The organism is Nostoc spongiaeforme FACHB-130 (genome assembly GCF_014698475.1).
GTDB classification, from domain to species: Bacteria; Cyanobacteriota; Cyanobacteriia; order Cyanobacteriales; family Nostocaceae; genus Nostoc_B; species Nostoc_B spongiaeforme.
This window is the reverse complement of sequence record NZ_JACJTB010000013.1, coordinates 57,672-115,342: the sequence shown is the minus strand read 5'-3', so window position 1 is coordinate 115,342 and position 57,671 is coordinate 57,672. Positions and strand designations below refer to the sequence as shown.

Here is a 57,671-nt window from a genome sequence, read left to right as displayed (position 1 = left end):
AATACTATTAAGCTTACACCTTTAGCAAAACAGGATGTAAATCAGTTAATAGCTGATACTTTACGTTGTAATACAGAGCGAACCCAAACCCTTACAGAATTAATTGAGCGCAAAACCAGAGGTAATCCCTTTTTCATCACCCAGTTTCTCAAAAAATTATATGAAGATGGGGAAATTACATTTAATCATCAGCAAGGTTATTGGGAATGTGATATTACCCAAATTCAGTCGCTATCGCTAACTGATAATGTTGTGGATTTTGTCGCACAACAATTACAGAAATTACCCCAAACAACACAAAATGTTTTGCAGTTAGCTGCTTGTATTGGTAACTCTTTTGATTTAAAAACATTAGCAATTGTTTCTCAGCAATCTGTCACAGATACAGCGACAGCATTATGGAAAGCTTTACAAGAGGGTTTGATTTTACCCAATAGCCAAACTTACAAATTCTTTCAGACAGAGAGTGAAGCACAAACTGATTCTCAGAACAATATTGATGATGATTCTGTAAATTTGACTTATCGCTTTCTGCACGATCGCATTCAACAAGCCGCTTATAAACTAATTGCAGCCGATCAAAGACAAGCCACCCATTTAGCGATCGGTAAATTACTCTACGCAAATACACCAGAAATCCAACTAGATAGACATATATTTGAAATTGTCAATCACTTGAATAAAGGGATTGATTTAATTACTCAGCCTGATGAACAACTAAAGTTAGCCCAACTGAATTTCATGGCGGGATGCAAAGCTAAAGGTGCGATCGCTTATAATGCAGCCGTCAATTACTTCACTCAAGGCATTGATTTACTCCCGACTGATACTTGGACAACAAACTACAAATTAACCCTAAATCTGCATCATCAGCGTCTCGAAGCTGCTTGTCTAAGTACAGACTTTGACAAGCTGGCAGCCTGGGGTGACGCTATATTGCAATCTGCGACTTCTTTGCTTGACACCATTAAAGTCCATGAAACCAGAATGATGGCTTTCCGTTCTCAAGGTAAATTTGCCGAAGTGGTAAAAACTGGGTTAGAGGTGTTGAAATTACTTGGTGTGGAATTTCCCGAACAGCCAACTATGGCAGATATTGGCGCAGCCGCCCAACAGACACAAAAACTTTGGCAGGGTTGCACACCCTTAAGTTTGCAAAATTTGCCTGCGATGAACGACCCCCATCAACTCGCAGCAATGCAGATATTGACAAAACTAGTACCTTCAGCCCACATTGCTGTACCTCCACTTCTACCACTACTCATCTTCAAGCAAGTTGAGATGTCTATTCAGTCTGGTAATTCCTCTATTGCTATTTTTTCCTATGCCGACTACGGATTAATTCTCTGTGGGGTTATGGGAGATATTGATGCTGGATATGAATTTGGACAATTATCATTAAAATTATTGGAAAAATTCCAGATTAATGCTTTTAAAAGCCGAGCTTACTTTATTGTCAACAGCTTTATTCGTCATTGGAAAGAACCCTTGAGTCAATCTATCCAATTTCTGCTAGAGGGCTACCAAAGTGGACTGGAAACCGGAGATTGGGAATGTGTAGCACTGAACATCATGACATACAGTCAGTACAGCTATTGGAATGGTCGAGAATTAAATGCTTTGGCTGAGGAAATGGAGGCTTATCGACAAATCATCCGCCAGGTTAAGCAAGAAGCAACTTTAAAATATCATGAGTGTTACCAACAAACAATTCTGAATTTATTGGGAAGGGCTGAAATCCCCTATTTATTGGCAGGTGAAGTCTTCAATGCAACTCAGGTTTTGCCTCATTTAGAAGCTACCCATGATCGAGTCGCGTTATTTCATGTTTCTTTATCTCAAGCTATTCTTTGTTATCTGTTTGGAAAATATGAACAAGCTGCGGAACAAGCAACCATAGCAGAACAGTATCATGATGCTGGCATTGGTTATTTCATGGTAGTTATGCGGGTTTTCTATGATGCTTTAATTCATTTGACGCAGTATGAAATGGCGGATGCTGAACAACAATCGATGATTATTGAGCAAGTCAATAGTCATCAAGAAAAACTCCAAACCTGGGCAAATTTAGCCCCCTTTAATCATCAACATCGCTCTTCACTTATAGCAGCAGAAAAATTACGAGTTTTGGGTCAAAATTATGATGCAATGGCACATTATGATTTAGCAATTGCAGCCGCAAAAACCCACGGTTATTTACAAGAAGAAGCACTCAGCAATGAACTGGCTGCCAAATTTTACCTGCATTGGGGTAAAGAGAAAGTAGCCGCAGGTTATATGCAGGAGGCATACTACTGTTACGCTCGTTGGGGTAGCCAAGCCAAAACCCAAGATTTAGAAAACCGCTACCCTCATTTACTGCAACCTATTCTCCAGCAGAAAGTACAATCCCTGAATGTGCTGGAAACACTCTCAGCACAAGTTAATCCTCAAGTTTCAATTCATAGTTCCAAAGAACAAACTCGTTCTTCTAGTAGCAACATCAATATAGCCTTGGATTTTGCGGCGATTCTCAAAGCTTCTCAAGCTATTTCCGGCACAATTCAACTGAATGAACTGCTGCAACAACTGACTCAGATTATTTTGCAACATTCTGGGGGCGATCGCTGCGCTTTAATTTTGCCTGACAGTCAAGGCGAATGGCAAGTAAGAGCAATTGCTACACCAGATAACATTGAACTTTTTTGTGAACCTTTAGAAGACAATCCTAATTTACCTGTCAAATTTATTCAATATGTGAAAAATACCCAAGAAATTGTGGTAATTGATGAACTGCAAACAGATTTACCTGTAATTGATGAATATTTACTTCAAAGACAACCAAAAAGTTTATTGTGCTTACCGATTCTCAATCAAGGGCAGATAATTGGGATTTTGTATTTAAAGAATCGCTCTACTCGTGGAGTTTTTACTAGCGATCGCATTCTAATTCTCAACTTTCTTTGTACCCAAGCGGCGATTTCTCTAGAAAATGCCCGACTTTATGAAGATTCTCAAATTTATGCCCATCAGTTAGAAGAATCGCTAGAAAAATTACGCCTGAGTGAAAACCGTTTTCAGAAACTTGCAGATAATATTCCCGGATTGATTTATCAAATTCGGATTCAAGCGGATGGTGCGTCTTCAATATCTTATGTGAGTTCTGGATGTCAAACTCTTTACGAAGTAGCGGCTGAGGATTTGATGTCAGGAAAATATAGTCTGCGTGATTTTGAACATCCTGATGATCAAGCTGAGTTGTTTCGCGCCACTATGGAATCAGCGCAAAATCTCACTACCTTTCGACATGAATGGCGGATTATTACACCTAATGGAAATGTCAAATGGGTAAAAGCCGTTTCCCGACCAGAAATTAGCGAAGATGGTGAAATGATTTGGGATGGAATTGTAATTGATATTAGCGATCGCAAACGTGCAGAACAAGAGCAACAACAACTACTAGCAATTGTCGATGCTACCCCAGATATTGTGGGTATTACTGATGCCAATGGCAATAATATTTACATTAATCCTGCTGGGCAGAGAGTTTGGCAGTTGAAAAATAGTAAGGTAGAATTGCATATTTCTAGCCTGACACCACCCCAAGCAATGCAATATATGCAGAGCGTCGCCGTACCAACTGCTATCCGTCAGGGAACTTGGAGTGGTGAGTCAGCCATCTTAGACTTACAGGGTAAGGAAATTCCAGTTTCTCAGGTTGTGATTGCTCATAAAAATGCTGCCGATGAAGTTGAATATCTGTCTACTATTATTCGAGATATTAGCGAACAGCAAGCTGCACTTCGTGAACGCAAACAAGCGGAAGCTGCAATTGGGCAAAAATCACAGGAGCTTGAACAAGCTCTCAACGAACTAAAACAAACTCAACTACAAATGGTGCAACAAGAAAAAATGTCTGCACTTGGTAACTTAGTTGCAGGTGTGGCTCATGAAATGAACAATCCTCTTGGCTTTATTTCGGCTAGTCTGCAACAGGCTCAACCCATCTTGACTGATATCACTACACACCTCAAATTCTATCAGCAAGCTCTCCCTAATCCTGAAGATGAAATTCTTAATCATGCCAAAGAAATTGACTTAGAATATAGCTTAGAAGACCTACCAAAAATGCTCGATGCAATGGTGTTAGCTTGTGAGAGATTAAAAAGTATTAGCACCAGTTTAAGAACTTTCTCCCGTGCCGATCAAACTTATAAAGTGCCATTTAATATTAATGAAGGCATTGATAGTACAATTTTAATTCTCAAACATCGTCTGAAAGCTAACGAACAACGTCCAGAAATTATTGTAGTGACGGATTACGATAATCTACAACCAATCCCGTGTTTTCCTGGGCAACTCAATCAGGTATTTATGAATATCATCGCCAATGCGATTGATGCTTTAGATGAATTAAGTGAGGGGCGCAGTTTTGAAGAAATTAAACTAAATCCTTACAAAATTATTGTCACAACAGCAATCGAAAATAATCATGTTAACATCTCGATTGCTGATAATGGTCAAGGCATTGCTGAAGATATAAAATCCCAAATATTTGATTATTTATTTACGACAAAAGGAGTTGGTAAAGGCACAGGATTAGGACTAGCGATCGCTCGGCAAATTGTGGAAGAGAAACATGGCGGCAAAATCACAGTTAATTCTGTTTTAGGAGAAGGCACAGAGTTTGTAATTTCTCTACCAATTACAGATAAGAATCATTAAGTGAGGGACAAGGGAGATAAAGCAGTTTGATGAAACTTATTTCGTCGCCAAGTATGAAAGAGCGATAGTATGTTTACTCAGCACTCAGCACTTTCAACTCAGCACTTCCAAAAAGGAGAGATGTTTGTTCATGATTGAGTTCAAAAATCAAAGGTTGTACGAACAACTCCGACATATTGAGTATCGTTATTGCGGTTGTTTTCTGGATTGAGAATTACCCAAAAACCAGGAGTCACTGAGATATTGTTGTTCAGTCGCCAGCGATAAAATGCTTCGATGTGGTAAGAGTTATCTCCTTCTTGACGAACATCACTGTGAGCAACTCGCGGTGGTAAACCAAAAATAATTCCTGGGAGATTACCCTTACCCCCCACATCAGGAAATGACATTCCAACTGCCCCAAACCAGGCATTAGCATTGTCGCCACTATTCACAAACAAAGAATCTGTGCCACCCCGCCCATTAGAAATATCGCTGAAACCAGAGTTTTTGGCAGTCGCCCAAATATAACCACCCCAAGCATGTACCTGGAAATTGGGGGAAAAGCGATAGTATCCTTGCATCCCCACAATACTGTTAGCAGTGGCAATACTATTACCAAACGGAGAAGTTGCTAAAACACTACCTGTCCCACCTGTAAGATCAACCACTCCACCAGGGCTATAACCATGAGAGTAAGCCACACCTACAGCACCTTTTTGACCATGATAGACCAAATGTGCCAAGGCATTATAACCACCATCAAATAGGCCGTTTTTCTCGGTTGGGTTATTCGGACTGCTGGCTAAATAGCCCAAAGTCAGCACCAAGTCTTGAGTAATATTCCAGTTAGCGCCCACACCACCGCCACCTCTGCGGAATATGGGGCTATACGAACCAAACAGTGAAAGTACTCCATTACCATCATCAGCAATACTAGCTGGGGTGACTGTGCTGGAAATATCTGTATAACCAATGCCGGTAGGGCCTACTACAAAGGAGAGGGAATCACTCACCGGGAAGTAGTAACGAACATGGGGTACAAACAGCGTATTGTTGCTATCAAAATCGAAGTTCAAGCGCGTCATCCCCGTGCCTGTAGCCGCCGCCACTTGACTAGAACCATTGGTATTTGCAAAGTTACCAAACTCTAGCCGGACTCGCAGTAAATCTTTGCCTGTAAAACTACTTTCTAAATTCAAACGACCGCGAGTTGCCAAGAATGGGTTAGTTTCATCTTTTATACCGCCTACTTTATTGCCAAAGGTATCACTCACAGCCGTAATAATTTGAGCATTTAACCTGGTAGTCGTAGAAAATTGCTGTTGTTCTAGAGTGTTTGTCCGCGCTTCTAAATTATCTATCCGACCTCGTAGGGTGTTTAATTCGGTGGCAAAGTCTGTCTGTAACTTTTGCAATACGGCGAAGTCTTCTTTGTTGACTAGTTCACTAGTAGATGTGGCAATTAACTCGTTGATATGGTCTAAGCAAGCATTTAATCCGGCAGCAAATTCGTACCGCGTTAAGGCACGATTACCGCGATAAGTAGAATCTGGATAGCCTACAATACAACCGTAGCGTTCTACTAACGATTGCAAAGCTGTAAATGCCCAATCTGTAAGCTGTACATCAGAGAATTGCGACACTGATGTGACTTGTCCTTGCAGTGTGTGAGTATTATCTATAGCTTCTGCCAAGACTGTTGGAGAGGCTAAGAGTAGAAGCGAAAAACTGTACAAAAGATGTTTCAACATGGCGTATGGTGTAGTAAAAATCTGCATGGTAAATTAGAAACCTCTGGTTGTATTTGAGCTTGAGAGATTTCGATTGAGATATGCGGAATTTAGGAAAAAGTATGAAGGAACGAACCGCATAGACGCGGTAGCAGCTTCTCGCAGAGTAGGGCGCTAAGGAAGAAGAGTTTGAGAGGGTTATTGCGTAAGTCTTACAAGTCTTAATTTGGCGAACCACAGAGGCGCAGAGGACGCTGAGTCAGGAGAGTTTCGCAGAGTTTTTGTGTAAGTTTATAAAACTCAACTTTATATTTCGTATCGCTGATTTGTATGTATGCAAAAACAGCACAGGGTGATTTACATGAAAGCTTTTTATCTGCGTTTATCTGCGTCCATCTGCGGTTAATTATTCTGACTGAAGTGAGAACCGCTATGGAGGGAATAGAGAATCTGAAAACTGTTCCCTATTCCCTGGCGTAATTACATATCTTCTAATTCCATTCCTTTTGTTTCCTTGATAAAAAAGAGGACGAAAAATAATGAGATAGCCGCCGCAGTGGTATAAAGTCCGTAGGCTGCACCCAAGCCGAAATATTGCAGAATGGGAGGAAATGATGTGGAAACAGCAAAATTAGCTACCCACTGCATCGCGGCTGCAACGGAAAGTGCTGCGGCGCGAATTTTATTATTGAACATTTCGCCTAAAAGTACCCAGGTGACTGGCCCCCAGGAGAAACCGAAACAAAATACATAGAGGTTGGCAGCTAAAAGTGCGACAAGACCGGAACTACCACTGAGATTTGGGTTGCCAGCAGCATCTAGTGGCGCAGTGCCGAAAATTGATGCCATTGTTCCCAAGGTAATGGTCATCCCGATTGACCCTAGAATTAACAAGGGCTTGCGACCAAATTTATCAACGAAGGCGATCGCTACTAATGTAGTAATAATATTTACTGCACCTGTAATCACGGTAATGCTAAGGGAATCTTTTTCAGAAAAGCCAACAGCCCGCCATAAAACACTGCTGTAGTAAAAAATGACGTTAATACCGACGAATTGTTGAAGTAAAGATATACCGATACCCACCCAAACTATGGGGAGAAGTCCACCACTCCGGCGTAAAAGGTCAGAAAATTGCGGTTCCCGTTCCCGCATCACTGTTTGGCGAATTTCTTCGATTTTGGCGAGGACGTTACCCCCGATAATTTTATTCAGCACATTGGCAGCTTCTGGTTCTCGTCCTTGGGCTACTAAATAGCGGGGTGATTCAGGAATCATTAAAGCAGCCATCCCATACAAAACCGCCGGCGGAATTTCTGTCCAAAACATCCACCGCCAAGCATCTATACCAAACAAAAACGGTGACTCGGCTGAACCTGCTGATACTGCTATAAAGTAGTCACATAGCAGGGCGATGAAAATTCCCACGACGATCGCTAGTTGTTGCAGAGATCCCAATCTACCCCGCAAATTACTAGGGGAACATTCAGCGATGTAGGCTGGAGCAATGACGCTGGCTGCACCAACAGCCAACCCACCCAATAACCGCCAAAAGATAAAATCCCAAATTCCAAAGGCAATCCCGGAACCAACAGCACTAATGGTAAATAAAACTGAAGCCACCACCATTGCTTTGACTCGGCCATATCGGTCGGCAATTTTCCCAGCATAAAAGGCTCCGATCGCCGAGCCTAACAATGCCAGCGATACGGCAAGGCCAGTTAGTACACTATTGGCGTTAAAAGCTGTAGATAAAGCTGCCACTGCACCGTTAATCACGGCGGTATCAAACCCGAACAAAAAGCCACCGAGGGCAGCAGCACCGGCAATTAAAATGACATAGAAGGTGTTGGATTTACGACGAGTTGTGGTAGTTGTCATGGTTGTATTTGGTGTTGGGGAATAAGATGATGAGTTATTCACGCCCAGACGCGGAGGCGCAGAGAGGAGAGAAAGAGAGTTAAAACGTTTGTCCTTTCTGCACTCTGCTTTCTTTTACCGTCGGGAACGTCTGCGGAGTCTATCAATCATGACGGCGGCAATAATTACTAAGCCTTTCACAACGAGTTGCCAGAAGTAAGACATATTTAATAGAGTCAAACCGTTGTTGAGGACTGCAATGATTAATGCACCCAAGAGTGTACCGCCAATTGTACCGATACCGCCTGTGAAGCTGGTTCCACCAAGGATGACGGCTGCGATCGCATCTAGTTCATAACCTTGTCCTAACATCCCTGTGGCACTGTACAGGCGACTAGCACTCATCACTCCGGCTAAACCTGCCAGCAATCCACTTACGCCATAAACAAACAACAACACCCGATTGACTTTTATACCTGTTAATCTGGCGGCTCGTTCGTTACCACCAACAGCGTATATTTGGACACCTAAAACTGTCTGTCTCAAGACAAACCAACTCACAGCCACAATTAATAAGGCGAGGATAACTAACCAAGGCAAGGGGCCGACGTAGCTATTACCTATCCAAGCAAAGTTGATGTTGCGGTTAATAACTGTTGTGCCATTGGCTACCAAGTAAGCTGCACCCCGTAAGGCTGTTAATGAACCCAAAGTGACAATAAATGGCGGAACATCCAAATAGGTGATTAATGCACCGTTGAGTAAACCCAAACATAATCCTGTCAGTAAAGCAGCCGGAACAGCTAACCAACCCAAGACAGGGATGAGAGAGACTAACACTGCAACTACGGCAGACACAGCCAAGATAGAACCAACGGAAAGGTCAATCCCGCCAGTAAGAATCACAAATGTCATTCCTGTTGCCAGCACTATATTAATAGATGCCTGACGTAAGATATTGACGGCGTTACCTGCGGTAAAAAAATTGGGACTTAGCAGGGAAAATAAGATGCAGATGATGACGAGAATCGGTAAAATACCTGCAACTTGCAAGAAATTATTGATGGATTTACGCCGACTGGCTGCGGAATTTTGGCTAGGTCTATTGTTGACAGGTCTTAAGGTTTGACTCATGATGCTGTTACCTCCGATGCTCCTGTTGCATAGTGCATAATGTTTTCTTGGGTGATTTCTTTGCCTGGGCTGTCGTCGAGTTCGCCGACTAACTTTCCTTCGCGCATGACTAAAACGCGATCGCTCATCCCGACAATTTCTGGCAATTCGCTAGAAACCATCAGAATTGCGACTCCTTGGGCGGCTAAGTCACTAATAATTCGGTAAATTTCGCTTTTCGCTCCAATATCTACGCCGCGTGTTGGTTCATCTAGCATCAATACTCTGGGGTTAATGGCTAACCACCGCGCCAGCAAGAGTTTTTGCTGATTCCCTCCAGATAAATCCACGGCGCGAATTTCTAAGTTAGCTAGTCGGATATGGAAGTTTTCAACGGCTTCTGTGGCAATCTTATTAACTGAACCCCAGTTGACAATGCCAAGGTTGGCATCTTGCTTGAGTCTATTCAGTCCAATATTCTTTCGGGAACTCATTTCCAGAAATAAACCTTGGTCTTTGCGGTCTTCGGGAACGTAACCAATACCTGCGGCGATCGCATCACTGGGCGAATGAATCTCTAATTTTTTGCCATTCAGGAATATTTCTCCACTAGCTTTACGGTCAGCACCAAAAATCAACCGCGATACTTCAGTCCGTCCCGCACCCACCAACCCAGAAAGTCCCAAAATTTCCCCAGCCCGCAGTTGAAAACTAGCCGGCTGAATCTTGCGTCCATCAGTAATATTTCTGACTTCTAGCACCACTCCACCAGGATTCTTTTGTCGTTGATGTTCGTAAAAGTCCTGCATGGAACGACCGACCATCATCTGTACCAATCGCTGGGGAGAAATTTCATCACGAGTCAGACTGCCAATATATTGACCATCACGCAACACACTAATGCGGTCAGCCAACGCATAGATTTCTTCCATCCGATGACTGATGTAGATAATGGCAATGCCATCGTTGCGGAGTTTGCGAATTACTTCAAATAAGCGTTCCGTCTCACGGTCAGATAAGGCGGCTGTCGGTTCATCCATCACCAAAATCCGGCTGTTATCTTTCAGCGCCCTGGCAATTTCGACTTGCTGTTGTTCGGCGATCGCTAATGTGCCAACAATAGTTTGTGGTGTAAAAGTCGCTCCCAAGCTATTTAGCACCTGCTGGGCTTCGAGTTCCATCGTTTTGCGGTCTAAAAATTGACCCTTTTGCAACTCGCTCCCCATAAATATGTTTTCGGTAACGCTTAAGTTGGGTGCGACGTTCAGTTCTTGATAAATCAGATTAATACCAGCTTGTCTGGCTGTTCCTGGGTCAGTAATTTTTACTGGTTGACCATTAATGCGAATCTCCCCGTCATCGGCAATGTAAGCCCCAGCAAGAATTTTCATTAATGTGCTTTTACCCGCCCCATTTTCACCCATCAGGGCGTGAACTTCGCCGGGATAAATGGTCAGGTTTACACCTTGTAAAGCCGGAACACCATGAAATCGTTTCGCAATCCCCTGCATCTCTAGTACAGGGTTGGCAGTCGCCGCCGGCAGAAAATCAGTTTCAATATTTGTTGTCATGATTATTAAGTGCTGAGTTGAAAGTGCTGAGTGTTGTACACTGAGCGAAGTCGAAGTATACGTACTGAGTTAATATTTCTCCCCCTTGTCTCCCTTGTCCCCTTTGCCCCCCTTGTCCCCTGCCTCTTCTACCAACCAGTAGAAGTACTAACGTTCTCTTTCGTAATCAACTTTGCAGGAATCAAAATATTAGGAGATTCGGGTTTTTTGCCGTTTAAAATATCGTTGCCAACTTGCACTGCGGTTGCTGTCATCCCTCTAGGATTTTGAGTGGCGGTAGCAGCATATAAGCTATCGTTAGCAGCGATCGCTTCAATTGCTTCTGGCGCACCATCCACTCCGACTATGAAAAATTCTTTGCGTTTGGCTTGGTTGGCGGCTAAATCTACTCCCACGCCACTGGGGTCGTTGATGGCAAAAACAGCATCAATTTTGGGGAAAGTTACTAGCAAGTCACTCATAACTCTCAGTCCTCCATCCCGGCTACCTTCGGCGTTCTGGTCTTTAGAAAGGATTTTGATATCGGGATATTTGGCTAAAACTTTTAAGCAGCCATCAACTCGCTGAATTACAGAAGCTACTGGCGGCCCGTTGACTATAACGACATTACCTTTACCTTTTAGGCGATCGGCAATATATTGACAGCTGATTTCTCCAGCTTGCAAGTTATTGGTGGTGACGGTAGCATCTACCTCTGCATCTACGCCTGTATCTACTGCAATTACAATCTTGCCTGCTTTTCTGGCTTGCTCAACTGCTGGTCTAATACCTTTACTATCAGCCGCGTTGAGAATAATCATATCAGTATTCGCCGCCACGAAATTTTCAATTTGATTAAATTGCTGATTCAAGTCATAGCCACTAGAAACCACAGTAACTCTGACATCGTTACCACCAATTTTCTTGGCTTCTTTCTCTGCACCTTGGGCCATGACTACAAAGAAAGGATTACTTAAATCGCCCAGGGTAACACCAACAGATCGTAATTTAATCTGGCGATCGCCCACGCTGGACTGAGTATTTATATCACTAATATTCTTGGCATCAGTGTTAATGGCTGTGTCGCCATTGGGAGAAATATTATTACAGCTGACCAAAGTACCACTGACAATACTTAATAAAGTCGCTGCGTAGACGTGCAGCGGCTTGTCCTTGGACATCGCCTGTTTTTTCACATTCATTCACATCCTCTTAAAAAAGCTGGTAAACCCGGAAATATGTGTAGAAATATTAACTAAACTGAAATCATCTTTTAATTTTGCCTTCTGCCTTTTGTTTTCTGCTTTCTCCTAACGATAGATATTTACTCCGACTGAACTTGAAAAAGTTGTCATTGTTTTCAATGTTGCTAAAAGTTAAGTTTGTGTGTGAAAAAAAGTTTACTCAAGTTGGTAAAAATTTTCAGATGAATTTTAGATTGATCCCTCATATTGTTCTGAAGGTTTACAGCATTAAGAAACTGTTGGTGAAAATCCTGTAATCTCAAGACTTCAGCCTTTTATACAAATTCCAGCAACAGTTTTTTTTCTGAGAATAATGTTGTTAAATCTGATTGTCTTCATGTTGGGATTTATTTTATGCACACCTGTGCATTTCTGATGTTTTTTATTTTTGCACACCTGTGCATAAAATTTGTGTTAATTTTATTTAAGTTGCTGAGTGTAGTGCTGAACATGAGTAAACGAAAGATTTCCATTGAAGATATTGCTCGCAAAGCAGGCGTTTCTCATTCCACAGTTTCACGCGCTTTACGAGACAGTCCGTTAATTAGTGCCAAGGTGCGGGAAGAAATCAAAAAACTAGCGCAGGAAATGAACTATGTACCGAATGCGATCGCTCAAAGTTTACAAAATCAGCGCACTTATACCGTTGGGGTAATTGTTACATCTATCGCCGACCCCTTTTTTGGTGAATTAGTCGAAGGAATTGAACAAGTAGCCAGAAAAGCAGGCTTAAATGTGTTGTTAAATGCGTCACATGGAGATTTCGAGCAAGAAATAGCCGCTATTGAGAATTTCCACTATCGCCGAGTAGATGGGATTTTAGTTGCTGACTCCCGCATTGGCAAAAACCATAACAAGCAGTTAACCCAACTTACCGTTCCAACAGTTTTAATTAACATCGATACGGAAGATCAACACGAAACCTTTAACTCCGTCGCCATTGATGATCGCTTAGGTGGCTGTGTAGCCGTAGAACATCTCCTAGATTTAGGACACACTCGAATTGGCTATTTAGGAGTAGGTGATGGTAGCAAAGCAGATCAACAACGCCTAGAAGGATATCAATTGGCGCTATCTCAAGCAGAGTTACCGTCAAATCAAGATTGGGTAGCAATTCCCTTGCGAGACAGTCAAACAATCAGCGATTTTGATATCGGTAAACAACTCCTACCCCAATTAGTAGCGGCTGGCGTAACTGGCATTTTTTGTTACAACGATATGGTTGCTGTCGGCGCTCTTTTGGCTTGTAAAGAACTAGGTATTTCCGTCCCACAAGATTTGAGCCTTGTGGGATTTGATAATATTGCACTTGCCAGTTACATCACCCCACCACTCACAACAGTTAGTCAACGTATGGTAGAAATGGGCGAATTGGCTATGACTATGTTGCTTGACTTATTTGAAGAAAAAGCTGTGAATAATATTCTTCTATCGCCGTTTTTAGTCAAACGGGGTAGTACCACCAAAGTTAGTAAAGCTAAAAAAACCAGTAATTATATTGAGGTTAAAATCTAACTTGGTGGTAAAGTTTATAAGTATGTAACAAAAACTTTACGGTTATTTGTAAGCTGTTTTGATGATCTTTGTGCGTAATATCTTGTTCTGGCGATTTTTTATATATCGACACATCTATGTAAAAACCGTAGAATATTCTCTCCTACTTCCTACTAGTGACAGGTGATAGGTGACAGGTGACAGGTTACAGAGTAATTCTCAATGATTTACAAACATCTCTCTCCCTTGTCTCCCATCCCCTCCTTGTCTTCCTTGTCTCTGAGCTAAACTCCGTCTCTCAAAAAAATTACCGGAGCAGTTAGATATAAAACACCGCTCCGGTAAGTTAATTTAAATAAAATATTCACAGTCTTGCAAGTGGATTTACGCAACAACTTTTCTTGATAAATTCACTGTAGGCTATGATTTCGTCAATGCTGCTGAGAAAAGTTGTTTAAATCAAACTTTAATGGTTCTGCAATGTTTATTTGCCAAGAAAAATAATAGAAGACTCTGGATCAGGGAATATTTGTAGTAAAAAACTAGAGACTATAGCTATAGCTTCAGTGAGGTGGGCGGTAGATTTTTCTGTGTCTGAGTTAAACATCCAAAAAATATACTCCCAATCCAAAATCCGAAATCATAGACTGATTAATCATTGTCCCATTGTTCACGACCAATGAGGTCGCCAATGCGATCGCGCAATAGAAAATCGCATTTTTCCAACTCACATTCAACGCACACCCACTCTCTCGCTGGGATGTATTGGCAGAGTGTATATATTGGCTGTTGTCGGCTAACCATCCCCTTCTGCACCAGTCGGCGTGCTTCGTCTTGGATTACATCTAGAGAGTAGTAATTGATAGAGGGCACCGTATTCACACTCATGATTTGTTCTCACACATTTATACGTAGATAGTATTCCCACTTATCATGGGAAACAAACATGACAGACATTAGACTTGTAGCTAGGGTTTTGTATTTTGCTATACGGAACTAATTTCATTTTGACGCTACATACCCTCAAATTATCTAAAGAAATGTTGCAAAAGTCAACGTTTTCTGACATTTGTCTTCCATATAGTTAATACAAAAAATCCCATCGTAGTGAAATTAACTTCTTGTAAAGGTTGTTTTATCTGCCTTAAAGAAGTTCTAAAGCTTCACTGCAATGGCCTTCAAGCATAATTCAGCAGACGCTCATAGTTCATACTGTAAATTTAGTTATGTAATTAATCACCAGCAAGTCTAGTTTAAAAATGCTGATATAAGTCCATAGCTAAATACCCGAAAAGTGCTTCGGTAAGAATTGAAGTATAAACTGTTGCAAAATATATGCGCTAACGTACACCACGAAAACTTGCACAGTCGTATATATTAATCATTTCTTAAAAAATAACCGCAGTTCTGCTTGTTAATTACAGCACTGCGGCAAGACTTATAGAAGAAGGCAGAAGGAAAAGTATTACTATTGCTGGTATTCAAGCTTTCAATTTGTCCTAACGTCTCTGACTACTGCTATCTAGCTAGAATCCAGGACTTATGCACCAAGATTGGGTGTCAGGGTTTTGAATAAGTAGACTGTTATGGGGAAGTCAAAAGTTAAAAGTCAAAAATTCTTTGACTTTTGACTTGATTTTACCCTTACGCCCTTACCAAAACCCTTGATTTTTCGTCTTACTGCGTCAGTTCTAAGATAGAGACTTGAACTCAAAAAGATGAATTTTTATTGAGTTATTAATTTTCGCTGACAGAAAATTTCTGGCAGTCAGAATATATTGAGATTTGTAACAAGATTGAAATTTCAGTGTTTCCCAACCTGACTAATGGTGAAAGACAGATTAAGGCATAAATCGATCTAAAGCCGCTTTTAATTGCTCAATTTCAACATCTATGTTGCCATCTTTTGCTGCTCTGGCAACACACTCAGTTAAGTGTTCATCTAAGACAATGCGGGCAACTCGATCTAATGCGCCCCGCACTGCGGCAATCTGCAATAATACATCAGGACAAGGACTGCTTTGTTGCACCATTGTTTTAATACCGCGAATATGTCCTTCTATGCGTGACAACCGATTGACAATTTTGCGTAAAGACTCTTCACTATGAACATGAGAATGACTGGACTCTCCATGCTCATGATGATCCATATCGTGGGAGTGAAAGTTTTCGGTTGACTGAGAGATAGGTAAGGATTCTGACTTTAATCGGTTTGATCCATTCATGGTATTGAAGCACTGGCAGTACTAAGATCCTAGCCTAGAGGGGTGAGTAGGTGTTATCTCTATTTACTGTGGAAGCTAATTCGTCAAGAAAATCTAAGCCGCGTAAAAACTTAGGGTAATTAACGATAAGGATAGATATGGCGCATTTCAAAGCGACATTGTTCCCATATTGGTAACAACGCTTGTTTGGCTACATTTAATTGACCTTGCGAGTGATTAATTTTGCCATTTTCGATAATCCAAATCAAAACCCGTGTAATTAAATCTGCTTCCCAACTAGGGATATATTTGCAATTATTTATCTTGGCAACTTGGGTATCTAAACAGTAAATAACATCTTTAAAATTCCAAATTTCTTGTCTGGATATCTCGGCTGAGGGATGTTTCCAGATTATTTTTTGTAAATTCATTGTAATATAATCCAAGCCTGCGATCGCAGCATCGGTATTTCTTACCAAATCGGTGAATACTTGATAATATTGCTGTAAACAACCAGTGGCAATATTTACAATATATACCTGTAACCATGCTTGGATATCGCGCAGATAAGGCAGAAAATCTTTCACATCATTTATTTCTTTAAATGCTGTATGCTGTCTGTGATAATTTAAGATATTTTTCTCTAAATCAAATTCTAAAACTTGAAACTTTTGCGAGTGATAACTCATCACTTGCGGAATATATTTCTCGATTAGCCAAGTTTTAGTATATTTAGCTGTCCATGTGCCTTTTATCCCGATATCTTCTTGCCAAGAATTAAGGTTACTGCTTTCTAATGTGGCGATGTGGCTATCGTTGATTTCGTACAATATATCAACTTGATTATTAGATAATGCTGAGTAAGCATTACTGAAACGCGGCACAATAAAAGCATGATCCCTAATTCCACGACTGACGCGAATAGAGGTATTATTTTGGTCAAATAAATGCCATTCTGACTTACCTTGAGCGTAATTAAACTTTTTAATAAAATTGTGCATAATTTTCCAGAGTTTTACATCTACAGAAAATAGATGAAAGCCTCTAATATCAGGGAATTCGATAAATTTAAAATCCCAGGTTTCTAAATAATTTTCAAATTCAATAATTTTAGTTTGATATTTCTGACAAACAACATCCACACATAAACATAAGTCTGCTGCTTCTAACTCAGATAAAATTAATGTTGTTTGTCCTAAATAAGCCTCAAAAGTATCTGCATTTACTTGTTTTAAAAAACGACGACAACCCCATTCAGGCTTAGTGCAGATTCCCGTCATTAATTGACCTAAAATTTGCTGATGGTTTAGGGAAATCTTCAAACCTCTCAGCATCACGCTACTAAATTGAATTACACAATCACCTTTGCCAAAAGCTTGTGGTAAATTACACTCTATCAGCACTTTTGGTTTAACAACAGTTAAGTGATTACCTTTTTTTAGTAAACAAGGTTCAAACTCAGCCTTTTCTAAAATATGGCTAAATTCTTGATGTCGCCTTAAATATTTTTCTATGCTGCTAAATTCAGGAGATTTAAAATTATTGACTGTAGTTTTAGGAATTTTTCTAACTAAATCGAAATTAAGCTGATAATAAAGATTTTCAGCCACTTGACTATTTCTCAATGTATCAATTATCCCATCAAATATCAGTTCTTCTCGATGGTAAGGAAAATATTTGAATATTTTGAGACTATATCCATTAGTAATGATGAAAAATATCGGTTTGAGATAAGTGCTGTAAAATTTAGCTTGGGTAATAGCTTCAGAAAAATATTGTGTATTTGGTGCTAAATAAATAAGAATTATTAATGCAGTGTCAGAATTTTGCTGAACTACATCATCTGTAGCAAAATAAATTTGAGCATTTTTGAGTTGTTTGGCTGGGTTATCTGAATTATGACTGGTTAAACTATACTTACTTTGCCGATATGAATCTGGATATCCTAAATGCTGAAACATCGGCAAAATAAACTTTTTTTCGACATCTTCTTCAGTTTGTAAAACACGAATATCAAATGCTTGTATCCATCTAATAAATAATTGCAGCAAGTCAGGAATATACATTAGAGAATCCTGCGAATACTCTGTCAGTTGCCACAGAGATTTTAGATTTTGCCAAAAATATTAGATAAATTCTATGTGCGTTGATACAAAAAGGGAGTGGGGAGTAGGAAAGAACTTAGCCCCGAAGAATAGAATTTGTGGCTATAAAACAAATTCCACCTATGTGGACTTTCTAAAAACCCGCGCAGGCGGGTTTAGTTTGTATAGCCCCAGACTTCAGTCTGAGGGCTATTTGCTGACAGCAATTCTATGAATGAGAAGTAAAGACGTTGTATACAACGTCTTTACAACAACGACAAATTGCATGTTCATTGAGAAACGGTATTAGTTGCTACAATTCCCAAAAAAGTCAACCCTACACTACAGCAGCGACTTTTTCTAACAATCCTTGAAATAAACTTAACCCATCACTATCACCTAGCATCTTATCCGATGCCCTTTCTGGGTGTGGCATCATCCCCAAGACATTACCTTGGCGATTACAAATTCCGGCAATTTGCTTGAGTGAACCGTTGGGGTTATCTCCTGCATAGCGGAATACCACCTGGCCGTTGTCTTCTATTGCTGATAGTGTGGCTTTATCAGCATAAAAGCGCCCTTCTCCGTGGGCAATGGGTAGAGTGATGATTTCTTGACTGGTGTAAGCTTGTGTCCAAGGAATACTTGTATTTTCGACTTTTAACGGGACGCGATCGCAAATAAAATGCAAATCTCGATTTCTCGTTAATGCCCCAGGTAACAGCTTGGCTTCAGTTAATACCTGAAAGCCGTTACAAATACCGAGGACAAACTTACCCTTTTGCGCGTGTTCAATCACCTGCTGCATCACAGGCGAAAATCGAGCGATCGCACCACAACGCAGGTAATCACCATAACTAAAGCCGCCTGGGATGATAATTACATCCAAATCAGCTATGTCGGTGTCTTGATGCCAAACCATGCGCGTTGGTTGACCTAACAAGTCTCTGGTGACATAAGCCACATCGCGATCGCAATTAGACCCTGGAAAAACAATAACGCCGAATTTTGTCATTTGTTATGTGTCATTGGTCATTTGGATATGGACAAGTAAAAATTAAAAAGGCAAAAGTAAAAAGGCAGAAGATTTAGTCCTTTTTACTTTTACCTTTTACCTTTTACCTTTTAAAACACTCCCGTCTGCGTTTCGACCTCAATTAAGTCAAATCGATAGTTCTCAATTACAGGATTGGCTAACATTTGGTCACAAATGTTATCTAAGTCTCTCCGTGCTTTAGTCTCATCCTGAGAGATGATGGTAAGTTCTATATACTTACCAATCCGCACGTTTTCCACTGTTTCGTATCCCATCTGCTTGAGACCAGATTGTACAGCCACACCAGCAGGGTCTAGGACTGAAGGACGAAGCGTTACATGAATTTTGGCTAAATACTTCCGTTGCACAGTTTTTTTGCTGAATGCTGCGATCGCTATACTATAACTTTCTGTTCCAACTGGGTGAAAATAAGATTGTGAAACAGTTAAAGTTAATTTATTAGATAGCCAGTATAACAGCTTCCACTACAGTGGCGAATATCCACAACTACTTATGAGAGCCATACGTACCCGCAGTCAAGAGCGGATTTTAAACCTACTGAAAAGCGTCAAACAAGGCATTTCCGCCCAAGACATTTATATTGAATTGCGTAATCGCAGTCAAAATATGGGTTTAGCCACAGTTTACCGTTCCTTGGAAGCTTTAAAACTTGAGGGTTTGGTGCAAGTGCGGACTTTAGCTAACGGTGAAGCCCTCTATAGCTTAGTGCAGCAAGACAAACACCATCTCACCTGTCTGCAATGTGGTACGTCAATTCCCATTAACCAATGTCCAGTCCATGACCTGGAAGATCAACTACAAATAAGTCACAAATTTAAAATTTTCTACCACACTTTAGAATTTTTCGGTTTGTGTGATCAGTGTCAGGTTAGTCAATAGTCATTTGTCCTTTGTCATTTGTTACTAACCTCTGACACTGTTCTCAGTTAGCATACTAGTACAGCAAGGCGTAAATAAACAGACTATCTGGAATTGCTAAAAGGCTTGTAGTCTCAATATTTTGCCTTTTGACTTTTGCCTTTTTCCTTTTTCCTTTTTGTACTAGCCACTGGACAAATAACACCAATGACTAAGGACTATTGACCAATGACTATTGACTATTGACCATTCACATCAGGTATTTCTCTACCCAACCAAGCGTTAGAATCTACATTAGTGTCAGACACTATTGAGCGAATACCCTCAAAAGCCGCCGGAATTGTGCGGGGGTCAATAAACATAACTTTGCTGCTATCGCTTTTACCAATAGTCGCGCCCATATCGAGATAACCCAACGCAAATAGAACTTCTAAAGCTTTACTAGCACTGGGTTGAGAATTGATTTTTTGGGCAATAATTTCGGCTGATTCTGCAATGGCTTGGGCTTTGAGAACTTGCTGTTGACGTTCGGCTTGGGCTTTGAGGACGATTGCTTTTTGTTCCGCCTCAGCCTGCAAAACTAATGATTTTTGCCGCGCTTCTGCATCGAGAATTTGGGCTTCTGCTTTACCTCTTGCACTATTTACTGCGGCTTCCCGTTCACCTTCAGAATTTAAAATTGCAGCCCGTCTGCGGCGTTCGGCGGACATTTGCAATTCCATTGATTCTCGTACTGCTTGGGAAGGGATAATATCTCGTAGTTCTACCCTTGTGACTTTCACACCCCAAGGGTCGGTAGCAATATCTAAATCTCTTAATAAAATTTCATTAATTTGGGAACGGGCGGTAAAGGTTTCATCTAACTCTAGTTGTCCCATTTCTGAGCGAATTTGAGTTAGTACCAAGTTGGTCATTGCTGAGTGAAGATTTTCAACTTTGTACCAAGCTTTTTCCATATCAACTATTCGCCAGTACACCACCGCATCTACTTCAATACCCACGTTGTCACGGGTAATACATTTTTGTGGCGGAATATCTAAAACCTTTTCGCGGATGGTTTGTTGGTAAACGATTTTATCTAAAAAAGGCACAACAAAATTCAGTCCTGGTTCAAGCTTTTTGTTATAGCTGCCCAGTCTTTCTACCAAAGCTTCATTACCTTGATTGATCACTTTTACAGAACCAGCCACCGCAGAACCACCAAGGGCTAAAAAAATTAATAAAAAAAACTGTCCCACTGTAAATCTCCTGGTTATTAAATATCTTAGGCGTTAACCTTTATACTTCACACTTCCTATGAATGCAACAAATTTTCTGGCATGACAATTAACGTAGTACCTTCTCTTCTGACTACGTAAACACGTTGATGGGGAGCAATATCAAGTTTGTCATCATCACATTTAGCCCGCCAAGAATTGCCTTCATATAGCACTCGTCCGGTTTTGCCTGCTGGAATTTCTGTTAAGGTTTCCGCTACAATGGCATCCTGAATTTTTGATTTGCGTCGTCGCGGTTGTAAATACCGCCGAGATAGTACTATCAAAATTGTGGACAGCAATAGCCAAATTGCTACTTGCAGCCATAAACTCAAACCAAATTGGGAAAGTATTGCCACCACAAAGGCACTAATACCCATGATAAAGGCCACAAAAGCCGACGGTAAAAACAGTTCTGATAAACACAAACCTGAGCCAGCTAAGAGCCAAATTAAAGTAGAACTTGGCATAGCGCCATCCTAGACACTACATTTACGAAAAAGATTTCTAAGATTAGATTCACTGAGAAATCGATGTTTTACAGAAAGCTAAATTTGTCTTGTGAGAATTAATTTTGATTAATTTCAGTGACCAGATAGCCAGAGGTACACAAAACCAGTCTATTCTAGCCAGCCAGGCTTTGACATCTAAATGTAATCGAAGTTCACTAAAGAAGTGCTGAGTGCTGAGTTGAGTGATGGAGCGATCGCACCTCTAAATTCTGAATATTTACCTGATAAAATCAGGTGGAGCTTTTGAATTAGGGCACAAGCCTTGTTAGCAGCATTACTTTATGGCCAGGAAGATTTACGGTTAGAGCAAGTAGCTGACCCCACACCAGCAGCAGGTGAAGTCGTTATTCAAGTGGGTGCAGCAACAACTTGCGGTACAGATTTGAAAGTTTGGCGGCGTGGTGGTCATGCCAAGATGTTGAAACCACCGACGCTATTTGGTCATGAAGCAGCCGGAACAATTGTCGCTGTGGGTGCAGGTGTGAGTAATTGGCGAGTGGGCGATCGCGTTGTTGCCAATAACTCTGCACCTTGCATGGAATGTTTTTTTTGTCAACGTCAAGAATATTCCTTATGTCCGAATTTGACTTGGAATAATGGCACATTTGCCGAATACTTAAAAATTCCTGCACCCATCGTCCAGCATAATTTATTGCGCCTGCCCGATGAATTGCCCTTTGCATTGGCGGCGATGACGGAACCATTAGCTTGTGTATTGCATGGTGTCGCCCGTTCCCATATCAAACCCAAAGATCAAGTAGTAATTTTGGGGGATGGGGCGATTGGCTTGATGTTTGTGGCGGCATTGGCTGATACTGTTGAAGTATTACTCTGGGGAGGAAGTGACCAAAGGCTAGAAATTGGTCAAAAGCTAGGCGCAGCCCAAACATTTAACTATCATCAAATTTCTGATATTCCTGGTGTGGTGAAAGAACTAACCCAAGGCTGGGGTGCAGATGTGGTGATTGAAGCCACTGGCGTACCTAGTGTATGGGAAACTGCGATCGCCTGCACTCGTCCGGGCGCAACAGTCAACTTATTCGGCGGCTGTCCACGAGATACAACAATTACCGTCAATACAGAACAATTACACTACAGCGAACTCACTCTTAAAGGCGTATTTCACAACACACCGCAATATGTGCGATCGGCACTTTCAATGATAGCGAGTCAAAAACTACCTTTAGAATTACTCATCAGTGAAAAGCGACCTTTAAAAAATTTAGAACAAGTTTTTCATGACATGAAAGCGCGTCAAGTAATTAAAGTTGCAATGGTTTGTAGCCAGGATTGAATTTTTCTATGATTGACCATGACCGTCTTTTTAAAGAACTGCTTTCTAACTTCTTTCCTGAGTTTATCGAGTTGTTTTTTCCTGATGTCAGTGCTTATTGGGAACGAGACTCTATCGAATGTCATTACAATTACTAGCAAACTTAGAACTTAACCCAGCACAAATACAATTAATATCTGGGTTCATTGATACCTATCTCGATTTGAATGCTCAAGAAGAAAGAATATTTCAAGAGCAACTTGCTAGTATTGAACCACAGCAGGAGGAAAGAGTTATGCAAATCGTTACTAGTTGGATGAGACAAGGAATACAGCAGGGAATACAGCAGGGAATACAGCAGGGAATACAGCAGGGAATACAGCAGGGAGAATCGATGCTGATATTACGCCAACTTAATCGCCGTTTAGGTGAGTTGAATCCACAATTACAAGAACGGATTCAAAATTTATCAACTGCGGAGTTAGAACAGTTGGGTGAAGCGTTGCTAGATTTCACAACTACGGCTGATTTAGAAGCTTGGTTTGAAAATAGATAATTAAAATAACTCAATCAGTACGGAGTTCCTTTTTCTCTTCGTTGGCGTTGCAATGCTTCTTCGTACCACTCTAGTTCATCTAAAAATTGACCAACTTTCTTAGTCAAACCCGCTTCTTTTGGAGTACCTGATTCATCCAAAGAGTCTCCAATTTTGGAGATAGCAAACATAGTTGAAATAGTTACCATTCCCATTTCCCCTAGAAACGAGCGTAACTGTATAGCAGCGCGGACTCCACCAAAGCCACCAACAGAGTAAGAAACAATTCCAGCCGGACGGAAGTAGTATTCTTCTAGATAATGATCCATCAGATTACTCAACCCTGGCTGAATAGAATGATTGTATTCTCCGGTAATCACCACAAAACCATCGGCTGTGCGGATATGTTCTGCAAGTTCTGTCATCTTTGCCGGAGCCTGACCAGGATCATACTCCTTATACATCCGGTCTAAGATGCCAAAGTCATATTCCTTAGCATCAACAAAAATTACTTCATGGTTTCTTTGCTGGAGTTGATCAATTATGAATTTAGCAGCTTTAATGCCTTGGCGATCGCTCCTGTAGGAACCGTAGAAAACTAATGTTTTAAACATGGTCAATTAGGGAGTGGTGAGTAGGGAGTAGGGAATGGGGTTTAGGAATTAAAGGACTTTCCAAAAAATATTCCTTTCTAGTACAACACGGCGGAAATAAAGATACCATTTCAAGTTAGTGAAAAGCTTGTGATCTAAGCTTTTTGACTTTTAACTTTTAACTTTTAACTTTTGACTTCCGCGTAGCGGTACTAGCCCCTAACCCCTTCTTCATTGCAAAAGTCCAATCATGTGTAATAAACCATGACCAGTCACTAACTCAATAATTAAAGCAATAAAACCTAACATCGCAATTCGACCATTCCAAACTTCCGCACTGGTAGTCATACCCCATTCCCAACTTTCTGGGGGATACATCTTCACCCTTTTTTTCATTTGGGCTGCTTGTGATAGCTTGAAGTTGGGTTGTTCCAGTGCTTCAATGACTAAATCAGCCAAGGCTTGAATAAATACTGGGTGAGTATTAGGTGCAGGTGCGCGACGGAAGTTGTGAATTCCGGCTTCTTCGGCGATTTCTCGATATTCAATGTCAATTTCTTGTAGTGTCTCGATGTGTTCGGAGACAAAACTGATGGGTACAACCACGATATCTTGTACGCCTTGTGCGCCCAATTCCTTCAACGCATCTTCTGTATAAGGTTTTAGCCATTCTACAGGGCCGACACGGCTTTGATAAGCCAAAGTGTGAGCATTCGGACGGTTGAGGGTCTGCATAATTAAATATGTGCATTCCTCAATTTCTTGCTGATAGGGGTCGCCTGCTTCTTCCACATAGCTTTTTGGTACACCGTGGGCGCTAAAGAAGATATGCACATCATCAGGATGAGGACATTGGTCTATTTCCTGGGCGATGAGTTCCGCCATTGCTTTGAGGTAGTTACGCTGTTTATACCAAGAAGGAATGACGGTGTATTCAAGACTTTGCAGTTTGGGGTTTTCTTGCCAAAGTTTTTCTAATAACCGGAAGCTAGAACCACTGGTACTGATAGAAAATTGCGGATAAAGGGGCAGAATTACCAGTTTGTCAATTTCATCTTGGGTAAGCTGGGCGATCGCTTCTTCTGTATAAGGATGCCAGTAACGCATACCCACATAGATGTTAGCCTCTTTACCCAAATCACTCAACTGCTCTCTTAAGGCTTCTCCTTGAGCTTCTGTAATTCGCCGCAAGGGAGAACCACCACCAATTTGCTTATAATTTTCTTGAGATGTTTTCACGCGCCGGGAGGCAATAAACCAAGCTAAGGGTCTTTGCAACCAGCGAAATGGTAGGCGAATGATTTCGGGATCAGAAAATAAATTGAACAAAAATGGCCCAACGTCCTCTAATTTATCGGGGCCACCGAGATTGAGTAATAAAACGCCTACACGACCCATAGCAGTTATTTTCCCCCAACCTTTTCAGATTTTTTACTAATGTTAACAATATATCTTTATTAAATATAAAGCTTAACAGTCAGGAACGGTGCAATGGCCACAATTTTACGAGATTTAAGTTACCGCTATCAATGGTTATATGATGCTATTTCCCGCGTAGCAGCTATCAGCGTCGGTGGAGAAAGCCGTTTTCGCCAACTTGCCTTACAAGGCTTAACAATTCATTCAGATACTCAGGTATTAGATTTATGTTGTGGTAGTGGGCAATCTACACAGTTTTTAGTAAAAATGTCACAAAATGTAACAGGATTAGATGCCTCACCAAAATCTTTGCAAAGGGCTAGACAAAATGTCCCGGAAGCCTCATATATAGAAGCCTTTGCTGAAAATATGCCCTTTGCGGAGAATTCTTTTGATGTGGTACATACCAGCGCCGCATTACATGAAATGCACACTGCACAATTACGACAAATTCTGCAAGAAGTTTATCGAGTCCTAAAACCAGGCGGTGTGTTTACATTAGTCGATTTTCATGCACCGAATAATCCCATATTTTGGCCTGGGGTCTCAGTGTTTTTACTATTGTTTGAAACAGAAACAGCTTGGGAGTTAATCAAAACCGATTTACCAGAGTTATTAAAGGAAATTGGCTTCAAAGTAGAAAAGACACAATTATATGCAGGCGGGAGTTTACAAGTAATTCACGCCAAAAAATAACCGCCTCTCAACAAGCAAACTTTCTCTAACTCTTTGTGCCTCTGCGCCTCTGCGTGAGAAAATAAAACTCTTCTTCTCCATTATTGATTGGAGAAACATAATCAAGCATCTCGACTCATCACAAAATCAAATAGATGATGCGCCATTTCCAACTTAGAACAATGGGCAATTTCTAATTTATGACCTTGCCCATCTAAGAATATGGCTTGATTGTTGTTACTCCCAAAACCACTATCCGGTTGATCTATAGGATTAGCAACAATCACATCTAATTTCTTAGTCTGCAACTTTTCTTTTGCAGGAGTGATGATATCTCCCGACTGTGCAGCAAAACCAATTAATAACTGATGTGGTTGTTTGAGTTGTGCCAGTTGGGCAACGATATCAGGTACAGACTCTAGAGGTAAAGCTTGGGGGAGCGATCGCTTAGGCAATTTCTCGCTACTATATTCTTTAGGCTTGACATCAGCCACAGCTGCTGACATCACAATTACATCAGCATTCGGTAAATATTCCAACATTACCTGCTGCATTTCCTCGGCTGAAATCACAGGTATAGCTTGCACACCCAAAGGTACATCCCAACTAGCTACACCATGTACTAAAGTCACATTTGCACCACGATGCAATGCTGCTTGTGCCAACGCCAAACCCATCTTACCCGTAGAAGAATTACCAATAAATCTTACTGGGTCGAGATATTCCCGCGTTCCCCCAGCACTAATTAATATACGTTTACCAACTAAATCTCGCTTACCGCCAGTATGTAATAAAGAATGAACACGGGTGACAATTTCTGCTGGTTCCGCCATTCTACCAGCACCAATGCGATCGCACGCCAGTAACCCCGATGCTGTACTCATCCCATGATAGCGGCTGTCTGTTAACAATTGCTGCCAATTGCGCTGCACCGTTAACTGTTCCCACATATCCGTATTCATCGCAGGCGCTAACAGCACAGGACAAGTCGAAGCTAACACCGTATTCGTCAGCAAATTATCTGCCATCCCATAGGTTAACTTAGCTAACGTATTCGCTGTTAAAGGCGCAATTACAATTAAATCTGCCCATTCGCCCAACTCAATATGCAACGGACGGGGGTGAGTTGGTTGCCAAAAATCATCATCTGTATAAGCTGGGTGACGGGAGAGAGTCGCTAAAGTCAGAGGCGTGATAAATTCTTGCGCTGAACGGGTGAGAATTACGCGAACTTCCACCCCACTTTTAAATAGAGTGGAAACCACCTCACAAACTTTATAGGCGGCGATACCGCCGCCTACACAAACAAGAACCCTGTTATTGCGAATTTCGCTGGGAGATTGAAGATTAGACATCAGAAAAAAATATGAAGGCTGAAATTAATTTCATACTTCATACTTTAGACTTTATCTAAGCTTCATCGTAAGGTTCTAAATCTAAGAGGTAGATATAGGGTTCAACTAATTCTGGACGCTGAAAGGCGATCGCTCGGAGTAGGTGCCAATCGTTCAAACCTTCAAAAGCATTGCTATAATTATCAAGTTCCAGACGAGTAGCTAAATCTTCCACATCTGCTGCGGTCATGGCAGCTATTTCATTTCTGGAAATGCCTAGAGTCTTCATAATGCTTGCCCCTCCCTTATGCAGCATTTGCATCCAGCTTGGGTAAAGTTGCGCTTGACGCAACCACCCAATCTATATTACTCATTAGACGGCATTTCTTTCGTAAAAATTTGCATGATTTTTACCATAATTGTAAAAAATTTGTATTTAAGGCTACCCAATTGTCGTTAAAACAAAATTTCGTAACGCTTCTAACATTTGCAGATTAATTTCATGCCCCGCCTCAAATTCCCGGTAATCTACTGTAAAACCTAGAGACTGCAAGGTTTCCCGTGTTCTGATAGCTGCTTGCAATGGCACAACTTCATCTTGAGTACCGTGCATAACTAAAGTCGGTGGAATCTTCTGCTGTCCTGTAGGTACTGCATCGGGATGTAAATAGCCACTCATCACCGTTAAACCAGCTAAGGGTAACCTTAACCCCACCTCTAAAGTCATAGCCCCACCTTGCGAAAAGCCACACAAAATCATCCGCGATAAAGGTAGGCCAGTGCTGCTTTCTAAAGATTGTAAAAACTCGGTGAGTAATTGGCGACTTTCGGTTAAACCCTGATACATATTCTCATTTCGCAACTCATACCAAGCCTTGCCCACAGCAGAATAAGGATGGGGATAAGGTGCATTGGGAAAGACAAACTGGTAATTCGGTAACTGAAAATAAGGTAATAAAGATGCCACATCCTCAGCATTAGCACCCCAACCATGCAAAGCGACAATTAAGCCAACGGGGGGCTGAGAATTAGCCGGGGGGACATTGATAAATTGTAAAGACAGATGCTTGCTCCTGAAATTCAACTCTTCTCAATTGTCTAAGAATTTTACTCTGCTTCATCTTCTAGCAGAATGGTATTGAGAAGATTGAGTTCATTGGATGCCATAAAATAGCGTTGGGGGATCTGTGACAGTTGTTTGTAATACCTCACCTATTACGGAGTTTTTCGATTGAGTGCAGTACAAGTTGATAGGGGCTAGATACTAGATGAATGTACTTCATTAGGATAAAAAACACTGTACCAATCGCACTTTAACAGAGACAGTTCGTAAACAGAAGAAATGCGATCGCTCTATTTAAGTTCCTCCTGGATTTCCCGAATCACGATCTTTAATGGCGGGATACCTTCTTGAACCGTTGCCCAAACTACATTCAAATCAATTCCCCAGTATTCATGCACTAACACATCTCTCATCCCAGCGATCGCTTTCCAGGGAATCTGCGGGTAGCGGCTGCGGATATCCTCAGAAATTTTCTTGACTGCTTCTCCCAGAATTTCAATCGCCTTCACAACCGCTAAAACCTTCTCTCGGTTTTGTTGAAATGCAGCAAAATCAATCCCCGCAGTAAAAGTTTCGATATCAGCGATCGCTTCTAGAATATCTTGCACAACCTCCGATAGTGAGCGTTCCGTCATACGTAAACAACTTCCGACAACACCCGTTCTCGAATCCTGGGTTTTAAACCATTTTTAGTCACCACATCCACCTTCACCCCAACCACCCCGGCTAGATAATCTCGTAATTCAACTAACTGAAACAAGGTTGGAGCCTGTTCATAATCGATTAAGATATCGACATCACTCGTCTGTGTTTGCTCACCACGAGCGTAGGAACCAAAAACCCCCAATTCTGTGACTCGATACTGTTTCTGTAACAGGGGCTTCCTGGTTGTCAGGGTTTGTTTGATTTCTTCCAGGGTTTTCATATCATTACAAACAGCGTTTCGGGGTAGTTGAATTCTAATCTGGACAATCATTAGAAAGCAATAGTGTGATCGCTCTCGATAACTAGTCAAGAAAGCGATCGCACTTTGATAGAGATAGTCAGTAAACAGAGGAGATGCGATCGCACAAGTTTTGGTAATGTTGGCAGCAAGCGATCGCCCCATTTTCAAAATATGAAAATCTAGAGGCGATCGCACTTGAAGAGAAAACAGAAGAAATGCGAGCGATCTCGATAACTGATCAAGAAGGCGATCGCACTTTAACAGAGACAGTCAGTGAACAGACGAGATGCGATCACTCAGGATGAAGGATTCGAGATGCGATCGCCCGACTGCAAAAGATGTGCTTTTACAGTGAGCGTTGATGCACACATTGAGTCCATAAGGGAGTGTCTTGATGAATACCAAAGCTCGTTAAATTACAGGCATCTTGGATCTGTTTGGTGAACTTTTTTCAGCTCTTGGGAAAGGAATTCCATAAACTCTTCAATATTATAAAGGTGATGAGTTTTTAATTTCTGTCCTTGAATCAGTAGAATCTGATCATCCTGATCATCGGTATTTCCTTTTAGCCAAAAGCAGTACAAGTAAGCGAAAGGAATAATCAAAAGGCGAAGTGAATAATCACCTTTAACATTCTTTTCTAACCAATCAATACATGAGTCAATTTCTTTGGCAATAGACGATGAACCAAGCATTTTCACTTTGGAACCATTAGAGGAACTTACCGATTGAGCAAAAGCAGCGACTTGTCCATCAAAAGCTATCTGATGCCAATAGCCAACCAATTCAAATAAGGTATCAGTGTTCTGCTCTAAATCTGTGAAACCTTTATGAACTGTCCACATAGAGAAAGTTTCACATAGCTCTGTGGTTCTCGCTTGAGTCAAATTAGGTTCAAAAACATAAAGGCTCGAAATCTGCTGAGATATCTGTTGAGAGATTGTCAATAATAGATTTTTCGGTAATGTGTCAGCTTGCAGCATAGCTAATTTCTCCTTTTATTAAACTGGCAATACTTGATTTAGCATTCTTTGCTTTGGAACCCCTGGAAAATTACGGATGCTTTTTTGCGACTTACATTGTCAGATTTATTAGTCGTATATGGTCATACAATCAACCCAGTGTCCTAAGCCGTAACCGTTTAAAATCCAATCGTAGTGTCCTGAGACTCGACCATACCAGGGATCGTTTACATACAAAACAGGGTTAGGATCGATATTAGTATCAAAACCAATCACTAGAGCAACGTGACCACCGCCTGCCGTCCAATTCAACTTAATTTCCACCAAATGGTTTTGATTTAAGCAGTTCTGTAGATAATAGAAATTTGCTGCCTGACCTAAGGGTTGAGTGCAGGTTAATTGATAATGTTGGTAGGCCGGAACGCATTGGTATAAAGGAATAGCTGTATTGCACCAGCCAGAAGTCGGATTATTGCCACAATCGCTTCGGACTAAAACATAATTCACAATTTCATATTGCTGCAATGCTGCTGTATTGTAAAATGCAGTAGCCATCTGAATACAAGCTGCCCAACACCATTGTGATTGATCTTGACCAGACCATTGCACATCTAAAATATGCCTTGTAAGAAGGTTTGTAGGTATTTCATATCTTTCTTTAACTCGTAAACTACTCTTTTCTTTGTAGGCTACAAAGCAGTATTGCACAATTCCCATTGGATTATTATTCTCATCAGAGCCTGCCGCAGTAACTGCAAAAATATCAACCGTCAGATTATCGCTCATGTTATATCGTTTATTGAAGGGACTCCATGTTGTTAGATCTACCTGTTTAAATCTTTCTTGAAAGAGCGAAGCTAGATTATTACCGATTTTAATTGCATCACCCTCATCAATTGAAAACTGAAAAATCTTCTTTAAATAGCCCTCAATATCTCCTGCCTCATGTTTTGATGGATTCCATACAATGATTTCGGCAGAAGCAGCTTTGGGTTTAACTCCATCATCAGGCTGCGATACCATACCATCGTAAAAATATCCGTAAGTATCAGAAAATTGGTTACGGACATATTTAGCAGTAGATGTGTCGATCTCCTGTCCATAGTCTTCTGGATAATTTTTCAGAATTGGCTTCCTTTGGAAAATGCTAGTTTCATTTAATAAATCCATAGCTGCTTCTGCTAGCAATTTAATTGCCAATGGTGCAACTTGTGCGACAACTGCTTGTACGCCTGTCCCCATAATAATTCCTCCTATTTAACTTTTCGCTGAAATTGAAAAATTGAAATTTTGGTTATTTTCAAAGAGCAAAATTATTTTTTATATTTCTTGCTCTAATTTAGACTTTGGCTTTATTATCTATTTCAAGCAACCGAAATTAAGGAAATTAAGGAATTTAAGAATTTGATTAAGCTAATCTTTTTTATTGAGTCCCGAAACTAAAAGCCTTAAGAGGTTTGGATTACTACCCAAATTAACTCTTACTTCCATTTCTTTCCTTAAGATTGACAATTCAATAGTTGAAATTAACTCCGATCAAAAACCGAAGTATACGAAATTAAGAGCTTTTTGCTCTTCACTCTCCAAACAAAACACAGTAATTATTCCAACTACTACCAAACTCAATCCCACTTCCTACTTCTTCCCTTTCTAATCTCATAGTCGTGATCACCCTGAAAAAACAGAATCACAAGCAACAAAAAAGCGATCGCTCTCGATAACTGATGAACAAAGTGATCGCCCTCCAGCATATCTAAAAAGAGAGCGATCGCCTCAGATTTTGGCTTCAATGGTGCGATCGCAGATACCTCTACATCCAATTTTCACAACCGAAGTTGACGAACTTAAGAAATAACGTAACAGCCGCAGATATTTTGTATAAGAGCGATCGCACCCATCAAGCCAAAACCGGACTAAACCACAAAACTAACCTAGAAATTAGGGATTTGCGATCGCCTCTACATCCAAACCTGTAAGCACTCAACATCTCAATAACACAACGCTTCATACTACTTTACGTATCAGTAACTTTTCATGGCGAACTTAACGGATAACAGTAAAATTACTGAACTCAGGTGCTATAATAAAGCAAATAACATCAAACTAGCTGAATAACTTCCTTTTATTCGGTGTTTATAATTCTCATCTGCTGTTAGTGTTAAATATTGCTTTACACCTGTGTTCCCTAAGATAACTTCGGAAAAAACCTTTGAAGAGGTGCAAATTTAGCAAAAGTTATTGAAGGCTGATCTGTGTCATATATCTTTCAATGTGGTTCGGATAAGTATTAAGACATGTTTTAAAGATGGAAGATTCACAGCTTAAGGGAAGTGAATAAATCTTTTCCTGCTGCGTTTACTCTATCTTTGCTTCTCCGAATAGTATTGAGCCTCCCGCTTGTTAGTGCATCAGTAAGATGTGCTACATACAATCTTGCTTGTCCATTTAATATTCATTAATCACTTGCAACATCCGCAATGAAATTACAACAAAGAAATCGTAGACGTGGTGTAATCCTCACGCTTCAAGGATTACAGAAACTCCAAAATGCAAAATCTGAATTAGAAAATGCTGAAAATTTTGGTAAACGTTATAGTCGTGAAGCTTTAGGCTTTCGTATGGGTTTAGATCCAGATACAGTAGCAAAGGTATTTAACTGTGAAGTCGGGGTAGATAGACAAACTTTAAGTTACTGTTTTAAAGCCTTTAACCTCCAACTAGAACCTGATGATTATCAGTTTGCTAATCCAGATATCAACCCACAAAAAAGCTATACAAAAACTCAAATTGATTTGGGAACAGCGCCAGATGTATCGCTTTTTTGTGGGCGCACAACAGAACTAGAAACTCTCAAACACTGGATGATCGCTGAATATTCTCAAAATTCAGCCATACCCTGTCGTTTGATTACTCTATTGGGTATGAGTGGTATGGGCAAAACTTGGCTATCGGTGAAACTGGCGCAACAAATTCAGGATCAGTTCGAGTTTGTGATTTGGCGATCGCTTCTTCCTGCTCCTCCGGTTAACGAACTTCTCGCAGACTTGATCAATATCCTCTCAGAAGGTCAAGAAACTAATCTACCAGAATCATTTGCTTACAGGATTTCCCGACTGATTCATTATTTGCAAAATCATCGTTGCTTACTAATTTTAGACGGCGCTGATAGGCTCCTCCAAGAATGTGCAGTTTCAGAAATTACTTGTCGAGACTGTATTTGGATATATCAAAAAACCAGTGGAGAGTATTGTGAATTATTTAGAAAGGTGGGAGAAACTATTCATCAAAGTTGCTTAATTTTAACCAGTCGCCTCCAACCCTATGAGATCACCCCACTGGAAGGAAATACAAGACCTGTGCGAGTATTTTCTCTCCAAGGATTAGAGGTGAAAGACATACAAGAACTTTTCAAAACAAAAGGAACTTTTAGAGGAACAGCAGAAGACTGGCATCGATTAACCGAAATATATGCAGGAAATCCTCATATTCTCAACCGCATCGCCACAACCATTCAACAGTTCTTTGATGGCAGTATAACTGAATTCTTAAAACAAAACGTCACAGTTTTCGGGAGTATTATTAACCAATTATATCCAGAATTTGAGCAGCTTTCAGATATATCTAAAGAAACAATTCAATACATGGCACTTCATCATCAACCAATTTCTTTTGCACAACTACGAATGATGATACCATCTTCAATTTCATCGCAACAACTCTTAGAAACTTTAGAAATACTACAATCACGAGCCTGGATTAATACTCAAGCAGGTATGTTTTCTCTCCAACCGATGATGGTTGAATATGCCAAACTTTTTATTCCTAACGAGAAGGTTACTAAATTTAAACCAAGCTTATTACTAGAGTCAGAGCATCAACCAGAAATTACACAGTGTCGCAAGCAATTGCAGTGTGTAAGCAGTGTGAATGTATCTGAATTGCTAATAAGAATTGCTACTTAAATTTAACCATCTAGAATCAAGCCTATTATTCGATAGCATTCCTAAATCATTAGTGAACCAAAAGATCCCCGACTTCTTTAAAAAGTCGGGAATCTTTGCTATGGATAAATAATAAAATTAAATCAAAGGGTAAATTAAAACCTTAGATGCTTACCATATTGATTAATCCACACGGACACGAAAGCGTACAAAACCGAAATTACTACCTGATGTATAGTTGAGAGTGCCAAAATTCACAACTACTGCACCTGTGGGATTAGTTTGATTAGGACATACATTATTAGCACTTAAAGGAGCTAAAGGCGAAAAAAAGCTACCATTATCGCCATCCGCAGCATTAGTTCTGGGTGCAGTTGTATTAGCGAGATTCACTAAAATTCCACTAGCGGAAGCAAAGCTGTTACTAATAAATGTAGTACCTGTAGGGATAGGGTCACAGAATCTGGCGTTTTGTATTGCTTGGTTGCCGTCTGCTAGAAAGTAAATTGTATATTCAACTTCATCGCCACTTTGTAAGGTGAATTGCGAACTCAGGTTAATAATTCCTACTGGGGAAAGTTGAGACCAACCTGGAGCGTTATCGTTTTGGTCATTAGGATCATCAATAAAACTCCCAAAGTTAACACCACTCAAAGGCAAACCATTTCTCACAACATTGGTAATTCGTTTCACACCCCGCAACCTTAAAATTGGAGTGGGTATAACAGAACCCACTGCTACTTCCTCTCCTACTGTTGCAGGGTCGTAAGAAACGCTGGTTGTGCCATTTGCGGTTGTTCGGGTAGGGTCAAGATAAGTTGCAGTTGCACCATTGTTATACACTCCATCAGGCACAGTCGCAGCTACATCGGTAGTAAAGGTAATTTGCACACTTGCACCACCGGGAATGTTGAAGCTACCAAAATTCAGCATTGTTGCACCAGCTGTAGGGTTACTGACACTAGTGCGTGTTGTGCCTCCGTTCAATGTCACCGTAGGAGTAACCGAGCCATCAAAACTAAAACCACTAGGCAAAGGATCGGTAATATCAATATTGTTAGCAGTAGCTCGGTTAGTAGCATTGGCAACAGTGATGGTATAAGTTGCCTTACCTGGTTTCATAATTGGCCCTGGTGTGCTGGTGGTTTTAGTAATAGTTAGTTGGGGAATACATTGTGCGCCAGAACTGGCACCAGGGATAGTACCAACACCTTGGCTGATACCACCTGTACCTGCGGTAGCACCAAAATAAGGGTCAGCAGGATCAACGGGGTCTTTTGCTGTACCACTCTGCCCGCCTGTAACGTTAACACTAGCACCAGAACTAGTAAAAACAACTCCACCACCGCCACCACCACCGGGGCCATGAGCGCCATCAAACGGTTGGCTGGCACTGCTGAATTTGACATTACCACCATTACCACCTCTGGCATTTACGGTTAAACCAGTAAGGTTATTATTGGTAGACATCACCACCACACTACCACCCGCACCGCCTCCGCCAGTACCATCTTGACGGACATCAAAAGCACTGGCTCCGTTAGCATTGATAGTGCCAGTACCACTGACACTACCAGTACGAATTAATACTATGCCGCCACCATTAGCGCCACTACTAGCAATACCGTTAGTGGGAATACCTACAGATGCGCTAGTTGCCTGGTTTGTTGTACCAGCACCACCTCCACCACCTAAGACAACACGATTGCTGGTAGCAGGAAAGTTAGCGCCACCAAAACCACCAACAAATAACCCAGATGTCCAAGAACGACCGCCTAGACCGCCCGAACCTCCATTACTACCGCCACCGCCACCGGAGTTTTCATTGTTGCTAGATGGTCTACCATCGGTACTACCACCACCAGCGTTACCAGGTGCGCCACGGCCGTAACTCCCGCTAGGATAGCCTTCAACACCAGTATCAATGGCTGAAATAGTTGCGGAATTCAGTACATAGCGGGGTGTGCCAGCAGTACCTTCTCCTTTAGAACCGTTGGCATTAGTAGTGGATAAAGTCACATAATCTGTAAGACTACCAGTAGTATCACCACGTAGTTGGCGACCTGCACCGCCACGGAACCCAATACCACTTACATCTACAGTGGCACTGGCTAAATTTAAGTTACCTGCAACGTCATAAATTAAAATTCCCCCTGACGCACCATTCCAAGGTGCAGCAGTGAGGCTAGAACTCATGGTGGCACTGGAATATTGCGGTACGCGAATGACTTGATAGGTTCTTTGTCCTTGAATCCCAAATGGGGTATTACTGTAGGAGTTAATTAATCCTCCGCCATTGATGCCTTGAATGGGGATGGAACTGCCAGATATTGGCCCGGTAGCGACAACATATTCGTAATTACCGGCTGTGAAGTTGGCATTGTTGAGGTTACCACTAGCGCCTGTGGTGGCGGGAGTAAGGTTAACATTGGCATCATTGCCACCGCCAGAAACTCCATTACCGTAACTATCTGTGTTGCTGGAGTTAATATCTGCGCCTTGCATTTGGATGATGAGTAACAAGTCACCAGCTGTAATGGGGGTGGTAGAACCGTTGGGGTGAATTGCACCGACAGGTATGGTGGTTGAGCCTGCGGCAACGGTGGTGTTTGTCGCACCAGCATAGTAAGTATTGATAATGCCGCCTAAACTGCTTGGCCCATCTTTACCGGGGGTGGCACATAAGCGGGGTGTGACTTGGGCTGTGACTGGTGCTTGGGTGAGTAATATTAGGCTTTGATAGCTGAGGGTGGTGAGGATGAGGGTGACGCTACGGATTAGTTTTAGGAGATGGTTGTGAGAATGGTGGGGTTTTAGCATTTTGAATAAACCGCAAAGGGCGCAAAGGACACAAAGGTATAAGAGTTTAAGAGGGTTTTTGCGTAAGTTTTGAATTAGTTAAGAAGTTGGTTCTATTTGTAAGTCTTTCTCTTGTTCTTCAAGGATGATTTCTAGCCCTCTGGTATCTTTGAAAATTATTTCTACTCGTCTATCCCTGGCTGTATCGATGACGGTGTTACCGGAGGTTCTGCGTTGTTTTTCGCCTCTTGAGCGAATGGTCATTCTTTCGGCGGCAATGCCTTGTTTTAGTAGGTAATTTCTAGCGGACATGGCGCGGCGTTTGCCTAGGTCTAAGTTGTAGGCATCACTGGCGCGAATATCTGTATGACCTTCAATTTCAATGACAATGAAGGGATATTGTTGTAAGACTTGGGCAATTTGGTTGAGGACTGTGCTGCTTTGTTGGCTGATTAAGTCTTTATCTAAGGCAAAGTGAATGATGCGGGGGACTTTCAGTCGGATGGGTTCTGGTTTTGGTTCTGGTTGTGGGGTTGGTTCAGGCTGTGGTGGTGCGCTGACACATTTGGGAGGTGGGGAAGTTGGCGCAGGAGAGAGTGAGTCATTCTTTGCAGAGGGGTCTGTGATGATGGCGTTGTAGGCTGGTTCGGAAGTACCGTATTTTGGATGGGTAGCGATCGCACTTATTCTCTCCCCAGCCCGCAAACCTGCTAAACTACCGCTAAAGTTACCTTTTTCATCAGTAGTCAAGGTTGTGAGTGGTTCACTCAAGGGGCCGTATTTGTCTTCTCCCTGGACGCGGTATATTTGCACTTGAGTATTAGGGTCGGCTTGACCACTAATTAAGGCTTGACCGTTCACTAGCAATAACTGGGAACTGGCAAACTCTGGTGCATTTATCGCGCCATTTGCTGTTTCAAGTCTGCGGTTAGGACTGTTGCGTTTGGGGTTGGGGCCGTCTCCCCGTTGAAAGTCACTGATGTTTAGTTGTTGCTGGGTGTTGAGGTCAATACTTAAACCTTCTAAGTCGCTAAATTGATTATTTTGGATAATGTTTGCGATCGCACTCCCAAAACCACTACCATGAGTACCAAATGCTGTCACCGCTACTCCCGGCCCGGTTTGGTGGCGAATTTCGTTATCGCTGACTTGATTTTCGTTCCCCATTAAGTAAACTGCGGCGCGGCGCAAACGTCTACCGTTAAAGGTGATGCGGTTATCGTGAATTTTGACGTTACCTGTGGGCTTGAATAAATAAACACCAGCCCCATCATTACCGCAAATCAAATTTCCTTGCAGTTGGGAATTGGTAATTACGCCTTCTAATCTCACAGCATCAGGCATTCCAGCTATCCCGTTACCAACAATGATGTTTTCTGTCATTAAGGTATTTTCGGCACGGACTGAGGTAATAATTGCACTGCCTTCATGGTAAGAAATACGGTTACGGCGGATTGTTGTCCCGGTGCTGTTGAAAACGTAGACACCAAAGGCTGAGGTGTTCTCTGGCATTTTTTCATCTGGGGTAATACCTAACCAGTTGTTTTCTATGACCACGCCTTTGGGGGGAATGTCTTTGTCTCCAAAGGGAAAGTTACTGTTTGGTGGTTGTTGCTGTTGGGTATTGGGAGGCGGTAAGCGATGGGAAATAAAAATATCAGCTGGTGGTGTGGTTAAGGTTGCGCCTTGGTTCAGGGAACGGAAACCGTAGATACTTAAACCACGAATTTGGATATTATCGGCGACGACTGTAAAACCACGTAATATCTCTTGGTTGGCGGCGGGGGTGATAGCTATTATTGGTTGAGGAATGGCAATTTCCGCCGTTGCTGAACGGGAAGCATCGTAACTTGGTTGGCTAGTACCGTCTATGATTAATTTTGGTGTGGCTAGGGGTGGTAGTTCTTGCTGTAGTTGGATGGTGGTTTGATTTGGCGGTAAGTTAAATTCAATTCGCGCGTTATCATTGCTGGGTTGTATCTGCGCTTTTTCTTGGTTACTCAGTTTTTCTACGGAGAGATTACCGTTTACTATGGCAATGGCTTCGCGTAAGGTGAGTTTTTCGTCTGGTTGTATTTGTCCGTCTTGGTTACTGTTGACTATAACTCTGAAGGCTGTGGGGGATGATTGAGCGATCGCAATTTGGGGGAGAATTATAAGTAAAGAGGGAACGAACCGCCAAGTACGCCAAGTACGCCAAGGAAGAGGAAGAAGAGAGAGTTTTTTTGTGGGTTTTAGGGAATTAGGGGGGTTTTTTGCTATCATTGCTCTCCTCACTTCGACTCTAAGGCTACTGGTTGAACTACTGACTCTTGCTGTTGTGGTGGTACTACTTTTTGCCTACCGAAACCACCGAAAAGTTCATTGAGTTTAAAGCTGATGTTTAAATAGGGGCCGCCGGCGGAGCGATAACCGCTAAAATCTCGGTCATCTGCACTCCCAAAGGCGTAACCTACACCAATTCGTAAATCCGGTGTTAAATGATACCCACCTTCTACAGCCAAGCCAAATTCGTTGAAGCCTTGTTCTGGTTGACCTAGCCAACGTCCTTCTACGGCTAAGTCTGTGCGGTAGCCTAGTTGGTAAGTTGTGCGTAACTGCGCTAGGTGAACGCTGCTGTGGTTGGTAAAATCTTCGGATAGGGAAGTAGAACTGCTGCGGAAGGCGTATTTACCATACAATTCCCATTGCCAGTTGGGTGCATAAATCGCTTCGGCGGAAAAAATATGATCTATGGAACCGTTACCGCTACCAGCTAATAAGGTATCGGGTGTGGTGGCGGGGTTTTGGCGGTATTCGTATCCTAATAAAGCGTTGAATTTATCGTCGTTGGGGTCACGGTAAGCTAAACCGACGCGCAGATTTGCGGTGTCTCCTAGTCCTTGCAACAGTTGGTTTGCGCCACCCGCTTGTTGATAGCGTACCGCCGCAGTTAAAGCTGGGGAAAGTTTACCGGATGCGGCGGCGGAAATTACTGTATGATTGCCTTCGCTGCCGCTACGATGTTCTAATCTGGCGTTGGCTTGGAAGTTGGGGTTATCGGTGTAATCTAAGCCGATGCTGTAAACATCACCTGCAAACAAACCTAATGAGGAAGCACTTTGTCCGACTGCGTAAGGTTGAGCAAATCTGATACCTGTGGCGGAATCTCCAAAAATATCTTTGAAGATGTGTTCGTAACCGAGGCTTAATTTTAATCCTGGTGCGAGGCGGATACCATGATTTAGAGATACGGAACCTTGGTCGGTCATCCCATCAGCACCGCCTAAAATTGAGTAACGACCTCTGACGGTGGTATCTGGAGAAAATTTATGTTCGACAATTGTATCTAGACTGGTGATGCTGTTGCCTTGTAATAACCCACCTTCATAAAATTGGTGTGCTAGTCGCATACTTACGCCAGGATACAATGCCCAATCTAAACCGAATGTTGTGCGGTTGGGATAGAGTGGGTCGCTTTTACCTAAGTTAAGTTCGTTTTGCGCGTGGAATGTCAGTGATTCGGATAAGGGAACGTCAAGACGAGAGACTAACTGGCTGGCGTTTCCGTTGAATTGGTTAGTAATGCGGTCTTCGCGGGAACGGTTGACGTATTCCAGACTTAAATCTGATTGACCGATTTTTTGTTGAATACCTGCGCGAATAGTGGTGAGGGAATTATTAATTTTGCTTCCTGGTGCGGCTTGAGGTTGGGGGTTGAATAAGTCAATTAACTGGGTGCGTTCGGCTGGGGCGATACCAAAATTGTCTTCGCGATCGTACCCTAGATTAAAGCTGGTGGTTTGTCCCAGTTTCCCTGTTAAGGCTGCACCGTAGCGAGTTTGTCCTGGTGTGAAACTCCAAGTGGCGTTATTGGCAAAGTTTTCGGTGACAGAACGATAGTAAGCCTGTCCTTGGAAGTTTTTACCGAGATTCGCACTGGCTTCTAAACGGTACGCAGAACCACTGACGTTACCAAAGGCGAGGGTATTGTGGCGAGAGTGTGCATATTCCCCGATAATTTGCCCAGAATTACCTAAAGGTGCAAAGAAATCAAATCCGTATAGTTCAAAATCTTGCTGTCCTTGGTCTTCTTTGAGGTAACTTGCACCGATAAATGGATTTCCGTTTTGACTATTTTCGGAATTTCTCAGGTTATATTGCAGTCGTCCGGCGTAAAGTTTGCTGTCTTCTCCCGCGTCGTTTTGATAGGTAACAACGATGCGGCGTACCAAAGTTTTACCAAAGGGGTTTAATTCTGTGGCGACAATGGGACGACGGAATAATAATGTACCGCGATCGTAATCTATTTCATAGTCAGAACCACGGGATAAAGCTTTACGTTCCAACACCGTACCAGGACGGTTGATTTCTTCAGCTTCGATAAAGACGTTTTCACTACCAGGAATAACTAAGCGGCGAGAGAGGAAGTAGTAACCACTGGTTCCGTTGGGGGTAATTGTATCGCGTTGGAAGCCTTGAATATTATTGGCGTATAAGGCTGTTAGTTGCAGGTTGCCAAAGTTGTAATTACCTTTGAAGCCGTGGAGTTGTCTGGTGGTAGCTGTATATAACTGGGATGATCTAGCAAACTCTTCGGTACTGTAGTCACCCCACATAAAATAGTCTGATTCTGCACCTCGGATATCTGGTGTGCGTTCAATGCGAGCATAGACACTATCTGTAGAAGGCGCAGTGTTAGTAAAGCTAGAACTATCGCCATATACGGGATAGTCTTTTTCACAAGATTGAATACCACCAAACAGGCGGTTATCTCCGTTGCAGTCTTGATTTAGGGGACGTTTGCTATTGAATGCACCTGTAAATAACCAATCTCCAACTTTACCAGTGGCGAAGACTGCTGCATCTACATCTACACTTGTGCGACCGATTTTATCGGGGTTAAGATAGTCGCGGAAACTACCTCGGTAATCCGTACCGCCTGCACCAATCCTCACATTGATACTACCTGTGGCTAGGGAAGGACGCAGATTGGTAATAAATTCTACATTGGTATAAGCTTCAATCTCTGCATCTTGATCTATAGCCGCACGAATTTTGACGTTTTGAGCGATTAAACCTGCTTGGAGTGTGGCTGTAAACTCACCTTTCCGCGCCAGTACCTGAAACCCTGCTGCATCTTTATCTTGATCTGCACCGACAAATTGACCTGCACTAGCTGTTAAGGTGACAGGAATATCTTCAGTGATGATTTCGCCTTTTTCGTTGGTAATTTTACCTTCTAATGTGATCAGAGAACGACCATCGGCGGGGATTCTCGGTTCTTGGGTAGGTGCGATCGCAATTTTTCTCTGCACCTCTTCAACAGTGACTTTCACACTGGTTGATTTACCATCAGCACCTTGAGCAATAATAGTATTTACACCTTTATTTAACGGCACGTTATACCAAATTAAGGTGTTTAACTTTTGCGCTTCGTCTTTATGCAAGTATTGGGAGATAGACGTATCTATGGGTTTACCATTCAATGTCACCGTGATTTGGTTATCAGGATGATATTGAACTCCCAAGTTAGTCGTTTTGCTAGTCGTGACACCTGCAACTGGTGTGATAATCCGAATTTCTGAATTTTCGGCTTGTTCCTTGGCTTGTGTGGCTTCAGTAACCAAGTCTGTCTGATCTAAAGCTACTAATTTGTCAGGTTGGCTTGGTCTTGGTGGCGAGAAAACAGCTTCGATATCATCTTCTACAGGTGCAATTAACTCTGGAACATTGGGAGATTCAACTTTTTGTTGCGTTTGCGGTGGTGTTTGTGCAGTAGCAGCCGCAACTGGCAGAATCGGAAAGGCACTACAAACGGTTAATACAGTTCTTCTAGCACTAGTTTGCGTCATCTTACTTACGCGCCTCCCCTGATGCTGGTGTGACTGCAAAATTCATCCGTCCCATACTTCTGGGTGCGAGTCGGACGAGGCGCGATTGGCTATTTTTCTCGATGTTGTAGAGGTTAGGCGCAAGACTATATCCGGGTAGGCTGGTTAAATCTAAAGTTCCAGTCCGATTACCAGCAATCACATTGGCTAGAGAAAACATCCCATTAGCATCAGTAAGGATGCGGTTCCCGTCATCCATATAAATTACGGCGTTGGGTATCCCTGGTTCTCCTGGTTGTTGTTCGCCGTCAAAGTTTTTATCAATAAAGACTCGTCCAATTAAAGTTGCACAATCGGAGATAATACCAGGACGAATCTTGAGTAAGTGACTGGCTGTGTTACTACGGATGCTACCTGCTGCGGCGACTGCGAGATTTTTCCCGGTTCCGCGAACCGCATCAGGTGTGACTGTAACTGCATAAACAACATTCATCGTTCCCTGTGCAGGGATAGTACCAGCGTAGTTGATAGTTACTGTGCGGTTATCTCGGCTACTGGATACAGTTACGGGTGTGGTGGTGTTATTGCTGGTTAAAGATACTTGCAGCGATCGCGTCTCGAAATTCAAGCCGAGGGGGAGGGTATCAGTCAGGGTGATATTGCTGGTGGGAGAGTTACCAGTGTTGCGGATAACCAGCCGATAAACGACGGTATCACCTGGTTCGACGGCGATGCGATCAGCAGTTTTGATAATTTCTAAAGCAGTTGCACCTCTAGTAAAAAACACGGTATTAGAAGTAATAGGCTGAATATTGTCGCCTCCCAACACGGCTGTATTCGTAGTTTCTTCAGCAATTACGGCTGTAATTCCCAGTGAAAAAAATCCAGGTAGAAGCAGAAGCAGAAAAAGATGATTCTGCTTCGAGTCTTTTATGAACTTCATAGCTAAATTAAAAAATGTATTTTTTCTTCAAAAGCATCAAAATGAGGAGGATTTATGATTGAAAATCACTAATCATGATTATTTAAAACACTCTTATTAAAACTAAATATGTAGTTTGAATACTATGCTCTTCTGTCCAGTATTTTTTCCATCCAGATGTTTTTGATAATCAATACATAAAATTTATATTCTTCGGTTTTGATGATACGTTTGTAAATTGCCGTTGAGGTAAATATTGAATCGCAAATATAGCAATCCTGTTTGATAAGTGAATAACGGAGACAAGGTAGAAAAGGGAGAAAGATGTTGGTATAGCATTTAGAATTGCTATAGTCTGTCAGACTAAAGATTTCAAACTATCCAAGTCAAGTCTGCTGTAACTCGCGCAGATAAATTTAGCTGGTACAGCCGCGATTTTAATCCTGCGGTATTAATTCTACAAGTTTATTCATTTATCATTGAGAGTACATTCAATAATTAAAATTACTCTCAGAAGATATTTGGTTATATGTCTGCTTCTTTTCCAGAAAAATACGATGCTTAAGACTGTTATTGGTTTTTAGGTAAATGCTTTCAGAATACAGTTAGGTAGATGCAGTGACTTACTTAAAACAAATATAACTACCATGATACTAAATGGCAATTAATTTACAAGAAAATCATTATTAGCTAATCAATAGAACAAAATTTTTAACTGTCAATGTAGAAATTACGATATTTATCAACTCAATTATGATGAATTTTCGATATTTTTCCTAGTATTTACTGTCTAAATCAATAAGACAATAATACTTTTATTTCCCAAATAGTAATTATACGGACATAAAAAGATACGAGCTTGTAGATAAATTTACTATTTACTCAATATTGAAGGCTGATAAATATGCTGAGACAGACAAAAGTATAATAATTTTTACCTTGCTATTAAATCATTATTCGTCAAAAATGAATTTAAAGATTTGAGAAAAAATGAACAATAAAAATTAAAATTTTCAGCCTCTGATCATACTTAAAAATCAAATATCATTCACTGATTCTTAAATATATCTAAGTAACACTACCCTAGTTGTTTTGGGAATAAACAGCGAAAGTAAGTATTAACAAGTAAATAAATATTCATTCGACTTATTTTCTAAGTAGTTAAACATTATTAAGAGTCATCAGGAAACACTGCCATGTTAGAGTTAACCCTTGAAAATAAAACAGCATCTCATTCTCAATCAACACTTGAGAAAATACGCCAAAATTCTGAATATACTCGAATAAACTCACAAAATCAAACTTTTTCTTCCTTACAAATTGCTGATGTTATTGGCAGAGCTTTTATTATTGCGTATAAAGAACAAACTAATTTACTGCAAACATCTTTGATTAAAGAAAGTTTACAGTGTGAAGTCCTGCGACAGAAACACCAACCACAATATAAAAACTTTTCTCCTAGTTATCTCTGTTTACTCAATCATTTAAGAGCTTGGCAAATAGCAGCCAGGGAAACTCAACCCACTTTAATTGTTGAGGCAGATTTTGTTCCCGTTCTGGGGTTTGGCAAACTTCCTCTACCTTTTAACCCTAATCAAACTAATGTTGGTATGTGTTGGCTATACACTTGTGCATCTCAAATATATAGTGTTTCAGCCAATGGCTATGCAGAAGGGTTTTCTGTATCAACTGTTGCTTACATTGTTACTCCCCAAGGAGCAGCAAAATTAATTAAGTTTGCCGAAGAACTTATGAAAAGCTTGGAGCCTAATGCTTATTCTACTTGGGATACTTATCTTGATAATTTTCTTCGTCGTCATCAGTTGAAAAACTACATTCCTTTCCGCAACTATGGTGAGCATGGCGGTTTACCTAATTTAGAACATTCTCGTCATGGATTAAGTAAAACTCATAGAGCAGATGTGCTATGCAATCAGCTTGCTTTTATGCCGATGTATGCTACAAATCATGGCGTAGATTATTTCACTTTTTTCTCTGTAAGGATACAAGCCAGAATAAAGGGAATAGGACGGTTACTAACAGGTAAATTTCTCCGCTTACCAATTCTCAAACGTTCTACAGTTCCTACTAGGTTGGCTAATTTTGCAATTCGCAGACAACTTTTTCTTTCTATCTAGAGTTTTGGCATCCTTTTTAGTTCAGAGGAAGAATGTAGCCGTATGATGTGAAAGAAAGCATATAAATAGTTTATTAGTATTACTATAAATAGTTTTAAATAATGGCTTCAGATCCCCGACTTCTTTGAGAATTCGGGGATCTTGTTGTTCACAAATGATTGAGGACTGCTATACTAACGCGATGTATAGTGTTTCCACTTTTATAGCAGAAGGTCAGGAAGAAAAGTCTTACTATTCCTGGGATTCAAGCTTTGAAATTTTCCTAGTACAGGTCGGCGTAAATAAACAGACCATAAGAAATTGCGAAAAGGCTTCTAGTATCGTTATTTTTCATTTTTACTTTTGCCTTGTTGTACTAGAATCTCTGACTACTGCTATAATACATAGTAAAAATATTGTATAAAATATATCTAATATTTTGACCGCAAATTGGTATCAACAATTAAGCCAAGGTAAATCTTACCTTGGCTTAATTAATTATTCGGCGGGGGATTCTTCTGAGACTGGTTCTGAGTCTGTTTCTGGTTCTGGTTTAATCACTGGAGGTTTAACTGGTTTCGGCCCACGCGCTAATGCAGGATTAACTGGCGGTTTAATTTCTTCCTTCGCTGTACCTTTTTTTCTTTTACCAGAGGAGCGATTGTCTCTAGAATTTGAGCGTTTTGGATAAGATTCAATAGAAGGCGCAGAATCAGAATTTTCTGAATTGTTTTCGGTATTAGCTTGGGCTTGACGTTCCGATTTCTTAATTGGGCGTTCTACCATTGTTAATTGTTAAAAATTTACTTGTATGGTGCATCGGTTTGATCATTATCAAACTGATGATCAGGACTTTTTCTGGGTGTTGTTGTGACTTAAAATTAACCAAGTATAAATACTTAAATACTTTTAATTTTGAAAGACACCTTACAATATTAGCGCATGGGTGCAGGCTGTGTTAACGCAGTAATCTACGATCCAGCCTTAAACTCATCATATAGCAGAAGGCAGAAGGAAAAGTCTTACTATTCCTGCATTCACGCTTTCAAATTGTCCTAACATATCTCAATACGGTTCAGTTAAGAGAATAGTAGGTTGGGTGTAGGGATAGCGTAACTCAAAAAAGTATGCGTGAGTGTTGGGTTCCGTTCCTCCACCCAATCTACACCTACTGCTATAAATGCCAAAAATTGCTTACTGTCCTAGTGCGATCGCATTATCTAAACCCAATGGACGTAATCGATAAAAAATGCTTTTGTCAAACTGCACACGTTCAAAGGATTGATGCAGATTGATTGTAGTTTCACCGCTACCCAGAAATAAGTAACCATCTGGGTTTAATTGCTGTCTAACTTTGGTGAGTAAATTTTTCTTAGTATTGATATCAAAATAAATTAAAACATTCCGCAGCAAGATAATATCCATCTGGGGTAAAACTGCCCAAGGATGCACCAGATTCATCTGCCGAAATTCGATTTTCTGCCGGATTTCATCTTGGATTTGCCATTCATTATCTAATAATTGAAAATACCGATCACGCAAATTTTTCGGCAGTCCACGTTTAATTTCTAATTGGTTGTAACGCCCTGTTTTCGCCCGTTCTAATACTTTCCCAGAAAAGTCACTAGCAATAATCTTAACAGACCAATTAGCTAATAAAGGAAAGTATTCTCGCAGGAGAATAGCAATACTATAAGGTTCTTGTCCATGTGAGCAAGCCGCACACCAAATATTAAGCGATCGCTCAATTCGTCGTTTTTTAATTAACTCTGGCAATACCAATTGTTTCAAAGCTTCAAAGGGATAGGTATCGCGGAAAAATGAAGTTTCGTTAGTAACTAATGCCTCAATTGTTTGGATATGTAAATCACTCACAGGCTGATGCCGCAGGTAAGCAATTAATTCTGTAATAGTGTCAAATCCTGCTGCTTCAGCAATTGGTTGCAAATGTAATTCCGCTAAATAGGTTTTATCGCCATCTAATACTACGGCTGAATGCTGATGAACTAATTGCCGTAAATAGTCAAAATCCGCAGTATTTATAATCTTGGTCTGTTTCATAACAGACCTGACCTGGAAACAGAATGGACGCGCTGCATAATTTCATCTGCCATTTGCTCAAGGGGAACAACTTGATTTGCTAGTCCGGCATTAACAACAAAACCAGGCATTCCCCAGACTACACTACTAGCTTCATCTTGTGCCAATACTTGTCCGCCAGCTTCTCGGATACATTTACAGCCATACAAGCCATCTTGACCCATACCTGTGAGAATAACTGCGATCGCACCTGCACCGTAAACTTGGGCAACTGAACGCAACAAGACATCCACCGAAGGACGACAGGAATTTTCTGGGGGTGCTTGATGAATAGCTAAACGCACCTTATTTCCCTCCCGTTGCACAATTAGATGGAAATCTCCTGGTGCTAACCACACCTGGCCAGCAGCCAATTCCACGCCATCAACTGCTTCCCTGACAGGCAGTTGACACTTAGAAGACAATCTTTCGGCTAGTAACTTTGTAAACATCGGCGGCATGTGTTGGACAATCAAAATGGGAACTGGAAAATCGGCAGATATCTTACTCAGTAATTCAGCCAGCGCATTCGGCCCTCCGGTTGAAACTCCAATTGCTACCACATTTACTGGTGCTTTTTTGCTAGGGAAGGGCAGAACAACACCAGAAGCAGTTGGAGACAATGCCGTTATTCCTGCGCCAAATAGTTTAATTTTGGGAATTAATTCTTGGCGGATATGTTCATTGGCAGCTTCGACACTCCCCAGATTACTGGGTTTGGTGGCATAATCTGAAGCACCCAAAGAAAGAGCTTCTAAAGTAGCAGCCGCACCAGCGTATGTGGCGGTACTGAACATAATCACCGGTAATTTGGGATAAATTGGGCGGAGGGCGGCCAGAGTTTCTAAACCGTTCATATCTGGCATTTCCACATCTAAGAGAACAACATCAGGATTGACTTGCGGAATTCTGCCCAAGGCAATGCGACCATTCGCCGCAACTCCCACTACTTCTAGTTGCGGGTCACTGGATAAAATTTTACTGACGCGACTGCGAACTAATACCGCATCATCCACAACTAATACCCGAATTTTTGGCATGGTGTAGTTTTAAGAACAAGAGTTGAATGTTTCACGCAGAGTCGCATACTTCGACTGCGCTCAGTAACCGAAGGCGCGGAGAGTAAACGAAGTTTCCTAAATTCCTATTCCCCACTCCCCTCAATACTTAAACTGCGTGACAACTTTTTGCAAATCTACAGCCATCCGGGCTAATTCGTTGGCGGCGGCGGAGGTGTTACTGGCTCCAATGGTGGTGGTTTGAGCATTCAGGGCAACTATGCCGATACTTTTGGCAATATCTGTGGTACCTTGGGCGGCTTCGGCGATGTTGCGGGCAATTTCGTTGGTGGTTGCTGTTTGCTCTTCTATGGCACTGGCGATGGTGCTTTGCAGGTCGTTAATTTGCTGGATAATCTCAGTAATTTGACTGATGGCGGTCATCGCACTTTTGGTATCAGTTTGAATGGCTTCGATGCGTTGACTTATATCTTCAGTGGCGTTAGCTGTTTGTTTGGCGAGTTCTTTGACTTCGTTGGCGACGACGGCAAATCCTCTCCCGGCATCTCCGGCTCTAGCGGCTTCGATGGTGGCGTTGAGTGCGAGTAAGTTGGTTTGCTGGGCAATGGATGTAATCACTTTAATGACTTTGCCAATTTCAATGCTACTTTGACCCAGTTTATCTATTGTCTCATTGGTGCGATCGGCGGTTTTAACAGCTTGATTGGCGACTTTTGCACCTTCAGCGACGGTTTTGGCAATCTCTCGAATGCTGGCATCCATTTCTTCTACTGCTGTGACTACTGTGATGCTATTTTGATTAACTTGTTCGGCTGAGGCGGAGGCGGAAGTTGCTTGTTCGGCAGTTTGTTTGGCGTTTTCGGTCATTTCTTTGCTGACGGCGGTGAGTTCTTCTGCGGAGGATGCAACGGCTGTGGCTACATCTGCCATTTGCTTGATAGAAGAACGTAAACGACTAATCATTTGATTGGCGTTATCTGTTAGCTGCTGAAATTCTCCAGCATTTTCAGCTGTGATGTGCTGGGATAAATTGCCTTGAGCAACAACAAGGGTAACTTCTTGAATACTTTGAATCTGCTCGGAAATGTTTGCAGACATTTGATTGATGTTGTGGAGTAATTCTTGCCAAGTACCTTTGGCACCTTTGACTACGGCTTGAGAACCTAACTTACCCTCTGTACCGATTTCTGTGGCGATGCGTGCTACTTCGTTGCTGACATTTTGATTCAAACTCACCCATTCATTAAATGCTGTGGCAATTTCACCTAAACCATCATCCGTAACTGCTAAACGGACTGTGAAATCTCCATTTTTGGCGGCTTTGAGGGCTGCTAATAAAGGTTGTAATTGTATATCTGTGGTGGTTTGATTGTTTTCTGTGGGAGATTTCGAGTTGGCTGTTTTCCCAGTCCGACTTGTCGCCATTGCCAATAGCTCCTAAATAATTTTAACGTTGAGAATTTTTTCAGTGTCAACAACTAACAAAAACCCTGCTGCTAGTGGGTAAGCTCCCGCCAGTATGTCACGCATTCTACCTTTTAAGCTGGCGGGTGGGGGTTGAAAGGTGTTTTCGGGAAACTCTAAGACATCGCCAACATCATCAACCAGTAAACTCACTACTTCATGATCAGAAGATACAACGATATTAAACCCCGGTGATGCTTCTGGTTCAAGGTTCCGCCTAGCAGGTTCACCCATATCTAAGCGTTGCTGCAAGTCGATGACGGTAATAATTTGTCCACGCAAGTTAATTAACCCACAAATATCTGGCGGTGTTAAAGGTACAGGAGTTATGGCTTGGGGACGAATGACTTCTTGAACATGGCGCACATCAATGCCAAAGTAAGTTTTATTTAACCAAAAAGTGCAGAGTTGTTGTTCAGTCACGATCGCTCACTTGCAATAAGTAGGGGTTAACCATGTTAATCACTGCCTCTATATCTAATATTTCTGTGATTTGTCCTTGAATCACAGCACAAAACAAAACTCCTGGTCTACTAGGGATACCTTTAACTGTCAGTGGTTCTTCTACAATATCAAGAATGCGCTCCACAACTAAGCCCACACTTAATCCGGCTTGAGGAGAAACAATCACTAATTGCAGTTTTTCGGTTTCCCTATTCGGTGTTGGCTGCTGACTCGGAAAGATTTTTTGCAAGTCAATTACAGGTAAAATTCTGTCAGCAGTCCGCACTACATCTTGATTACCGACTTTTTCAATCGCAGTAGAGGGAATTTCTTCTAACCGAAAAGCGATCGCTACGGGAATACCCATCAATGCGCCTTGCAGCCCTTGAAATAGTAAAATTAATTGGCGTTCCTCTGTTTCTGTGGGGATGTTTGCACCAGAATTACTGGACAATAGCTGGTGTTTTTCATACAGTCCAGCCTGTTTTGCCAAATTTACTGCATCAATAATTAATGCAACTCTGCCATCGCCCATAATTGTCGCACCCATAAACACCGATATAGCTTGCAACTGTTTACCTAAAGGTTTGACTACAATATCTTGAATGTCTTCCACTGCCTCTACAACTAGTCCATATTGATAGTTGTCGGCTTGGATAACTACTAGGGTGAGTGGTGAGTGCTGAGTGGTGAGTGGGGAGGGTTTGATCCCGAATTTCTCACGTATGGGTAGGGGTGTGGGGAGTGTGGGGAGTGTGGGGGGAAAGATTTCTTCACCATCCTCCCACACCTCCCACCCCTCCCACCCCCCTGGATTTCTCACAAGAGAGAAATCCAGGTTTGTAGGGTGTAGGACTTGATTAAGGCTTACTAAGGGGATGAGATTTCCTCGCAGGGGATATACTGGTACATCGTAAAATGTTTCAATTTGTTGGAGTGCTTGCTCTGGTTCTAGGCGCACTAATTCTTGCAGGCTGGCTTGGGGGATGGCGTAGCGATCGCCGTTACTATTGACAATTAATGCTGGAATAATTGTTAATGTCAGGGGAATTTTGAGTTGAAATTTAGTTCCTTGTCCCGGCTGACTTTCAATTTCAATACTGCCGTTAATTTTATCAATATTACTTTTAACAATATCCATCCCCACGCCGCGCCCAGACAGGTTTGTGACTTGTGCGGCGGTGGAAAAGCCAGGTAAGAAAATTAAATTAATGGCTGCTGCATCGCTCATAGTCTCAGCTTGTGCGGGACTTAGTAAACCTATTTGCTGCGCCCGCATTTTTAGTTGTGTTGGCGATAAACCACGTCCATCATCGCTAATTTCAATGTTGACTTTACTGTTTTCATAACAAGCTTTCAAACATATCTTACCTGTGGGTGATTTGCCAGCAGCACTGCGCTCAGTTGGTGATTCTATGCCATGATCAATACAGTTGCGGACTAAATGGGTTAAGGGGTCTTTAATCGCTTCAATAATACTTTTATCAACTTCTGTATCGGCTCCTTGAATTTCGACCGTCACTTGTTTATTATGTGCGATCGCTAAATCTCGAATTACTCTGGGGAATTTTTGCCAAATTGTACTCATCTGTTGCAGGCGAGTTTTCATCACTCCTTCCTGCAATTGGCTAGTAATTAAATTTAGGCGCTGGCAAGTCGCTGTCAAGTTACTATCTTTATATCTCTGGGATAAATCTATGACTTGGTTACGGGTTAAAACCAGTTCCCCGACTAAGTTCATTAGTTGATCTAGCAAATTCACATTTACGCGAATATAAGCTGATTCTGATCCTGTGATGGCGCTTTCTTCGGTTTCTGTCGATGATGGTAATACAGCAATTACCTGTTGATTTTCTTGTAATTTCGTTAAAGCACAAATAAGTGTAGAATAATCTGCATCACCTTCTTGCTTGGTTGTTTGAATTTGCGATAGCATCTGACGAATGCTGTCTACGGTTTGGAGTAAGACAGTAATAATTTGTGGTGTGAGTTTAAGGTGGCGATCGCTGTTAACCAATGATTGCTTTGTATCGTTACGCAAATATGATATTAAACTTTCGCCTGCATGAGCCAGTGACTCTAACTTAGGAAATGGCAAAAAGCCGCAGTTTCCTTTGAGTGTATGGAGTGAGCGATAAATTCTATCTAACGCTGCTCGATTGACAGATGCTTTCTCTAGCTCAATAATATCGCTTTCAATTTGAGTCAAACTTTCATAGCTTTCTAAAAGAAATGCTTCTAGATCCTCGTTGTCAATTTCTGTTAACTCCATTGGATTCAGAGATGATAAATCTATATCTTTTGTCTTAATTTTAATATTTTGAAAATCAATAGATATAATCCGCAAGCAAGATGCTTACAGCCGTTAATGCTGAAAAGATAATGATTATCTCTGTCAGCAATCAAATCTACAGTATGCAATGTCCCCGTTGTCAATCAACTCAAACTACAAAGAATGGTCGTCGTAAAAATCGACAATGCTACAAATGTAAACATTGTGGTCGTCAGTTTCTTGAATCTTACCATTCTTGGAGCTATTCAAATGATATCAAGCAACTGTGCTTAAAAATGTATTTCAAGGGGATGAGCCTACGAGAAATTGAACGTGTCACCGAGATTCACCACACAACCGTTTTACACTGGTTACGACAAGCTCAGTCAACCAGAGATAGTGTTGCCAAAATCTAACAAGTTTGACAAAAGTATCCTCAAAGTAGCATTATAGTTTCAGCACTATATGTCGCTTAAGGGTATGTTGATTTTGTTGAAAAAATATAAAATTAATTTATATAAAAATTAAAAACAATTGCAAAATCCTGCGTTTTATTTAACAAAAACTCTCGGCGAAATCACAAATTTACAATAAAGAAATAAGCAAATGAATTTTTCAGGAACAGGCTGATGAGCTTAGTGTTAATTATTGATGATGCGGCTTTTTCTCGCAGAATGATTCGGAAATTTCTGCAAGTAGATGGTTATGAAATATTAGAAGCCAGCAATGGACGTGAAGGATTAGAAATAGTTCAGCAATCTCAGCCTAATTGTGTATTGGCTGATTTACTAATGCCAGAGATGAATGGGTTTGAATTTCTCCAGGCTTTACAAGATGAAGGTTTAAAAATTCCCACAATTATTATTTCCGCAGATATTCAAGAAAGCGCCCGCAATCAAAGTTACAGCTTAGGAGCAGTTAACTTTATTAATAAACCGCCCAAAGAACAAGAATTACGTGCAGCAGTGCAGCAAGCTATTAAAACCAAGGAATAGATATGCTATGAATGTGACAGCAGATCAACTAGATGCTTTACAAGAATTAATCAATATAGGAGTTGGTCGAGCCGCCAGTTTACTAAATGAAATGGTGGATTCCCACATTCACTTAGAAATTCCTTTTGTAAAAATTTTAACAGCAACGGCAGCTTATCAAGAACTCAATAGCAGATTTCAAGATACGAGTTTAGCATCGGTCAAACTAAACTTTACAGGCTCTTTTTATGGCACTGCTGGATTGATTTTTCCTACAGAAAGTGCCTCAGCCTTGGTGTCAGTTTTGACTGGGGAAGAGCCTGGATCAGATGATTTAGATGCAGTAAAAATTGGCACTCTTACTGAGGTTGGTAATATTGTCATTAATGGTGTTATGGGTTCAATTAGTAATGTGTTAAAGCAACACATGAATTACGCTTTGCCTGTATATTTAGAAGATAAAATTGATAATTTATTATTACCTGCTAATGCCAGTGAGGCGACAAAAATTTTACTAGCGCAAGCTCGGTTTACAATTGCTCAATTAGAACTGATTGGTGATATTATTTTAATTTTTGAAGTGGGAACATTTGATGCGTTAATCCATGTGATTGATGAAGAAATATCCCTCTTGGCGGATAATTCCTATTAGGTTGAACAGCACCAAATAAAAACAGTGTGAGCAGATGAACAGAATTGAGCAAGCCCAAGAAAAATATAGCTTGTTAGACCAAATTCCTTTGGGAACTTTTGTATTAGACTCGGAACACACCGTTTTATTTTGGAACTGTGCTTTAGAAGAATGGACAAAAATCCCCAGATATCAGATTTTAGGCAACTCAATTAATGATTATTTTCCCCATTTGCATCAACCTCGTTATGCTATTCGCCTCAAGCAAATTTTTGAAGGTGGGCCGCCAACAATTTTTTCTTCACAACTGCATAAATATGTGATTCCTGTAGCGTTACCGCAAGATAAATACCGCATTCAACACACAACTGTAACGTCTGTACCCGCATTAGAAGGGAATGGGTTTTATGCACTGTTTTCGATTCAAGATGTAACTGATTTAACGTTTAGAGTCCAAGAATACAAGCACTTACGAGATCAAGCTTTAGCCTTAGCCGCCGAACGTCAGCAAGCCAAAGAAGCCGCAGAATCAGCCAACCGCATTAAAGATGAATTTTTAGCTATAGTTTCCCATGAACTGCGATCGCCCTTAAATCCGATTTTGGGTTGGTCAAAGCTACTCCGCAAACGCACCCTCAGCGAAGCCGCCAGTCTTCGCGCCTTAGAAACAATCGAACGCAACGCCGAATTGCAGGTGCAATTAATTGATGATTTATTAGATATCTCTCGCATTCTGCGTGGTAAATTATCACTGAATTTTGAAAATGTTAACCTCGCTTCGACCATTGAAGCCGCCTTTGAAACAGTGCGTTTGGCCGCAGAAGCCAAATCAATTCAAATTCAACTGCATCTTGATGCCAACATCGGACAGGTAAAAGGTGATAGTGGTCGTCTGCAACAAATCGTTTGGAATTTGTTATCTAACGCCGTTAAATTTACTCCAGAGGGCGGCCAAGTGAATGTTTCCTTAACCCAAGTTGGTTCCCAAGCCCAAATTCAAATTCAGGATACAGGTAAAGGTATTAGTGGGGAATTTTTACCTTACGTATTTGAATATTTTCGTCAAGCAGATAGCAGCATTACTCGCAGATCAGGCGGACTAGGGCTAGGCTTGGCAATTGTCCGCCAATTAGTTGAATTACATGGTGGCAGAGTTTGGGCTGAAAGTCCAGGAGAAGAACAAGGCGCAACATTTACAGTTTGTTTACCAGCCCAGCCAGCAAATCCAGAATTAGTCATAGCCGAAAAAAAATTAGTGGGCAATTCCTATCCCTTTTCCCTGATTTCTCAGCCTTTGGAAGGCATCAAGCTGTTAATTGTGGATGATGATGTGGATACAAGGGAATTTATGGCATTTTTTTTGGAACAGCAAGGAGCCATCGTCACTACAGCTGCATCTGCCCAAGCCGCCTGGGAAGCCATTGCACAGTTGCCTCCAGATTTAATTTTAAGTGATTTGGGGATGCCAGATGTCGATGGCTATGCGTTGATTCGCAAAGTGCGATCGCTCCCTGTTAATCAAGGTGGTACAATTCCAGCGATCGCCCTTACTGCTTACGCTGCTGAGACAACACAACAACTAGTCTTCGCAGCCGGATTTCAACTACACATCGCCAAACCCGCCGATCCTGCCAAATTAATCACCGCCATTGCTGGACTAGTTCATAAGTAAGACTGATGACCAAGGTTGTCTGTTCAGACTGGGTGTAAGGGTGTGAGGGTATTTGATCACCTACATTCCTACGGGGAAAACCCTTGATTCTTCATCTCACAGCGTAAGACCTCATGGCACTACCTTTGCCAAAATTTTAAATTAATCCCTCTAGCGCGACGGAAGCGGCGAGTGGGTCTTCTTTTTTGTTGTTTAGTGGATCTTTCACCGACTGTTTCCTCTCCCTCAATTAAACTTTGCACTGGTAGCTGAGTTCTCGTTTCTTCTTTGCTACCCCACCAAGCAATAATCCAACCACCACCAATAGCACCTATTCCCCCCAGCAAAATACTCATCGGTGCTGAATAGCCCAACCACACAAAGCCCAGCAAGAACAATAACCAGTATTTCAGCCCCGCATCAATACCATCAGACGAGGCTATGGTTGGCGCTTGGGGACTAGTTTTACTGGCATTGGTAAGCCAGCCCAAGCTAAATCCACCCAGAATGCCTAAAAAGATACTCAGGGAGGTAGGGGAACCCGTCAATATCAAAATGAAAGTTAAAAATGACCCAAAGATTAATTGAGAAATAAAGTCTGGGGTGAAATTAAATAAGTTGTTATTTTTCGCCATGAGTTTACTAAGGGTGTAAAGGTATAGGGGTAGAAGGGTGTAGGGGTAGGGAGAAAATTTTTACAAATACCTTTTACCCCCTTGCCCTTTAAACCCTTTTCTCGTGCAGAAGTTTTAATTGTGCCTCGTTTGCTTGAGTTGTATCCCAAGTATGGACGTAAGGTGTTTCTGCTGCGCTAAAAGTTTCCACTTGCTTGAGTTGTGATGCTAATAAATCTACCGTAGCATCAGCAATATCACCAGTACGATTGATGAGACGTTCTCGAATTACTTCTACAGGCGCTGTGCAGTGAACAATTTGCAGAGGCAGTTGGTACTGTTGCGCTTGGGAAATAGCTTCTTGTCGCTGTTGTTGTCGGTCATACTTAGCATCTAAAATCACCGTGAAACCTTGATTAGCTAGTATAGTTCCCAAGTTTAACAACCGTGCATAAGTTTTCTGCGTCATTTCCGGTGTATACA

Annotated in this window: 49 protein-coding genes (2 of these 49 cut by a window edge); 15 read left to right on the top strand and 34 right to left on the bottom strand. The window is 41.4% G+C overall.

Going from position 1 to position 57,671, the window contains the following annotated elements; all coding sequences use genetic code 11:
* Positions 1-4,704: the 3' portion of an ATP-binding sensor histidine kinase gene (locus H6G74_RS12685; protein ID WP_190968006.1), read on the top strand. Its footprint begins 1,548 nt before the window's first position; 4,704 of the gene's 6,252 nt are visible here — the last part of the coding sequence; the start codon falls outside the window, past its left edge; its stop codon occupies positions 4,702-4,704.
* 140 nt (positions 4,705-4,844) lie between these two features.
* On the opposite strand, the gene H6G74_RS12680 is transcribed toward H6G74_RS12685, so the two are convergent.
* Complete coding sequence (locus H6G74_RS12680; protein ID WP_190968023.1) at positions 4,845-6,437, bottom strand: iron uptake porin; 1,593 nt, start codon at positions 6,435-6,437, stop codon at positions 4,845-4,847.
* Positions 6,438-6,746: 309 nt separating this feature from the next.
* Between H6G74_RS12680 and H6G74_RS12675 the strand changes: the two genes are divergently transcribed.
* Positions 6,747-6,896, top strand: a complete 150-nt coding sequence (locus H6G74_RS12675; protein ID WP_190968005.1) for a hypothetical protein — start codon at positions 6,747-6,749, stop codon at positions 6,894-6,896.
* Here the strand turns inward: H6G74_RS12675 and H6G74_RS12670 are convergent, their stop codons facing one another.
* From H6G74_RS12670 to H6G74_RS12655, 4 genes are all read right to left on the bottom strand, one after another.
* Entirely contained in the window at positions 6,897-8,297 is a 1,401-nt protein-coding gene (locus tag H6G74_RS12670) for a sugar porter family MFS transporter (RefSeq protein ID WP_190968004.1), read from the bottom strand.
* Between the two features lie 114 nt (positions 8,298-8,411).
* Positions 8,412-9,410, bottom strand: a complete 999-nt coding sequence (locus H6G74_RS12665) for an ABC transporter permease subunit (protein WP_190968003.1) — start codon at positions 9,408-9,410, stop codon at positions 8,412-8,414.
* Positions 9,407-10,960 (bottom strand): sugar ABC transporter ATP-binding protein, encoded by a 1,554-nt coding sequence (locus tag H6G74_RS12660; protein ID WP_190968002.1) that lies wholly within the window; start codon positions 10,958-10,960, stop codon positions 9,407-9,409. The genes H6G74_RS12665 and H6G74_RS12660 overlap by 4 nt, the downstream gene beginning before the upstream one ends.
* A gap of 128 nt (positions 10,961-11,088) precedes the next feature.
* Positions 11,089-12,141: an ABC transporter substrate-binding protein gene (locus H6G74_RS12655; RefSeq protein ID WP_190968001.1), complete on the bottom strand. Its 1,053-nt coding sequence runs from the start codon at positions 12,139-12,141 to the stop codon at positions 11,089-11,091.
* Positions 12,142-12,633: 492 nt separating this feature from the next.
* Here H6G74_RS12655 and H6G74_RS12650 point away from each other — a divergent pair, with 492 nt between their 5' ends.
* The gene (locus tag H6G74_RS12650) at positions 12,634-13,698 is read left to right on the top strand and encodes a LacI family DNA-binding transcriptional regulator (protein WP_242051213.1); all 1,065 of its coding nucleotides are present in this window, start codon (positions 12,634-12,636) and stop codon (positions 13,696-13,698) included.
* Positions 13,699-14,328: 630 nt separating this feature from the next.
* Here H6G74_RS12650 and H6G74_RS12645 read toward each other — a convergent pair.
* The 5 genes from H6G74_RS12645 to purS all read right to left on the bottom strand — a co-directional run bounded on the left by H6G74_RS12645 (position 14,329) and on the right by purS (position 19,369).
* Positions 14,329-14,565 carry a DUF4327 family protein gene (locus H6G74_RS12645; protein ID WP_062297131.1) on the bottom strand — a complete coding sequence of 79 codons (237 nt, stop codon included), beginning with the start codon at positions 14,563-14,565 and terminating at the stop codon, positions 14,329-14,331.
* 953 nt (positions 14,566-15,518) lie between these two features.
* Complete coding sequence (locus tag H6G74_RS12640; RefSeq protein ID WP_190967999.1) at positions 15,519-15,902, bottom strand: metal-sensing transcriptional repressor; 384 nt, start codon at positions 15,900-15,902, stop codon at positions 15,519-15,521.
* A gap of 119 nt (positions 15,903-16,021) precedes the next feature.
* Positions 16,022-17,947, bottom strand: a complete 1,926-nt coding sequence (locus tag H6G74_RS12635) for a type I restriction enzyme HsdR N-terminal domain-containing protein (RefSeq protein WP_190967998.1) — start codon at positions 17,945-17,947, stop codon at positions 16,022-16,024.
* A 355-nt stretch (positions 17,948-18,302) separates the two neighbouring features.
* Positions 18,303-18,980, bottom strand: a complete 678-nt coding sequence (gene purQ / locus H6G74_RS12630; protein ID WP_190967997.1) for a phosphoribosylformylglycinamidine synthase subunit PurQ — start codon at positions 18,978-18,980, stop codon at positions 18,303-18,305.
* Positions 18,981-19,090: 110 nt separating this feature from the next.
* Positions 19,091-19,369, bottom strand: coding sequence for a phosphoribosylformylglycinamidine synthase subunit PurS (gene purS / locus H6G74_RS12625; protein ID WP_062297125.1), 279 nt, complete (start codon positions 19,367-19,369; stop codon positions 19,091-19,093).
* Positions 19,370-19,514: 145 nt separating this feature from the next.
* Here purS and H6G74_RS12620 point away from each other — a divergent pair, with 145 nt between their 5' ends.
* Entirely contained in the window at positions 19,515-19,901 is a 387-nt protein-coding gene (locus H6G74_RS12620) for a Fur family transcriptional regulator (protein WP_190967996.1), read from the top strand.
* Between the two features lie 218 nt (positions 19,902-20,119).
* Here H6G74_RS12620 and H6G74_RS12615 read toward each other — a convergent pair whose 3' ends face one another.
* Complete coding sequence (locus H6G74_RS12615; RefSeq protein ID WP_190967995.1) at positions 20,120-21,118, bottom strand: SPFH domain-containing protein; 999 nt, start codon at positions 21,116-21,118, stop codon at positions 20,120-20,122.
* Positions 21,119-21,174: 56 nt separating this feature from the next.
* Positions 21,175-21,606 carry an NfeD family protein gene (locus H6G74_RS12610; protein ID WP_190967994.1) on the bottom strand — a complete coding sequence of 144 codons (432 nt, stop codon included), beginning with the start codon at positions 21,604-21,606 and terminating at the stop codon, positions 21,175-21,177.
* A 304-nt stretch (positions 21,607-21,910) separates the two neighbouring features.
* On the opposite strand from H6G74_RS12610, the gene H6G74_RS12605 reads away from it, so the two are divergent.
* From H6G74_RS12605 to H6G74_RS12600, 3 genes are read left to right on the top strand one after another with little or no spacing between them, the layout of a single operon-like run.
* Complete coding sequence (locus H6G74_RS12605) at positions 21,911-22,942, top strand: zinc-dependent alcohol dehydrogenase (RefSeq protein WP_190967993.1); 1,032 nt, start codon at positions 21,911-21,913, stop codon at positions 22,940-22,942.
* An 8-nt stretch (positions 22,943-22,950) separates the two neighbouring features.
* Positions 22,951-23,079 (top strand): hypothetical protein, encoded by a 129-nt coding sequence (locus H6G74_RS31815; RefSeq protein WP_390849709.1) that lies wholly within the window; start codon positions 22,951-22,953, stop codon positions 23,077-23,079.
* Entirely contained in the window at positions 23,061-23,477 is a 417-nt protein-coding gene (locus H6G74_RS12600; RefSeq protein ID WP_390849706.1) for a DUF4351 domain-containing protein, read from the top strand. Before H6G74_RS31815 ends, H6G74_RS12600 begins: the two co-directional genes overlap by 19 nt.
* A 14-nt stretch (positions 23,478-23,491) precedes the next feature.
* Here the strand turns inward: H6G74_RS12600 and H6G74_RS12595 are convergent, their stop codons facing one another.
* Complete coding sequence (locus H6G74_RS12595; RefSeq protein ID WP_190967992.1) at positions 23,492-24,070, bottom strand: NADPH-dependent FMN reductase; 579 nt, start codon at positions 24,068-24,070, stop codon at positions 23,492-23,494.
* Positions 24,071-24,280: 210 nt separating this feature from the next.
* Positions 24,281-25,447, bottom strand: coding sequence for a ferrochelatase (gene hemH, locus H6G74_RS12590; protein ID WP_190967991.1), 1,167 nt, complete (start codon positions 25,445-25,447; stop codon positions 24,281-24,283).
* A gap of 93 nt (positions 25,448-25,540) precedes the next feature.
* Between hemH and H6G74_RS12585 the strand changes: the two genes are divergently transcribed.
* A complete protein-coding gene (locus H6G74_RS12585; RefSeq protein ID WP_190967990.1) occupies positions 25,541-26,164 on the top strand; it encodes a class I SAM-dependent methyltransferase in 624 nt (207 codons plus the stop codon).
* Between the two features lie 101 nt (positions 26,165-26,265).
* Here H6G74_RS12585 and coaBC read toward each other — a convergent pair whose 3' ends face one another.
* From coaBC to H6G74_RS12545, 8 genes are all read right to left on the bottom strand, one after another.
* Complete coding sequence (gene coaBC / locus H6G74_RS12580) at positions 26,266-27,498, bottom strand: bifunctional phosphopantothenoylcysteine decarboxylase/phosphopantothenate--cysteine ligase CoaBC (RefSeq protein ID WP_190967989.1); 1,233 nt, start codon at positions 27,496-27,498, stop codon at positions 26,266-26,268.
* Between the two features lie 55 nt (positions 27,499-27,553).
* Positions 27,554-27,766, bottom strand: coding sequence for a protein IsiD (isiD, locus tag H6G74_RS12575; RefSeq protein ID WP_062297109.1), 213 nt, complete (start codon positions 27,764-27,766; stop codon positions 27,554-27,556).
* Between the two features lie 153 nt (positions 27,767-27,919).
* Positions 27,920-28,561 (bottom strand): alpha/beta hydrolase, encoded by a 642-nt coding sequence (locus tag H6G74_RS12570; protein WP_242051212.1) that lies wholly within the window; start codon positions 28,559-28,561, stop codon positions 27,920-27,922.
* Positions 28,562-28,830: 269 nt separating this feature from the next.
* Positions 28,831-29,175, bottom strand: coding sequence for a HepT-like ribonuclease domain-containing protein (locus tag H6G74_RS12565; protein WP_190967988.1), 345 nt, complete (start codon positions 29,173-29,175; stop codon positions 28,831-28,833).
* Complete coding sequence (locus H6G74_RS31735) at positions 29,172-29,681, bottom strand: nucleotidyltransferase family protein (RefSeq protein ID WP_313888478.1); 510 nt, start codon at positions 29,679-29,681, stop codon at positions 29,172-29,174. Before H6G74_RS31735 ends, H6G74_RS12565 begins: the two co-directional genes overlap by 4 nt.
* 221 nt (positions 29,682-29,902) lie before the next feature.
* Positions 29,903-30,469: a hypothetical protein gene (locus tag H6G74_RS12555; RefSeq protein ID WP_190967987.1), complete on the bottom strand. Its 567-nt coding sequence runs from the start codon at positions 30,467-30,469 to the stop codon at positions 29,903-29,905.
* A gap of 108 nt (positions 30,470-30,577) precedes the next feature.
* Complete coding sequence (locus tag H6G74_RS12550; RefSeq protein WP_190967986.1) at positions 30,578-31,690, bottom strand: papain-like cysteine protease family protein; 1,113 nt, start codon at positions 31,688-31,690, stop codon at positions 30,578-30,580.
* A 380-nt stretch (positions 31,691-32,070) separates the two neighbouring features.
* On the bottom strand, positions 32,071-32,268 hold the full coding sequence (locus H6G74_RS12545; RefSeq protein ID WP_190967985.1) for a hypothetical protein: 198 nt from the start codon (positions 32,266-32,268) through the stop codon (positions 32,071-32,073).
* Positions 32,269-32,283: 15 nt separating this feature from the next.
* Here H6G74_RS12545 and H6G74_RS12540 point away from each other — a divergent pair, with 15 nt between their 5' ends.
* A complete protein-coding gene (locus H6G74_RS12540) occupies positions 32,284-32,424 on the top strand; it encodes a hypothetical protein (protein WP_190967984.1) in 141 nt (46 codons plus the stop codon).
* A 501-nt stretch (positions 32,425-32,925) separates the two neighbouring features.
* The gene (locus H6G74_RS12535; protein WP_190967983.1) at positions 32,926-34,410 is read left to right on the top strand and encodes an NACHT domain-containing protein; all 1,485 of its coding nucleotides are present in this window, start codon (positions 32,926-32,928) and stop codon (positions 34,408-34,410) included.
* 162 nt (positions 34,411-34,572) lie between these two features.
* Here H6G74_RS12535 and H6G74_RS12530 read toward each other — a convergent pair whose 3' ends face one another.
* The 4 genes from H6G74_RS12530 to H6G74_RS12515 all read right to left on the bottom strand — a co-directional run bounded on the left by H6G74_RS12530 (position 34,573) and on the right by H6G74_RS12515 (position 43,944).
* The gene (locus tag H6G74_RS12530) at positions 34,573-37,209 is read right to left on the bottom strand and encodes a beta strand repeat-containing protein (protein WP_190967982.1); all 2,637 of its coding nucleotides are present in this window, start codon (positions 37,207-37,209) and stop codon (positions 34,573-34,575) included.
* A gap of 78 nt (positions 37,210-37,287) precedes the next feature.
* The gene (locus H6G74_RS12525; RefSeq protein ID WP_190967981.1) at positions 37,288-39,453 is read right to left on the bottom strand and encodes an OmpA family protein; all 2,166 of its coding nucleotides are present in this window, start codon (positions 39,451-39,453) and stop codon (positions 37,288-37,290) included.
* A gap of 8 nt (positions 39,454-39,461) precedes the next feature.
* Positions 39,462-43,022 (bottom strand): hypothetical protein, encoded by a 3,561-nt coding sequence (locus H6G74_RS12520; protein ID WP_190967980.1) that lies wholly within the window; start codon positions 43,020-43,022, stop codon positions 39,462-39,464.
* Between the two features lies 1 nt (position 43,023).
* Positions 43,024-43,944, bottom strand: a complete 921-nt coding sequence (locus H6G74_RS12515) for a DUF11 domain-containing protein (RefSeq protein ID WP_190967979.1) — start codon at positions 43,942-43,944, stop codon at positions 43,024-43,026.
* A gap of 1,175 nt (positions 43,945-45,119) precedes the next feature.
* On the opposite strand from H6G74_RS12515, the gene H6G74_RS12510 reads away from it, so the two are divergent.
* Positions 45,120-46,061, top strand: coding sequence for an LPS biosynthesis glycosyltransferase (locus H6G74_RS12510; RefSeq protein WP_199340974.1), 942 nt, complete (start codon positions 45,120-45,122; stop codon positions 46,059-46,061).
* A 477-nt stretch (positions 46,062-46,538) separates the two neighbouring features.
* Here the strand turns inward: H6G74_RS12510 and H6G74_RS12505 are convergent, their stop codons facing one another.
* The 6 genes from H6G74_RS12505 to H6G74_RS31175 form a co-directional block, all read right to left on the bottom strand.
* Positions 46,539-46,826, bottom strand: coding sequence for a hypothetical protein (locus H6G74_RS12505; protein ID WP_190589501.1), 288 nt, complete (start codon positions 46,824-46,826; stop codon positions 46,539-46,541).
* Between the two features lie 408 nt (positions 46,827-47,234).
* The gene (locus H6G74_RS12500) at positions 47,235-48,101 is read right to left on the bottom strand and encodes a CheR family methyltransferase (RefSeq protein ID WP_190967978.1); all 867 of its coding nucleotides are present in this window, start codon (positions 48,099-48,101) and stop codon (positions 47,235-47,237) included.
* Entirely contained in the window at positions 48,098-49,159 is a 1,062-nt protein-coding gene (locus tag H6G74_RS12495; protein ID WP_190967977.1) for a protein-glutamate methylesterase/protein-glutamine glutaminase, read from the bottom strand. Before H6G74_RS12495 ends, H6G74_RS12500 begins: the two co-directional genes overlap by 4 nt.
* A gap of 120 nt (positions 49,160-49,279) precedes the next feature.
* Positions 49,280-50,563, bottom strand: coding sequence for a methyl-accepting chemotaxis protein (locus H6G74_RS12490; RefSeq protein WP_190967976.1), 1,284 nt, complete (start codon positions 50,561-50,563; stop codon positions 49,280-49,282).
* Positions 50,564-50,575: 12 nt separating this feature from the next.
* Entirely contained in the window at positions 50,576-51,025 is a 450-nt protein-coding gene (locus tag H6G74_RS12485) for a chemotaxis protein CheW (RefSeq protein WP_190967975.1), read from the bottom strand.
* A complete protein-coding gene (locus tag H6G74_RS31175) occupies positions 51,018-53,318 on the bottom strand; it encodes a chemotaxis protein CheA (protein WP_242051211.1) in 2,301 nt (766 codons plus the stop codon). The genes H6G74_RS12485 and H6G74_RS31175 overlap by 8 nt, the downstream gene beginning before the upstream one ends.
* Before the next feature lie 80 nt (positions 53,319-53,398).
* Here H6G74_RS31175 and H6G74_RS12470 point away from each other — a divergent pair, with 80 nt between their 5' ends.
* From H6G74_RS12470 to H6G74_RS12455, 4 genes are all read left to right on the top strand, one after another.
* A complete protein-coding gene (locus H6G74_RS12470; protein ID WP_190967974.1) occupies positions 53,399-53,734 on the top strand; it encodes an IS1 family transposase in 336 nt (111 codons plus the stop codon).
* A 213-nt stretch (positions 53,735-53,947) separates the two neighbouring features.
* Positions 53,948-54,313 carry a response regulator gene (locus H6G74_RS12465; RefSeq protein ID WP_190967973.1) on the top strand — a complete coding sequence of 122 codons (366 nt, stop codon included), beginning with the start codon at positions 53,948-53,950 and terminating at the stop codon, positions 54,311-54,313.
* Positions 54,314-54,320: 7 nt separating this feature from the next.
* Entirely contained in the window at positions 54,321-54,944 is a 624-nt protein-coding gene (locus H6G74_RS12460; RefSeq protein WP_190967972.1) for a chemotaxis protein CheC, read from the top strand.
* A 34-nt stretch (positions 54,945-54,978) separates the two neighbouring features.
* A complete protein-coding gene (locus tag H6G74_RS12455; RefSeq protein WP_190967971.1) occupies positions 54,979-56,595 on the top strand; it encodes a hybrid sensor histidine kinase/response regulator in 1,617 nt (538 codons plus the stop codon).
* Positions 56,596-56,714: 119 nt separating this feature from the next.
* On the opposite strand, the gene H6G74_RS12450 is transcribed toward H6G74_RS12455, so the two are convergent.
* Together H6G74_RS12450 and H6G74_RS12445 are read right to left on the bottom strand one after the other, a co-directional pair.
* Positions 56,715-57,209 carry a hypothetical protein gene (locus H6G74_RS12450; RefSeq protein ID WP_190967970.1) on the bottom strand — a complete coding sequence of 165 codons (495 nt, stop codon included), beginning with the start codon at positions 57,207-57,209 and terminating at the stop codon, positions 56,715-56,717.
* Positions 57,210-57,297: 88 nt separating this feature from the next.
* A protein-coding gene (locus H6G74_RS12445; protein ID WP_190967969.1) for a bifunctional aminoglycoside phosphotransferase/ATP-binding protein crosses the window boundary here: on the bottom strand, positions 57,298-57,671 show its 3' portion. It continues 1,177 nt past the right edge of the window; the window shows 374 of its 1,551 coding nt (coding positions 1,178-1,551); its start codon lies beyond the right edge, outside the window; it ends in the stop codon at positions 57,298-57,300.

What these genes read in the sequence shown, in the direction of transcription:
- H6G74_RS12680 (WP_190968023.1), bottom strand. Translation starts at nt 6,437, where the DNA reads ATGTTGAAACATCTTTTGTACAGTTTTTCGCTTCTACTCTTAGCCTCT.
- H6G74_RS12675 (WP_190968005.1), top strand. Translation starts at nt 6,747, where the DNA reads ATGTATGCAAAAACAGCACAGGGTGATTTACATGAAAGCTTTTTATCT.
- H6G74_RS12670 (WP_190968004.1), bottom strand. Translation starts at nt 8,297, where the DNA reads ATGACAACTACCACAACTCGTCGTAAATCCAACACCTTCTATGTCATT.
- H6G74_RS12665 (WP_190968003.1), bottom strand. Translation starts at nt 9,410, where the DNA reads ATGAGTCAAACCTTAAGACCTGTCAACAATAGACCTAGCCAAAATTCC.
- H6G74_RS12660 (WP_190968002.1), bottom strand. Translation starts at nt 10,960, where the DNA reads ATGACAACAAATATTGAAACTGATTTTCTGCCGGCGGCGACTGCCAAC.
- H6G74_RS12655 (WP_190968001.1), bottom strand. Translation starts at nt 12,141, where the DNA reads ATGAATGTGAAAAAACAGGCGATGTCCAAGGACAAGCCGCTGCACGTC.
- H6G74_RS12650 (WP_242051213.1), top strand. Translation starts at nt 12,634, where the DNA reads ATGAGTAAACGAAAGATTTCCATTGAAGATATTGCTCGCAAAGCAGGC.
- H6G74_RS12645 (WP_062297131.1), bottom strand. Translation starts at nt 14,565, where the DNA reads ATGAGTGTGAATACGGTGCCCTCTATCAATTACTACTCTCTAGATGTA.
- H6G74_RS12640 (WP_190967999.1), bottom strand. Translation starts at nt 15,902, where the DNA reads ATGAATGGATCAAACCGATTAAAGTCAGAATCCTTACCTATCTCTCAG.
- H6G74_RS12635 (WP_190967998.1), bottom strand. Translation starts at nt 17,947, where the DNA reads ATGTATATTCCTGACTTGCTGCAATTATTTATTAGATGGATACAAGCA.
- purQ (WP_190967997.1), bottom strand. Translation starts at nt 18,980, where the DNA reads ATGACAAAATTCGGCGTTATTGTTTTTCCAGGGTCTAATTGCGATCGC.
- H6G74_RS12620 (WP_190967996.1), top strand. Translation starts at nt 19,515, where the DNA reads ATGAGAGCCATACGTACCCGCAGTCAAGAGCGGATTTTAAACCTACTG.
- H6G74_RS12610 (WP_190967994.1), bottom strand. Translation starts at nt 21,606, where the DNA reads ATGCCAAGTTCTACTTTAATTTGGCTCTTAGCTGGCTCAGGTTTGTGT.
- H6G74_RS31815 (WP_390849709.1), top strand. Translation starts at nt 22,951, where the DNA reads ATGATTGACCATGACCGTCTTTTTAAAGAACTGCTTTCTAACTTCTTT.
- H6G74_RS12600 (WP_390849706.1), top strand. Translation starts at nt 23,061, where the DNA reads ATGTCATTACAATTACTAGCAAACTTAGAACTTAACCCAGCACAAATA.
- H6G74_RS12595 (WP_190967992.1), bottom strand. Translation starts at nt 24,070, where the DNA reads ATGTTTAAAACATTAGTTTTCTACGGTTCCTACAGGAGCGATCGCCAA.
- hemH (WP_190967991.1), bottom strand. Translation starts at nt 25,447, where the DNA reads ATGGGTCGTGTAGGCGTTTTATTACTCAATCTCGGTGGCCCCGATAAA.
- H6G74_RS12585 (WP_190967990.1), top strand. Translation starts at nt 25,541, where the DNA reads ATGGCCACAATTTTACGAGATTTAAGTTACCGCTATCAATGGTTATAT.
- coaBC (WP_190967989.1), bottom strand. Translation starts at nt 27,498, where the DNA reads ATGTCTAATCTTCAATCTCCCAGCGAAATTCGCAATAACAGGGTTCTT.
- isiD (WP_062297109.1), bottom strand. Translation starts at nt 27,766, where the DNA reads ATGAAGACTCTAGGCATTTCCAGAAATGAAATAGCTGCCATGACCGCA.
- H6G74_RS12565 (WP_190967988.1), bottom strand. Translation starts at nt 29,175, where the DNA reads ATGACGGAACGCTCACTATCGGAGGTTGTGCAAGATATTCTAGAAGCG.
- H6G74_RS12555 (WP_190967987.1), bottom strand. Translation starts at nt 30,469, where the DNA reads ATGCTGCAAGCTGACACATTACCGAAAAATCTATTATTGACAATCTCT.
- H6G74_RS12550 (WP_190967986.1), bottom strand. Translation starts at nt 31,690, where the DNA reads ATGGGGACAGGCGTACAAGCAGTTGTCGCACAAGTTGCACCATTGGCA.
- H6G74_RS12535 (WP_190967983.1), top strand. Translation starts at nt 32,926, where the DNA reads ATGAAATTACAACAAAGAAATCGTAGACGTGGTGTAATCCTCACGCTT.
- H6G74_RS12530 (WP_190967982.1), bottom strand. Translation starts at nt 37,209, where the DNA reads ATGCTAAAACCCCACCATTCTCACAACCATCTCCTAAAACTAATCCGT.
- H6G74_RS12525 (WP_190967981.1), bottom strand. Translation starts at nt 39,453, where the DNA reads ATGATAGCAAAAAACCCCCCTAATTCCCTAAAACCCACAAAAAAACTC.
- H6G74_RS12520 (WP_190967980.1), bottom strand. Translation starts at nt 43,022, where the DNA reads ATGACGCAAACTAGTGCTAGAAGAACTGTATTAACCGTTTGTAGTGCC.
- H6G74_RS12515 (WP_190967979.1), bottom strand. Translation starts at nt 43,944, where the DNA reads ATGAAGTTCATAAAAGACTCGAAGCAGAATCATCTTTTTCTGCTTCTG.
- H6G74_RS12510 (WP_199340974.1), top strand. Translation starts at nt 45,120, where the DNA reads ATGTTAGAGTTAACCCTTGAAAATAAAACAGCATCTCATTCTCAATCA.
- H6G74_RS12505 (WP_190589501.1), bottom strand. Translation starts at nt 46,826, where the DNA reads ATGGTAGAACGCCCAATTAAGAAATCGGAACGTCAAGCCCAAGCTAAT.
- H6G74_RS12500 (WP_190967978.1), bottom strand. Translation starts at nt 48,101, where the DNA reads ATGAAACAGACCAAGATTATAAATACTGCGGATTTTGACTATTTACGG.
- H6G74_RS12495 (WP_190967977.1), bottom strand. Translation starts at nt 49,159, where the DNA reads ATGCCAAAAATTCGGGTATTAGTTGTGGATGATGCGGTATTAGTTCGC.
- H6G74_RS12490 (WP_190967976.1), bottom strand. Translation starts at nt 50,563, where the DNA reads ATGGCGACAAGTCGGACTGGGAAAACAGCCAACTCGAAATCTCCCACA.
- H6G74_RS31175 (WP_242051211.1), bottom strand. Translation starts at nt 53,318, where the DNA reads ATGGAGTTAACAGAAATTGACAACGAGGATCTAGAAGCATTTCTTTTA.
- H6G74_RS12470 (WP_190967974.1), top strand. Translation starts at nt 53,399, where the DNA reads ATGCTTACAGCCGTTAATGCTGAAAAGATAATGATTATCTCTGTCAGC.
- H6G74_RS12465 (WP_190967973.1), top strand. Translation starts at nt 53,948, where the DNA reads ATGAGCTTAGTGTTAATTATTGATGATGCGGCTTTTTCTCGCAGAATG.
- H6G74_RS12460 (WP_190967972.1), top strand. Translation starts at nt 54,321, where the DNA reads ATGAATGTGACAGCAGATCAACTAGATGCTTTACAAGAATTAATCAAT.
- H6G74_RS12455 (WP_190967971.1), top strand. Translation starts at nt 54,979, where the DNA reads ATGAACAGAATTGAGCAAGCCCAAGAAAAATATAGCTTGTTAGACCAA.
- H6G74_RS12450 (WP_190967970.1), bottom strand. Translation starts at nt 57,209, where the DNA reads ATGGCGAAAAATAACAACTTATTTAATTTCACCCCAGACTTTATTTCT.